The organism is Chloroflexota bacterium (assembly GCA_020161265.1).
Taxonomy (GTDB): Bacteria; Chloroflexota; Chloroflexia; order Chloroflexales; family Herpetosiphonaceae; genus Herpetosiphon.
In genome coordinates this window covers 115,343-173,013 of the sequence record JAIUOC010000004.1, presented here as the reverse complement: position 1 = coordinate 173,013, position 57,671 = coordinate 115,343, and the positions used below count along the sequence as shown (strand labels likewise).

Sequence of the window (57,671 nt, the reverse complement as noted above, 5' to 3'; positions counted from 1 at the left end):
AGGCTATTACGGCACATTGGCCTATCAGGCTGATCTCGCGGTGCGGAGTTTGCCACTCAATCCACGCTTGTATGGCGGTGGTTGGGCTGGGATTGGCGGAAGTTTTGCCGCGCTCCTGCTGCGTCCGTTATTGGTGGTTGTATCATTATTATTTAGCCGCCTTGACCTCCAATATAAATACACTGCCGCTGGCATGTGCAAAAATTATGCCCTAATCGCCCGTAAAATCCGCTAACTACCCACTAATCCTTTTGGGTTAATCAGGCGGTTTAAGCCTTGTTTAGAGGGGTTAATTCAGAATCAATCAGTAGGAGCAGTCGTATTTTGGGAATCAAAACATCACTCAAGAAATTTAAGTCAACGATCGTCAATCACTGGCAATTGAGTGCACTCAATCGGCTTCAGCCAAACTTGGTAACCGCGATTACCCATGTCCAGCAACAGCATTTAACCTATCTTGATCAACAAGCCTTGATCGATCTTGGGCTGGCAGTTACTCAACTTGAGCAGCAGGCAATCGCTGGCCAAATGCTTGAATTAGGCTGTGCGGCAGGTGGCTCGGCCATTGTGATTACCAGTGTTAAAGCAAAATCACGCCCTTTTGCCATTTACGATGTGTTTGGCATGATTCCACCACCGTCAGCACGTGATGGTCAGGATGTCCATCAACGCTACGAGGTGATTAGCACTGGAAAATCACCAGGCCTCGGTAATCGGCGCTATTATGGTTACGAAGAGGCACTTGATCAAAAGGTGATTGCGGCCTTTGCTGAAGCTGGCTACCCAATTGAGCAGCATCAGGTAAGCTTGGTTAAGGGCTTATACGAAGATAGCTTACAGATCGATCAGCCTGTAGCTTTGGCGCACATCGATTGTGATTGGTATGATTCGGTGATGGTTTGCCTTGAACGGATTGTGCCATACCTCGTCCAAGGTGGAATCTTGGTGATCGACGACTATGAAAGTTGGTCGGGCTGTCGCCAAGCTGTTGACGATTTCTTCCGTGAGCGCCAAGCTGAATTTCGCTTTGAGCATAAGAGTCGTTTGCACATTACCCGTCGCTAATTTAATTTTATATGAGGGAGCTTTTCGATGCGCAAAATAATTTTGGTCGGGCTACTGATCGGGGCGTTAGTTGGTTGTAGCGATACGAGTATTCCGCCTACCGTTAATAGTACATTGCCAACTGCGGTTGCTCCGCCAACCCCAACTCGTAGCGACTTCGGGCAAGATATTGATCTGACTCAAATTAAAGATCCTGAAAGTGGTCGAGCAACCGTTTTTGGCAATGTTAGTAATCCCACCAACGGCCAACCTTATAGTCAGGTTCAAGTGCAATTGGCCGAAGCCTACGATAATGAAGTAGGCGAAACCAATTTTGTGCTCAACACTGCTCAAAGCCCGATCACCTTCGCTGATGATCAGGGTGATTTTGTGTTTGAAAACATCCCACCACATCGCTATGTTGTGGTCGTTGGCGATGTTTATAGCAATTACAAAATTTTACTTGGCCCTGATCAAGTAACGCTCGTGATTGATGCGAAAGTTGATCAAAAACTTGATTTAGGCCCACTCAAGGTTGATATTTTTGCTCCGTAAGCAAACGCTCGTAAATTTCGCCATACTGGGCGGCAGTACGTTCCATGGTGAACTGCTGCCCCCATTCGTAGCCACGCTGAGCCATGAGCGCCGTTTCTGCTGGATGTTCAAGCATCCAAATCATGGCATCTGCTACGGCGCTTGGGTTATCAACCTCCACTAAAAGCCCAGTTTCGTGATCAACCACTTGTTCGTTATTACCGCCAATATCAGTGGCAATCACTGGAGTTCGGGCGGCCATTCCTTCTAAAATTACTGTCGCAAAGCCTTCCCAGCGCGAGGTTGAAACCAGCACATCAACCTGGCTCAGCACTTTGGGAATATCACCACGCGGCCCAAGGAATTTAATGGCATGCTCGATCGCTAAATTGGCTGTCAGTTGGCGAAAAGCTGCCTCTTGCGTGCCTTCGCCTGCCAACCAAAACTCGGCCTCAGGGTATTGTTGCAATACCAACGCTGCCGCCTGAATGAAAATATCTTGGGCTTTTTGAATTTCTAAGCGCCCAATCAATAAAAATCGTGGTGGGCTAAACGGCGTATGTTGTTTCGGGCGATCAAATTGTTGCAAGCGAGCTGAGGGCAAGCTATTTTGAATCACGGTCGCTGAACGCCCAAATAGCCGGGCAGCCTTGCGCTGATCCAGCATGGTTTTTGTGGCTTGGGAAATTGCGATTTCTTGGCTGAATAGTTGGGTATAGACAATATTCATCAAGCGCCGAACCATCGGACGGGTTACCCACATTGAATTAACATGCAACGTTCGAACAAGTTTAGGATAGTAGCTAGGGTGCAGTAATTTTTGCAAGCTGATGAAAAATTCTACCCGCTCAACGTGGGTATGAATAATATCAACCGTTTGTTCACGGATGAGATAATTTAGCAAGGTGCTGAATCGCACCATATCGTAGCGTAACTTGCTACGTTCATGCACCATAATCCGCGTTTCAATCCCTTCATCGGCTAAGGTTTTGAGCCAACGCTGCTCTGAAGGTGCATCAAAACGATGAATACCACACAAAATTGGCCGAAAACGACTTTTATCCAAAGCTCGGGCTACTTCGATGCCAAACAAGGCCGAGCCACCCGCGCCCTCAGCGCTGGCGAAACCAGTAATAATATGAGCGACAGTTATTTTACGCATACAGTTTGCTACTTTGCTCCTCGTAACCAATCGCCAACCGCCGCCCGAATTTGGCTGGGCAAGCGTTCAAGTTGGCTTTGCAGCGCCGGAATGCTGCTGTGCAAGCTAGTTTTAATCGGGCCACGTGCGGCCAAGGTTTGTTCAAAAGCACTAATGAGGTTAGCACTATCGATCGATTCGATCGGAATTTGATAATCGGCCAAGCCTAGCATCTGCATTACGCCTGCCGATTTGTGCAAATAGCCAATTACAAAGCTAGGAGTGGTTGTGCTCAGGGCGAAAATCGCCGAATGCAAACGGGTTGCAATTAGTAGATCAAGCTGGCTATACAGTTGCTTGAGCATCGCTGGTTGTAGGCGATCATCAATAAACGTGATTGGCGTATCAGCAGGTAATTGGGCGATTAAGCGTCGCGCTACCACCCGATCATCCTCAGCCTCGCTAGCCCCAACGCATTGGGCAAACAGCAAGATATGCACATCATCACGCTGGCCGATCTGTTGAATCAAATCGAGCAAGGCTTGCTCATAACGCTGGCCATGGCTAAACCCCGAACCTGGGTGCTGAATCCCAAAATCCATCGCAGTGATGCCAACAACCAAAGCTGGGCGTTTGGCTGGTTGCCACCAACGTGCCAAATAGCGCTCGGCTTGGGCTGGCTCGACGGTTGGGCAGTTGAAGGCGACATCAGGCATCACATGGACTGGTTGATTAACGCCAATGCTGTAGAGATAGTGTTGCGAACGTTCTTCGCGGGCGTAGGCTTGCACCGAGTGATTGACTAACCAAGCCAGCAGCATTTGGTTGATTTTGCCAGTGACTGGGCCAAACGATTGCGGCAACATCACCAGCGGCTTGCCCATGAGCACAGGCAAGGCCACTCCCAACCATACCCAAACGTAGTTCAGGTCGAAGGCTTTGGTTGCATACAAATAGCCGCCGCCAATCGCTGCCGTGACATCGGCCTCAAAATAGTGGTCGAGTAGTTCGCGCCAAGCACTATTTTGGGCTGGCTTGAGTTTGATCCGTGTCCAGCGATAGATTAAGCTGATACTGACCAACCAAATTGCCAGCCCCAGCATCAGCCATTTACGCCGTGGCTTGGGCGCATCTTTGATCAAATTGGTTTTATGTTCATGGATCGACCGAATATAGGCTACATCGGCGGGTAGCCATTCGGGCGGATCGGGCTGATTGATCACATAACTCAGATCGGCATGGGGAAACGCTGCCCGTAAATGGGCCAACGATTGCTCAAGCAAGGCCAAATCGCCTGCATTTTGCGGCGAATGCGCATTCAATAATAAAACCTTCATCGCATCACTTTCTTATAGGTCCGCCATGCACCATAGCCATATGAGATAAATAGGGCAATTTCAGTGATCATGTTGATAATGGCTACGCCGTGCAGACCATACAACGGAATAACCACAAAATTGCCGAGAATACTAATTGTGGCCCCGATCGTTTGCAACTTAACTCGCAGCGGCTGCTGATCGTTGGAAACCATAAAAGTCGCCCAACAGAAATTCAGGCTTTTGAGCAATGGAATGATCGCCATAATTTGCAACAACGGGATCGCAGCAGCATACTGTGGCCCATACATTAGGTTGATAATCCAATCGGAATACCATGTGAGCAGCGCCAACCATGCCAAGCCGTAGAGGATGCTCAAGCCAATTGCTAAGCTCATTACACGGCGATAGAGTGGCGAGCGCGGCGGATGCTTGACGATCATTGGTAGCAAGATTTGGGCGGTAATGCTGGGTACTAAAAAGGTATTGTTGATAATTGCCAGCGGCGGTGCGTAAATGCCTGAATTGATCGTTGGTAGCAGTAAGGCCACCAAAAAGAGATCAACACGCAAGGTCAAATAGGCCATCACCTCAGAGACAAAGTAGAAACGTGCCTCACCGATCGTTTTAATCCATTGGCGTGGCTGCCAAACCCAGCGCAAAATGCCATGCAAATAGTAGACGCTCAGGCCAAAACCCAAGGCCACTGCAATACAGCGATAGATCACCACCGTGGAAAATGGCAAGCTGGGGGTAAACCAAATTGGCACAAACAAACTAAATGCGACTAAAATTTGCAGACTTGAGGCTTTGAGCACCTGAATCGAGGCTCGCAAGGCGGTATCGGCAGTGCCAACCAATAAATCGCCAATAATTCCGGCACAAGCCAAGGCAATCAGATGCGGGGTAAATTCTGGGCTGCGCATGCTGACAAATGGTGCAGCGACCAATAACAAGCCTGCCAGCACAAATCCACGCAAGGCAAATACCCTGCTTACCGATTTATTGAGTTTCACCCGATCAGCGCTTTGGCGCAATAGCCAATTATCCAAGCCCAAGTTGGCCAGAATAATCAAGGGGTTGAGCAAGGCATACAGCGAGTTGAACAAGCCATATTGCTCAGCCCCCAAGCGCCGGGCCAAAATAATTTGGGTAAAAATTCCCAACACCCGCGCCAACATCACTCCGCCAACCCCAAACGTGATTTGGAAAAGCCGAGCGCGTGGCAATTTGGCTGGGGCAGGGGCTTCGGCCACACTGGCTTGAGTTGGCGTAGATTCCTTAATCATTGCCAAACTCGCTATTTGGTTGAGGTCGGGTTAAGTGAATGGTTCGCATAAGATTCCTCGTAGCCTGCTCGCCAACGGAGCGCCAACGCCGACCATGCATAGTCAGCCGCTCGTTCAAAGCAGGCTTGGCGATCAGTTGTGCTCCAGGTTGCGAGCACGGCTTGCAGGGTTTGAGCCAAAGCTAGCGCATCGCCAGCCGGAGCGATCAACCGATCAGCAGCAAAATTTAAGACAAGCCGCCGATCGCCAACGTCGCCAGTAACTGGGGGAATTCCCAAGGCCAAGCTTTCAAATAGCTTCAAGGGCGAACGGGCTTGTGCCACCATATCATCATACACTGGATCAACCGTCACATTGGCAAGCGCCATCCACATCGGAATGCTGCGCCGATCTTGATGGCCAAGACAGAAGATTCGATCGTGGTAGCCATGGTCGCGAATCCAAGTTTGCACATAACCCAGATCTTCGCCGCCACCAACGAGCACCAGCCGAATCAGCGGATCATGCTTTAATTGCTGATCAAAGGCATCGAGCAAGAGGTTGATTGGGTGATTGTGTAGGGCAATTGTGCCAACATAAGCGATCACCTGCATGCCATCCAAGCCTAAACTTGTACGCAAGCCTGCCAAAACTGCTGGCTCTGGCGCTTGGAAGAGGCTGAGATCAACGCCGTTGGGCACATAGACAATTTTGGGAACCCGTGCTGTGAGCATTCGCGCCGCCAAGGCTTGGGTATTGACGGTTACGCCTTTGGCCAAACGCGGCAAGAGCCATTGCCAAAAGCTAAAAACCATGCGCTGCGCTTGGTTGGTCAAGCGATTACTGCCAACTTCATCATCATCGCAATCGACCCAAAAGCGCTGACCGCGCCCCAACAATACCCCCAAGAGTGCCGCCAGTCCATTGACGGGCTGTGGTTTGCCAAGGTGGTAAATCTCAGCGGGCGAGCAGAGAATGGCCCAAAGCATGCCCAAGGTCGCAGTGATCAAAACCCATAGCAATTGCAGGGGCGAAAATGGCAATACCTCGCCATGGCGTTTGCGCGAGTGCATTTGGCCAACATACCAAATTTCCACTCCATCCTGCACAAAGCGGCGTTGCTGACATTGCTCCAAATCGGGGTGCAAGGCCAAGATACGTACCTGATCGCCTTGGTGCACCAATTCCTTGGCTAGATTAAAGTAACGCTGACCCGAAGGTCGTTCAATACCCATCGTGATCAGAAAAACAACCCGCCGCATTATTTGGCCCCAATTCGTTCAAGGCAATTGATCAGATTTTCCCAGCCATGCAGTTGCTGGCCGCGTTCGGCTTGCACAGCGGCAGTCATCGGGGCTTTTAATTCAGCCTGAAAATAGCGTAAAATCGCCTTGGCTAGGGCAACTTCATCCTGTGGCGGCACGACTAAGCCATTTACGCCATCGCGGACAACTTCGTGCAAACCGCCAACCCGCGTGGTGATGACTGGCTTGCCAAGCCCAAAGGCCAATTGCACAACCGCGCTTTGAGTGGCGGAAATATAGGGCAATACCACTACATCAGCTAAATCGAAATAGGGGCCAAGCTCTTCGTTGGGCACATAGCGATTGACAAAAGTGACATTTGCTTCAACCCCATATTCACGGGTATAGCGCTGATAAAACTCTGGCGAAGCCCAAAACTCACCAACCACCAGCAAATGCACAGGCCGCTCTTGTACTACCAATGGCAAGGCTTGGATCAAATATTCTAGGCCTTTGTAAGGCCGTACAAAGCCAAAAAACAGCAAAATATCATGATCGCTGGAGATGCCAAGTTGGCCACGCAAGCGCTCAATTGCCGCCGAATCGGTGTGCTTGGCAACTTCTTCAAAGGTTGGCAGTTGCGATTTAAGCACAGCAGCTTGCGGCAACAATGCTTGAGCACGATGCAAATCTTGGTCGCTATGCACAATCAAGGCATCACCCTGTTTGAGCACGGTCGAAGCCATGCGCCGATCCAGAAAGCCGCCGCCATCGTGGGGCATCACATTATGGCAAATATAGACAATTTTGGCTTTGGTGTGTTTTTTCAGCCAGCGCGAAATATAGCTGAGCGAAGGTGTCCAGTAGGGAACCCACCATTGCAACACCACCAAATCGGGCTGATCGGCGCGAATTTTGCGGCACAACCGCCACCAAGTAATTGGGTTGGTTGGATCAAGCACATATTCACATTCGACCCGCAACGGCGTAGCACTAGGGTCTTTATCGGTTTTACCAGGGAAAAGCCAGCGCGGATATTGGCGGGTATACGAATAAAATCGCACATGATGGCCAACTTCGCGCAAATGTTTGACCAACAGCGTGGTGTAATGAGCAATCCCCCCACGGTAGGGATAGGTTGGTCCAACCACACATAGTTTCATTGTTGCGCCTTTACTGCAAAAATCACCACTCCATCGCGCTCGTAAACAATGGGAAATTGCTCTGGCAGATAACGGAGTGCTTGAATATCTTGTTGAAATTTGGGATTATTTTGGCTCAATCGCACACCACTATAAATATAATCGATCCCTTGAGCTTGCAATAATTGGCGGCCTTCGGCACTCGCTAAGGGTGTTGTGCGCAGCGCTTCATACAATAAATACACATTGTAATCAAACTTGGGATCGCTAGCTTTCTCCGAGCCATAGGTGAGCGGGGGAATTGTGGTTTGACGTTTGGTCAGCAGCGGAATCCAAACTCCACCATCCTCACCAACTACCAGGGCATCGCCATAACTCATAATGCCGTTAATCAAAAATTTAGCATCAGCGGCAGTCGCTTGCTCAATCCAATTCAAGGCTTGTTGATCGCCAGCGAAAAACATACGATATTGGTCGGTGGCTAAAGTACTTTGCCATGGCGTAGACCATGCAATCGTTAATAATAGCAAAACCATGCTCACGCCACGCAGCCAGGGCCAATGTTGCCAGCGTTGGTAGAGCCAGCCGAGGGGATAGGCAGCCAATGGAATCAGTGGCAGATAGAGCATAATTGCTACGGCAAAGCCCGTGATAATGCCACTCAAGGGCAGATTCAGCACATAGGGCACGGCAATTAATTCCAGCCCAAGGCTCCAGATGGCCAGCCAAAGCATGCGCCAATTGCGCTGAGCACAAGCCAGCCACAAGCCCAGCCCAATTAAAATCATCAAGGGAGCTTTGATATAAAATGGAACGATTGCCACCAAGGTTGCGACACTGCTGGCATAACCTTGACTATAGCCAGTGACATAGTTGCGGGCAATTGCCGTGAGTTTGCTTTGCACAATGGTGTAGAGCCATGGCGCGGCCAGCACGGCGCTGATCAGCCCAACCGCGCCGCCGCGCCAAAGCAGCTGTTTGGCATAATCGAAGCGTGGATGTTGGGCCAGTAAAGCCAGCACCACCAGCATCAAAATAATCACGGCGAAGATTGTGACCAAATAATGGGTTAGCACTAAACCTGTAGTCAAAATAACCGCTAAACTCACTAAGCGCCAATTAAAGGCTTTGTAATCGAGTAAAGCCAACCATGCCACGATGACCCCAACCAGAATAACTTGGCCAGTTAGTTGGGTAAAGCGCCCCCAATTGACATAAAAACTAGGCATGGTGTTGTAGAAGCAGGTGAATACGAGGGCGATGATGCCCGCCGCTTTGTTGCCACTCAAACGGCGAGTTAAAAGATAGGCCAATGGGCCAACCGCAATATTGATCATTTGGCCGGTGTAAAGCACGGCACTGGTGGCCGATAATTGACCCCACCATGCCAAAAAAGCACTATTGGCGTGAAACCCATAATGATAGCTAAAGGTGATTAAATCGGCATAGGGATGCCATGTATCAAATAAACCACCATGGTCAAGCAATAGCTGGGTAATCATCGAGTGATGATACGAATCGCCCCATTGCGCCACCGCCAAATCGCGCACGACCAACAAGCGTTGCAGCACAATCACGCCGGTTAAGCCAACCAGTAACCAAGCATGGCTCGATGGCCGAATCTGTTTTAGCTCGTTGAGGCGATTAGGCCAAGTGCTGTGGTTTTTTGGCCAGACTGCTGCCAGCAAAGCCAAGCCACCATAACCAACTACCAGCCAACGATTGATTGCTAAGCCGACCAAATCGGCGAGTTGCAGCAAGATTGGTGGCAGGGCAATTCCAATACTCCAACTTAATGCCCAGCGTTCAAGCTGATCAAAGAGGCCACTTGGGCTACACCAGCGGATTACCGCCCAACCAGGCAGCAACCATACTCCAAGCATAAAACTAAGGCTGGCAGCAATTTCAAGCGTATGGGTTGTCAGCCAAACCAAGCTCTGGCCCAAACCAAAACTTGCCAAGGCAACCAGCATGAAAAAATTAATTCCAAGCAAATTAAGCCAAGGTTGGAAGCGCTGCCAGCCTGAGGTTGGTGGTTGATTTGCCGCAAGGGAATCGATCTGCATGAATTGTGGCCTTTAATTCATGTGACAGGTGTCACAACGTGGCGAGTATAACAATAGCCTAAAACGCTGTCAAACCTTGGGGCTTGAGCAACGCTAGGCTATTGAAGATGCTACCAAATTATGCTTGTGTGACTGGGCGAACTTTAACATCGCCAGCGTAAACCGTATGCAGTTGACCGTCGCTGCTGCGCACTTGTAAGCCACCATGCTGATCGACCGATTCGGCCACGCCAGTGAAATTGTGGCTGCTCAACTCAACTTCGACAGTTTGTCCGAGCGTGGTTAAACGGCTGAGCCAAGTTTGACGTAAGGCTTCGCGACGGCCACTGCGCAAACTCAGATACTGGCGATCGTAGCTTTGCAAAATTGCCCTCAGCAAGGCCGCCCGATCAACATCCTTGCCGCATTCCACTGCCAACGAGGTAGCCGCTTGGTTGATGCTTAGATCTTCGGTTGGCCGCCAATTGACGTTGATACCGCTCCCAATCACGGCCCAGCGCAGCCGTTCGGGGCCAGCCGTCTCTAGCTCAACTAAAATGCCCGCCAACTTCCGCCCATTAATTAATAGATCGTTGGGCCATTTTAGCTCGACCTTGCAATTAGTTTCGCGTTCAATTGCTTCGCTAATCGCCACCGCCGCCAGCATGGTCAATAAAAAGCTTTCGCTTGGCAAGAGCCACGTTGGCCGTAACAGCAGCGAAAGCAACAAACTACTGCCAGCCGGAGCGCTCCAGCTACGTCCGCGTCGCCCACGGCCAGCGGTTTGTTCGTTGGCAACAATCACCAAGCCTTCGGAGACCCCAGCAAAAGCGCGTTCACGAATCAGGCTGTTGGTCGAGGCAGTTTGTTCGAGGCCAAGCAATTCTTGGCCAATAATCAAAGTTTCTAGCTGATAACGGGCTGGTTCGATAATTGTTTGTTCAAATGATGTCAGCATAGGCGCGTTAACCGTCCCTGTTGTAAATGCCAAATCTCGCCAGCAAATTGCTGGATAAAGCGCCGATCATGCGAAACCGCAATGATTGGCCCAGCAAACTGATTGAGCGCAGCCTCGAATTGCTCTAGAACATCAAAACTTAGGTGGTTGGTTGGTTCATCGAGCAATAACAAATTGGCCCGTGCGGCAATCAGTCGGGCTAATTGTAACTTATGCAACTGACCTGTGCTAATGCTGCCAACCGCCCGATTGACCTCAGCATAACGGAATAAGCCCGACCAAACCAGCTCGTTGATCAGATCTTTATTAAAACCCAGCAAACCTTCGCGATAGGCTTCAAAGAGGCTTTGTTCGGGCTTGGGTCGCTGATATTCTTGGCGTAAATAGCCAATTTGCAGGTTCGGGCCATAGCGAATTTGGCCTGTGCTCGGTGCTAAATCACCTGCAATCAGGTCAAGCAGGGTGGTTTTGCCGCTGCCATTGGCTCCTGTGATCAGAATCCGTTGGCGTGGTCGTAGTTCTAAATCGATCTGTTCGAGGATTGGCTGTTGCTCACGCTGATAGCTCACGCCTTCGATCGACAGCATTTGTTGGCTACCATCGGGGCTGGGATTAAAGGTTGGGTTGATCGCCAGTGGTTTGGGTGGCTCAGGAATTGGATCGGCCAAAATGCGCTCAAGCGCTTGTTGAGCTGAACGAACGTTACGCGAAACCGCCGCGGCCACATTTTCGCCTTTGGAATGATAAATAAAACCATCGTTATCGCGCGGTGCTCGATTATGAGCAACTTGTTGATTTTGGGCTTTGGCTCGCATTTGTAATTGGCGAATTTCGACCTGTTGGCGTTGATAATCAGCTTCCCAGCGTTCGCGTTCAGCTTGCTTGGCGGCAAAATAAGCGCTGTAGTTGCCAGGGTAGGTTTTGAGTTGATGGGTATGTTCATCAAGCTCAATAATTGTGGTTGCCACTTGATCAAGAAATGCCCGATCGTGCGAAACCACCAAGATTGCCCCGCTATGGGCTTGGAGCCAGGTTTCAAGCCATGCACTAGCTTGGTGATCAAGGTGATTGGTTGGTTCATCGAGCAATAACACATCGGGGTTGCTAATCAGCAGCGCGGCTAAACCAAGTCGGGTTTTCTCGCCGCCCGATAGCGCCTGGACTGAGCGTTCTCGTGGCAAATGGCTTAATCCCAAGCCCGCAAGCACTTGATCAATGCGATAATCCAGTTCGTAGCCGCCACGTAACTCAAAGCGCTCAGCCACATCGCCATAACGTTCTAAAAGATCGGCAAGTTGATCGGGGTTGGCATTGGTCATTTGGCTGCTTAATTGCTCAAGCTGTTGGCCGAGTTGGCTAAGCTGTTGTTGGCTGGCTGCCAGCAATTGCTCAACATTTAGATCTGTAGGGGTGATTAATTGCTGAGTTAAATAGCCGTATTCACAGCCCTCGCCCCAGCGAATTGTGCCAGTATCGGCTTGCTCTTGGCCAATAATTAAGCGTAGTAAGGTTGATTTACCAACGCCATTTGGGCCGACGAGGCCAATTCGTTCGCCACGATTGATAATTAACGCGATATCACTGAGGATTTGATCTGGGCCATAGGCTTTGTTGAGGTTGTTGATCTGCAATAACATGTGTTCGATGATCTCCTAGCTTGATTCATAGTGCCTAAACGTTGGGTTTTGATCATCAAACAGTTGATTTTCATTGGTATAACTCCCTAAAACAATCAATAGCTCAAGCTTAGCATGAGTGGCAACGACCCAACATCCGACAAAAGAAGGATGAACGAGGTTAAGGATGAAGGATGAATTATGAGGGATGAAGGATCGGGGGCGGGCGATGGGATTGGGAAAGAGAAGCATCTTTCGTGGAATTCGTGGCTAAAATAACCTTCGTGCTCTTCGTGTCCTTCGTGGATCAATTTTTAACCCAGCGGCGCAGAGCATGCGAGGGGTCAGGATTCAGAATGGGTTGCAGAAATGTAGTAATCACATTGGATACAGCTGCATAATCATCAACATCTGTGCGAATCTGTGGCTAAAATAATAATTATTCGGGTAATTCGTGGCTAAAATAACTTTCGTATTCTTCGTGTCCTTCGCGGTTTCATCCCTCATCCTTCATCCCTTAAAAACGCTTCCCTGCCCTCGACTACCGAGAACAGGGAAACATAACAGGTAATGAACTTTTTAGAGGCTCTTGTTGAGGGTCAGCAAGAATTCGTCGTTGGTACGGGTTTTGGACATCCGCGTCAGCACCAATTCAGTGCCTTCGTTTTCGCCCAACATACTGACCATACGGCGCAACGTCCAAACTTGGCGCAATTGCTCAGGCAAGAGCAACAACTCATCGCGACGAGTTGAAGAGCGGGCAATATCGACTGCTGGATAGGTGCGGCGTTCAGCCAAGCGCCGATCCAAGTGCAATTCCATGTTGCCAGTACCCTTGAATTCTTCGTAAATCACGTCGTCCATGCGGCTGCCAGTATCGACCAGACAGGTAGCGATGATTGTCAACGAGCCGCCGCCTTCGATATTACGGGCAGCACCAAAGAAGCGCTTTGGTGGATACAAGGCCACTGGGTCGATCCCGCCAGTCAAGGTGCGGCCTGATGGTGGCATATCCAAGTTGTAAGCCCGCGCCAAACGGGTGATTGAGTCCATCAAGATCACCACATCTTGACCGCCTTCGACCAAGCGTTTGGCTCGTTCGAGGGTCATTTCGGAAACTTTGGTATGATCTTCAACTGGCTCATCGAAGGTCGAGGCAATCACTTCGCCACGGACTGAGCGACGCATATCGGTGACTTCTTCAGGGCGCTCGCCAATCAACAAGACCATCAAATGGGCATCTTGATAATTGGTGGTGATGCCATTGGCAATCGCCTTCATCAGCATCGTCTTACCAGCTTTGGGTGGCGAAACCAGCAGCCCACGCTGACCGCGACCGATTGGCGCAATCAAATCAACCAAACGAGTTGAAAGAATTTGCGGCTCAGTCTCCAAAATAAAGCGTTCATTGGGAAAAATCGGGGTCAATTTTTCAAAATGGGGGCGCTTACGAGCTTGCTCAGGGTCCATACCATTCACTAATTCAACCCGCAGCAAACTATAATAGCGTTCACTTTCTTTGGGAGGACGAATCTGGCCGGAGATGCGGTCGCCAGTACGGAGGCCAAAGCGGCGAATTTGGGTTTGCGAGACATACACATCATCGGGGCCAGGCAACATACGGTCGCTGCGCAGAAACCCGAAACCGTCAGAAACGATATCGAGAATCCCCGTGTTGAAAATATTGCCTGCTTGTTCAGTTTGAGCCTGAATTAATTTGTAAATGAGGTCTTGTTTCTTGAGGCGACTATAGCCAGAGATATCGAGTTCCCGAGCCATTTCTTGGAGGTCGCTCAACGTTTTGTTTTCTAAATCAGCAAGGTTGACCACCGTGCTATCCTCCTACGATGAATTCTTACAGCGGGCGTGCATCATCCGACCTCTTCAAAAAATCAATGGCGTTGCGTGGCGAACTAATAGCATAGTTCAGCCAATATGCCGCACAACCATGCGTTCACGGACGTGCCCACAATGGGAAGCGATCTTGTGAGGGGATGTAACTAATCAGTTGCGTTTTAAAAAGTTGGCTGCTGTTTGGAGATGTGTGAATGTGACGCTGGAAGGGGATTCCCAAATGCGTCGCACGCAGTATACCACGACTGACAAAAGCAAGCAACGCCATTTTTAATCATGACGTTGCTCGATTTTAAGCAATTTCTAACGCAAACAGTGACGGTATATTTAGTGCTCGGCAAACGGCAAATCTGAAATCCGCATCAATTTATCCCAACGGTGACGAGACTCGATGTAGCGTACTGTGCCAGAGGCCGAACGCATCACTAACGAGTGAGTGGTAGCACCCCACCCAAAAAATTGTACGCCCTTGAGAAAATCTCCGGTCGTAATTCCCGTCGCCGCCCAAAAAATATTGTCTCCTTGTACCAAATCGTTGGTCGTGTACACTTTGTCGAGATTCAAGCCGTTCTGACGGGCTAGGTCACGCTCACGGTCATTACGCGGCCAGAGCTTACACTGAATCTCGCCACCAGTACACTTCATGGCGCAGGCCGAAATCACCGACTCGGGTGCTCCGCCAATGCCCATGAGAATATCTGCGGGAGCCTCAAGCATGCTCGGCATGAGGCTGGCTGCAACGTCACCATGCAAAATCAGTTTAATCCGCGCTCCCATTTCACGAATCCGCGCAATAACATCGTGATGGCGAGGCCGATCAAGCACAATGACCGTTACATCTTCGACCCGTTTTTTAAGTGCTTTGGCAACGCTGCGGATGTTGTCTTCAACCGAAGCGTTGATATCGATACTGCCCTTGGCCGATTCGCCAACGGCAATTTTATCCATGTAGACGATCCCAGGTGGGTTGAATAGACTGCCACGTTCGGCTGCTGCGACGACCGCAATTGCCCCCGGCATCCCTTGGGCTAGCAAGGTCGTGCCTTCAACTGGATCAACCGCAATATCAACCCGTGGTTCGCTGCCGTTGCCGATCTGCTCGCCAATGTAGAGCATGGGTGCTTCGTCTTTTTCGCCTTCGCCGATAACCACAATTCCATCCATATCGGTGGCATTGAGGGCAAACCGCATCGCATCGACCGCCGCACCATCAGCTTCGTTCTTATCGCCCCGACCCATCCAGCGGGCTGAACGTAACGCAGCCGCTTCGGTTGCCCGTTGGAGATCAAACCCCAAATTACGCTCCAGCTTCATGCCAACCTCCTTGTTGTGCAATATCATCGCTTGCGAGCTTTACGAGTATTCTAAAAATGCGATTGTACCATATTTCGCAAAGTCGGCAGCAAATGATGATTGCTAACCAGCACAGTCAAATTTCTAGGATGTTGAATTAAGCGTGTGAGCCTTTGGTTCGCCTAACTGCGGCTGATGATACCATAGTTTTTCACCAGAACGTAGTAGGTTCTTAGTCCTAGTGCCAATCAGCATGCGTGGGAATTATTTGGGGGCAAAGCGGCCAACCACGGGCAACCAGCGCGTGGCTCGTACATAGATATGGCTGAGTGCGCCGTTGCCACGCCAGCGTACCATCGCATGGGCCAAGCCAACCCAAATCAGCAAGATCAAGCCAGCCACAAACCAGCCCAGCCATGAGCCAACTAAATAGCCAATCAGCACCGCCAACGACAATAAAATCAGCATAATCAAAAATTCGCTGGGATCGTCGGCTTTGTAGCTGCGCGGGCGTTGGGGTTCTTCGGGCTTGGCAGCAGGCTTGCTCGGCTGAACTGGATGTTGTTTAACCTTGGTTGGCAAGGCTTCGCTTTCAATCGCAGTGCTATAACCAGCAGCCGAACTGCCAGCATAGGCAGCTTGTTGCTTCTCACGAAACAGCTGTTGCCAATCAAATTGGGTGGTGGCTTGCGAATGTGCCCAAAGTTCTAAAGCTAATTTGATCGCTGCTGGGTAGCCACCTGCCAATTTAATCACTTGGCTGATCGTGGTGGGATCTGGATTCAAGTTGGCATTTTGGGTCAGGGTCGTGATCAAACTACGGATTTCGCGTTCAGGCATGGGCGCTAGGCTAATTTGGCTGAGCGTGCTTTGCAAATCAGCGGCAATCCGATCAAGTGGTTGGCTGCTAGCAGCGACAATTTGCAAAAAGCCCTCGTTAACCCAACCGCGTAAAGCACTGCGAACTACCCCAATCCAGCCCATGCCCGCCGATTCTAAATCATCGAGTAGCAGCAACATCGGTGGTGTTGTAGCTTCGTGAAAAGCTTGAGTTAGACTTAGTTCATCGTCGCCATTGGCTCGCAATGCCCGCAACATTGGCGAATACAAATCACGCGCTTCGTTAACTCGCGCTAGGCTCAGGAAAACCACTTGGGGCGGCTCGTCGAGCACCATGGCCACAGCTTGACCAATATGATGCAGCAACGATGTTTTACCGCTACCTGGTGGGCCGATCACTGCACACGAGCGACCAGCCGCCAGCGCTTCGTTAATTTGAACAATCTCACGTTCACGCCCAACAAAGTCGCGCGGATCGTGGATGGGTGTGGTTGAAAAATAGGCTTGTGTCATATATTTAGAACATAGAGCAAAGAACATAGAACATAGTAATCGATACGTATCACTATAAGGCTATCATACTCGAAGTTGGCAAGTTTACATGAATCCATGAAGAGCGGTTTTTGTCACGAATTGCCCGAATTACCCGAAGCGAGGCTCTAGGCTATGGGCTAGCGGAGCTTGAGTTGAAATACAAACAATTGTTCCAATAGCCGAGAGCCTTCAGCCTGTAGCCATGTATCCTTTGCGCCACTGGGTTAAACAATAAGGATCGAGCTAGTACAGCCCGACCCTTATGTTCTATGTTCTATGCTCTTTAATTGGTAACCGTTGGCACAGGGCCACTTGGTGGGCCAAGCACACTTGAGGCTACCCAACCGCGGCCAGTGCCATCGGGCAACTGAATTTCATACCAATCGCCAGATTGACCAAGCACTTGCACGCTATCGCCAGCTTTCAACTGGGCGATTGGGTCGTTGTTGGTATTTGGGGCTGGCCGAACATTGGCAGTTGGGGCGACCACAGTAGCAGTTGCCGGAGCCAAGGTTGGGGTCGCCGCCGGATCAACCGTGGGCGTTTCCTCAACCAAATCCTCTTCAGGATCTTCTTCGCTGCTGAGATCTTCGCTGACTGGGGTTGCGGTTGGCAAAATTGGCGTAACGGCAGTGCCCCAAACTGCATGATTCGACTCGTTAATTGCGCCGCGCACGGTGGTAATCCGATCATTAGCCCAAAACAAGGCAAAGAAGGCTACCGCAACCAACAAGGCAATCCGAATGGGATCGGAAAGTCGCAGGATTGTGCTGGTGCGTTGCATTTCGCGTAACGTTGCAGCAGCACTAGCAGCTACAGGCTCGCCCCAACTGGTGCGGCTACGATCATCGCGGGCAGTGCGGCGTAAGGCCAACAAGGCTCGACCATCACCAACCTTGCCCAACGCTCGCACAGCGGCCCAGCGCACATTGCTGTTGGGGTGATTTAAGGCTTGGCTCAAGGGACGGCTGGCACGGCCATCACCAATTTGGCCGAGAGCTTCGGCAGCGCGATAAGCCCGTAACCATGGGTAACGTGGATCAAGCGCATCGATCAGCAATGGCACAGCCTGCGCACCCAAACGAATCAGATCATCCTCGGCCCGTTCATGATTGGGATCGTTGACGTTATCTAAAGCTACGACCAACTGACGTAATTGGGCATCGGCAACTTGTGGTGGGGCTGCTTCGGGCCGCGCCTGCGATGGTTGGGGTTGGCGTGGCTGGGTTGGTGGTAATTGATCAGTCATATTATCTAATCTCGAATAACCATATTAATAAGGATGTGATTGCAATCGCTCAAGGCACTCGCAACCTTGGCATTGTACCAGAGAAAGCAACAACAAATATCTACAGCAGGTTCGTGACCAGCAAATCTCGGCTGATCAGCCACGTTTGGCGATTGAATCAAATGGGCTATCTAAAGCGAATATGGTACAATTGGTCTACATGCAGCTCGTTGTGGTGTTCGCAAACGGCTGTTTTTTTTAGGGCAAACACGAGAGTCTATGCTGCTAGAATTATTTATTGCCGATTTCGCAATTATTGACCAAGTACGCCTGCACTTTACCCCGGCCTTTAATGTGCTGACGGGTGAAACCGGAGCCGGTAAGTCAATTATGATTGATGCACTCGGCATGTTACGCGGCGAACGGAGCGATCCAAGCTTTGTGCGAGCTGGAAGCAATCAAGCCCGGGTTGAAGGCATCTTCACGCTGGCTGATCGCCCTGATATTCTGCCTATTTTAGCCGAATATGGCCTTGATGGCGCTGATGATGATCAGATTATTCTGACCCGTGAAATTCATGGAGCCAGCGGGCGGAGCGTTGCCCGAATTAATGGTCGCGCCGTGAGTAGTGCCGTGTTGCGTGATATTGGCGGGCGCTTGGTTGATATTCACGGCCAAAACGATAGCCAAACCTTGTTCAATGTGCGCACCCACGCCGAAATGCTCGATCGCTATGCTGGAGTTGTCGCCGATCGCGAACAACTGAGCCAGCAAGTGATCGCGATTGAAGCTGTGCGCAGCCAAATTAGCACCTTGCGCAATGCCGAAGCACGTCGCCTCGAACGCATCGAAGAATTGACCTTTTTGGTTGAGGAATTGACCAACGCCAAGTTGATCGCTGGCGAAGAGGCTACGTTAACCAACGAACGCGGTTTATTGCAAAATAGTGCTAAAATCACGGGTACGGTTGATACGATGTATCGTTTGTTGCGAACTGGTACGCCAGCCAGCGAACGGCGTTCAGCCACTCGTTCAATTGTCGATAGCCTTGATGATGTGGCGAATCTGTTGAGCGAATTGCTGCGGTTAGACCCAAGTTTGGCTGGATTGAACGAGCAAACCCTTGAAGTGCGCTATCGGCTTGACGATGTGATCGAGGGCGTGCGGGTTTATCGTGATCGGCTAGAGTTTGAGCCAGGCCGCCTCGAAGTGATCGAAGATCGCTTAGCTGAGTTGCGCGATTTAGCCAAAAAATATCGCGCTGCCGATGCTGCTGAATTGCTCGAACGCTTGACTAGCGCCAGCGACGAACTCGAAACCTTGCACTATAGCGCTGAGCATATTGCCGAATTGGTGCAACAAGAACAGCAATTGCTGGCGAATATTGGCATTGCTGCGGCTGAACTGAGCCGCCGTCGTCGCCAAGCAGGCGATGAATTGGCTGGGCGGATTGCCGCTGCCATGAGCGATTTAGCCATGCCGCATGTTAAATTTCATGTGCAATTATCGCAGCGCAGCGACCCACAAGGCGTATTAATCGATGATCAGTATCTAGCATTTGATCGCACGGGGGTTGATCAGATTGAGTTTTTACTCAGCCCCAACCCTGGCGAGCCGCTCAAACCATTGGCCAAAATTGCCTCTGGTGGTGAATCGGCACGCTTGCTCTTGGCGATGAAATCAATTCTTTCAGCAGTTGATAGTGTGCCAACCCTGGTTTTTGATGAAGTTGATGTGGGAGTTGGGGGACGGGCTGGCCATGTGGTCGGTGAAAAATTATGGGGCATTAGCGATGCCCATCAAGTGTTGTGTATTACCCACTTGCCTCAAGTTGCCGCTTTTGGTGATTGCCATTTTGCGATTGCCAAGCAAGTTATCAACCAACGCACCCAAACCTTTGTGCAACCACTCAGCGAACAAGAACGCATCGAAGAACTAGCGGCGATGCTTGATGGAACACCAGTGAGCGAAGCTAGCCGTCGCTCGGCCAGCGCCATGCTCGAACGGGCTGCCAACTACAAACTGGCAACCAGCAACCCATAACTTGAAATTCAGATACCCATGCCTTTGAAGGAGTGTGCCTTGGATTCACGCGAGACAACGATCAGCCTATGGTCGCGGCGGGTGATGGAAGCCTGCTGGCTATTGGCTTTAGCAATGATCCCGGTCTATTTTAGTTTGCTCAGTGACCGCCACTTTGAGCCAGATAAAGCGGTGGCCTTGCGCTCAATCGTGATGATCCTTGGCGGTGCGTGGATTATCAATTGGCTTGAACGCGGCCAAGTTTTTCGTTCGTGGCCGCGTTGGCGTGATTGGTGGCGCTCGCCATTGGTTGCTCCGGCTATCGTTTATGTTGGGGTCTTTTTCTTTACCACGCTCACTTCAGTGTTGGTGTTTACCAGCTTTTTTGGCGGCTATAATCGGCTTCAAGGCTTTTACACCAATTTCTCGTATGTCGTGGTGTTTGGGGCAATGCTGGCCCATGTGCGCCGCCGCGAGCAACTTGAGCGGATTATTACGGTGATTATTGCCACGACCTTGCCAACCTTGGGCTATGGTTGGGTGCAGTATCAGCGCAGCGACCCCTTGCCATGGGCTGGCGATACTGCGGCGCGGGTTGCCTCAAGCATGGGCAACTCGATTTTTGTGGCAGCCTATTTGATTTTAACCCTGCCCTTTATGTTGTATCGCTTGATTACCAGCGTGATGGCGACCAAACGTGCTGAAAGTGAAGCTACAAACTCGGTTGGTTTAGATGCAGCGTGGTTTGTCACCTTGGGCTTGATTCCGCTTGGCCAATTAAGCCTCTTATATGCCACCCTCAAGTTGGGAGCATTACTGCAAGCACCCTTGCTGGGCATCGGCCATTGGTGGATCTTCCCAATGTCGGTGATTGTGGCTGGCAGTACCTTGCCCTTAATTTCGTGGGTAACCAGTACCCGCAGCCGTACTGATTGGCGCTTATATCTGCCTGGCGGCTTGATTTTGCTGTATATGCTGAGTTTGGTGTTGGGTGGTTATTTAACTGCCGACCAATGCCAAGGCACAATTAGCGAAACCTGCTACAACCTTGATATGGCAACCGCTAAGCGGGCTAGCGATTTTCGTACCTGGTTTTTGTTGGCGATGGCGGCCTATTTTGGTTTTTATGGCTTAGTGCTAGCCTTGCCACGCCGTAGCGAAGCAGCAGCCCATGCAATTGTGCAATGGCTCAGTGCGGCAATCTATGCGGGGTTAAGCCTGTTCACGATTGTCATTATCTTCTTCACCCAAAGCCGTGGCCCACAAATCGGCATGTTCGTAAGCATTTTCGTCTTCTTCACCCTCTTTTTATTGCAAGGCCTACGCAGCACCAGTTTCAAACGCGTTTTTGGCGCGGCGCTGAGTGCATGGGTTGTGCTGGCCCTCGCCGGATCAGCCTTCTTAGTTGTGCTCAATACTGATCCAAGCAGTTTTAGTGGGCTACGCCAAAGCAACCGCTATATCAGCCGTTTGGGCAACTTGCTTGAAACTGATGGCGGCACTGGTTTGGTGCGGGTTTTGATTTGGCGTGGCGATGAGCATACCCAAGGCGCAGTTGGTTTGGCCTTGAGCAATCCGTTGCGCACGGCAATTGGTTGGGGGCCGGAATCGATGTTTGTGGCCTACAACCCATTTTATCCGCCCCGTTTGGCCAATTATGAATCGCGCGGGGCTTCGCCCGACCGTTCGCACCAAGCCTTGTTGGACGAATTGGTCACTAAAGGTGCGATTGGCTTGTTTAGCCATTTATTCTTATTTGGCTCATTCTTAATTATTATGCTGCGGCTGCTGCGGATTCCACGGCTGATCAATTTGGGGCTAACCACGCTCTTTATGCTGGGAATTGGCATCTTTTTTGCAGTGTTTTTGAAGAGCCTCGCACTTGGTTTGATTGCTGGTAGTGTGGGCTTGTTGGTGGTTGGGCTCGCCACATGGTTGGGCTATGCCAAGCCGCTTGAAGCATCGCTGAGCTTTACGTGGCAATTGTTGATTATCACTGTGCTTTCGGCGGTTGCCGCCAATTTTGTCGAAAACCTATTTGGGATTCCAATTGTTTCGTCGTTGCTCTATACCTGGGTGATTATGGCGGTTGGCATACTTGCTGGGGCACACGCTGGAGCCTATCAACTTGGCACAAAGCCAGCGGTTGTGGCAGCACCAGTCGTTGAAGAAGCCGCCGAATCGACCCCGGCCAAAGCTGGCACCAAACGCCAAGCCGCCCAAAATGCTCGCCGTAACCCCGCTGGCCGTGGTCGTACCAGCAGCGGCGTAACTGGCGCGGCTCCTGCACGAATTTTGTATGCAGTCGTTGTGCCGATTGTGCTGCTGTTGGTCTGGTTCCTCAACCTCGATAATATTTTTGCTGATATGCGCTATTTGCAGGGCAAACAATTTATCGACCAGGGCCAAGGCCTCGACCAGCATCTTTTGGGCTTTGCTGCGATTCAGGATGCTGTCGAACATGCACCTAATGAAGATTTATATTTCTTGATGTACGGGCGAGCCTTGATGACCTTGGCCACCGATTTGAGCATTGAGCAAAACAAGTTGGTCAGCGAAAATCAAAATGCGGCGATTGCCCAAGTGCTGAATAGTCGCCCATTGCCCGATGCTGAACTTGCCGATTTGCCCGACGCTGAATATAGCGTGGCTGGTTTGCAAACGGTTGCCCGTGATTTCTTGACCAAGTTTGGGCCATTGCAAGTGCTCGATTATGCCCGCTTGGCGTTGGAAGAAGCCCAGCGGCTCAATCCCCAGAACAAGGATCATCCGGCTAACTTAGGCCGTTTGCATTCATCGTGGTTCCGTAACACCGAGCAAAGCGACCCTGAAGGCGCACGCGCTCACCTTGATGCCGCGATTGAGGCCTACAAACGAGCCCATACGGTCGCGCCTCAGGATGTTGAGTTGACTGGTCAATGGGCTATGTTGTATTTGTATCGCCAAGAATACGATACAGCGATTGCCGAATTGACCAAAGCGACCACACTAGATCCATTATGGTCGCTCAATTTTATTCGCTTGGGCGAGGCCTACCGCCGCAAGGGCGATTTGCCTAATGCAGCTTTAGCCTTTGCCAACGCCTTGGCGCTTGATCCACGGGCGCTGAGCAGCAGTGGCTTGGTTGACGTAGCAGAGTTGCCAGCCGAACGCACGGCCCGTGTCCAAGCAACCTTTGCCTCGATGCAAAGCGATCCAGCAGTGTTTGATAGCTTCTTGACGGGCTTCGAGCGAGCGATTGCCAGCAAGCCAGGCGATATGTCGTATCGTCAGATGTACACCCAAGTGTTGAGCGATAGCCAACGCTATGATGCAGGTTTGACCCAAGTCCAACTAGCTTTGGCCGAAATGGACAAAATGGGTGCAGCCGATCCAACATTCAACACAACCTATGCTGATACCCGAACGGCCTTTGAAAAGCTGGTTAGCTTTTTTCAAAGCCAACTCGGTCAAAGTAAACCATAATTGAGTGCCTCACTCCCTAGCCCCCTTTCCCGCCGCAGTGGGCGAGGGGGCTAAGGGCACTTAGGCCATGCTTAATTTTCATCAAGAGAATCCATATGAGTGTTTCGCTAGCCCAAATCTTTCTGATCTTTCTTTCGGCGCTTACCATGTCGATTGTCAGCACGCCCTTAGTTCGCCGCTTGGCGATCGCGGTTGGGATTATTGATCAACCAAATGCCCGCAAAGTGCATACCAACCCTGTGCCGTTGCTGGGTGGCTTGGCAATTTATGGCGGGGTCGTGGTAACGCTGCTGATTTGGGATGACCAATTTATTCTGCGTGAATTGGCGGCGATTTTGGGCGGCGCGACGATTGTGGTTGTCTGTGGCATGCTCGATGATAAATGGGGCTTATCGGCCTCATTGAAGTTGCTGGGCCAAATTATCGCCTGTTTTGTGCTGATTTACGCTGGCATTCAGGTGCAATTATTTGCCTCGCCATGGCTCAACGCCCTGATCACAATTGCTTGGGTCGCGGGTATCTCAAATGCGATAAATTTCTTGGATAACATGGATGGCTTGTCGGCTGGCTTGACTGCGGTTGCTTCGGCGTTCTTCTTGCAACTCGCCGTTTTGAATGGCCAGTTTTTGGTCGCAGCTCTATCGGCGGCAACCATGGGCGCGTGTATCGGCTTTTTACGCCATAACTTTGTGCCAACCAAAATCTTTATGGGCGATACGGGCAGCCTGTTTTTGGGCTTTATTTTGGCGGTGCTCGGCATCAAACTGCGCTTTCCGAGCAACAGCATCATCGTCACGTGGATGATTCCGATTGTGGTGCTGGGCGTGCCAATTTTCGATACCTCAATGGTGATTGTTGCTCGTTTGCGACGGCGGGTCAATCCCTTCAATACTCCAGGCAAAGACCACATTTCACATCGCTTTGTAGCGCTGGGTTCGTCGCGGCGCGAAGCTGTGTTGATTTGCTATATGCTGGGCGTTGGCTGTGGCATTACCGCGACCATGTTGAGCAAAGCCGATGTGCAAGAAGCCTATGCCTTGGCGGCGTTGTTGATTGGGATTGCAGCAGTTGGAATTTGGCTGTTTGAACGCTATGCGCGGTATAACCCGCCGAAGTGAACTCGCACAACAAAGCCCATGGTTTCTGCTCCCGCAGCGGTAACCATGGGCTTTTTAAATTAAGCAGCGACCTTATGCGATTCCCAAGGCAACTCAAGAGCTAAACGGGGGGCGGTGATTGAAGCAGGCTTGAGCAACAGCTTAGGACCATAAGCCATCCAAACACTTTCATCTGCGACGCAGCGATACGAGCCATCATCAACAAGTTCCAATCGAGCACCGCAATCGGGGCAGCGGCGTTCTTCGAGCGAACGATTTTCCATGACGGGCCTCCTTGTGTGGGTGGTGTGTCCGGAAGTGGCGGAATTAAAAAATCCCACCCCCGGTTAGAGGAGTAGGCGATCATTGCCCTGTCGTATGGCCACGCTGCCATGTGTTAAGCTGTAGTATACATGGTTTTGGCAAATTGACAATCGGGCTGTAGCCCTAGGTCTTAAGCTCTTCACAACTTTTTCATCAATCACTTTTATATTAAGGCCTCTGCAAGCAGATCTACCAATTTAGCTAGTTATTTGAGCCAAGGTTGGTAGGAATCAGTTATTTTTTGGAGGTCGATTGATGCGATTTTTGCTAGTTGTATTATTCGGATTCGGTTTATTGCTGCCTCAAGTTTCGCAAGCCCAATCCGAGCTACCTGCAAGCTATCCTCAGCATATGGCTGCGCTCGGCGATTCGATTACGCGTGCTGCTAATGCCGATATTCATAGTGATCATCCGGTGTATTCGTGGAGCACTGGCGGGCGAATTAATAGCCATGCTACCTTGTTGCGTCAGTTCAACCCCACCATGCCTGCTACGAATGCTGCGGTTTCAGGCACACGCATGCGCGATTTGCTCAGCCAAGTTGAAACACTTTCGCCAACCGTCGATTATGTGACGATTCTAATGGGCGGCAATGATCTATGTGGCCCAACCGAAGCGCAGATGACTCCAGTGCTCAATTATCGCTTGCAGTTTGCAGCTGGAATGGCGGCCTTGAGTGCCCGCTTGCCTGATGCGCGAATTTTTGTCGCCAGTAATCCAAATGTATTGGGTTTATGGGAAGCCTTGCATAACGATCCGAATGCCCAAACTGCTTGGGGTCGTGATGATCGTTGTGCTGTGATGCTGGCGAACCCAACCTCGATGGAGCCAGCAGATGTGGCGCGGCGGCAACGGGTGCAACAACGAGCGTTGGATTATAACCTTCAATTAGCCGAAATTTGCGCCCAATATATTCATTGTCGTTATGAAGGTGGCTTTTTGACCACAACTCCAGTTGAGCCAAGCAGTGCCTCAACCCTTGATTATTACCATCCCTCAGTGATTGGGCAAGAACGTTTATCGCTGCAAACCTTTCAATACACCTTCCATTTCACTGATACTGTTGCCCCAGTCACAACCCTGAGCAGCGTTATTAGCAACACGGGCTATCAAGTGACCCTGAGTGCTAGCGACAACGTTGGGGTGGCGGGCATCGAATATCGTTTAAATAATGGCAACTGGAAACGCTATACCAGCCCATTAACTGTTCCTTTTTCGGCACGCTTGGCCTATCGTGCGGTCGATATTAATGGTATGAACGAACCAACCCGCTTTATCCAACGCCAAACGGTATTCTTGCCCTCTATCCACAAAAACTAGCACATAGCCCTATATTCAACAGCGCTGCGATCGTCTGGTATTGTATGGGCTGATAGCAGCGCAATTGAATGTAGGAGCGCATTGAATGTATTGTTTACACTGTCGGCAACGTTTGGAACTCCGTTTTCGTGGTGGTCGCGAACGCTTGACCTGCCCTGAATGTGGTTGGGTGCATTTTACCAGTGCCCCAGCTGGCGTGGCCGCCGTCATTCAAAATGATTTTGGTGAGGTATTGTTAGTGCGGCGAGCTGGCTCGTTTCGCCTAGGTTTATGGTGTTTGCCCTGTGGCTACCTTGAGCACGATGAAGAAATGCGCCAAGGCTTAGCTCGCGAGGTGCTGGAAGAAACTGGCTTGCAAGCCGAGATTGGCGAAGTTATTGCTGTTCATTCCAATCTTGATCGCGAGCCGCCTTATCCATTGGGAGTTTGGCTGCGGGCAACGGTCAGTGGTGGCAATTTGCAAGCGGGCGGCGATGCTGATTTGGCTCAATTTTTCGCGCTCGATCAACTGCCACCACTGGCTTTCAACCATGATGCTTTAGTTTTAGCCCAACTTCAGCAGCCCGCCGATGCCAGTGTGGCCGCATTAACCCAAGAGATGCATAGTTTTGTGCGCTCCAAGGGTTGGTACGAGGCCAATTCAAAGCGTCCGCAAACTCCCCGCAACTTAGCGATTTCGCTGACGCTTGAAGCGGCTGAAGTGCTTGAGCACCTGCAATGGCGTGAGGAAATTGTCGATCAAGCTGAATGGCAGGGCGAGTTGGCCGATGTATTGCTCTATTTGGTGCAATTAGCTGATACTACCAATGTTAATTTGGTTGAAGCAGTGAGAGCCAAATTACGCAAAAATGCCAGTCGCGTGTGGGATCAGCCAGCTCAATAAGTGGCTAAAATGAGAGAATTAAAACTATTTAATGTCGTTGATTGACAGCTAGCCGCAATATCCGCTATAGTTAAACAGAACTTGTGTTCTATATCAAATGCGAGTTCTGGATGAAGGAGGTATTGCGAATGAGTCAACAACCTGATCAACAACAGCAGAATCGGCCATTGCGGCTGATGTTTATGCTAACAATGGTCATAATGTGTATCACTGTGACCGTTTTGGTCGTGCTTGGGCGCGATGTAGCCCAATTGGTTAGCGTTGTGGCAGCATTTGCCGCGCTGGGCGCATTGCTCTGGCCAAAACATTAACCAAGCCTTGCTGTGAGGGTTGCACCTTGCAGCAAGGCTTGTTGGCGCTAAATTGTACCAATAGTCCTCAATTTGCAATACCTTCAATTGGTTCGTGGTCGATTAATTCACCCTTGGCAGCTCCTAAGCGATTGCGTATACTCAGTCGTAGATTTCGCCAAAAGCAACTTGCCTCAAGAAAGGGTTTCCAAATGAAGCCACGATTTTTTGCATTTGGCAGCCAACAACTGCATAGCGATGCACTGAAGCATCATTCATTAACCCGCCGCATGATCTTTTGGATCGGCCTGTTTGTAGTTTGTTTGTTGCTGATACTGTATAGTTTTAGCCAACTCGATCATATTCCACTGAGCACGCTCACCCGTGATCCTGCCGATATTACGGGCATGCCGTTCTATTTTGGTATTCTTTCGACCTTGGGTGTAATGTTGTGGTCGGCAACAACCGGTGTTTGCGGGGTTGGCTGGTTGTTGCTTGAACCCAGCCATCAACAGCGACGCTTTTTAGGAGCATCAGCCCTCTTATCCTTGCTTTTGGCGCTTGACGATGCCATTTTGCTACACGAACGGGTTTTTCCGAAGCATCTGCATATTCCCGAAAATCTGGTGTTGGCGGGCTATTTAGGCTTGGGGATGGCCTATCTTTTTTATTTTTTGCCACGAATGTTAAGCACAGATTATGGATTGTTTATGCTGGCGGTTGGTTTTATGGCCTTATCGATGATTTTCGATGTCATTATGCCGTTTCATGAGCTAGCTACCTTTACCGAAGATAGCCTCAAATTTGTTGGAATCGTCTTTTGGCTCAGCTATTTTGGGCGAACTGTGCAAACTATTTTAGCCCAAGCCAAACTCCAACGTTTAGCTTAAATCACCCATTCTGCCCAAAGCGTCGTTATTAGTTATTAACGGCGCTTTTGGTTGCCTGCCAATTTTGCAAGGAACTGATTATAATAAGCTAGCATTCATTAAAACGACGCAGCGTGGTAGTTTGTTCGCAACGTCGTTGCCAGATGAGGATCAGCATGTCAAACGAAGCGCAACCTCAATCCCGCATTGTTGAAGGATTAACCGGGCGGTTACCATTTTTGATCGGTGGGTTAGTTGGTTTTTTTAGCTTGGTCGTATTGATGCGGATTCGATATAGCTTACATGCGAGTGCTCAGCAACTTGATTTTGAAGGGGTTCAGGCTTGGGTAATTATTGATGCAATTATTGTGCTGATTATCGCGCCAGTAAGCCATACGGTAAGCCATGTGCTAGGGCTGATGCTGCAAAAGCAACCATGGCAACTTCAGCGCCGTTTGATCTATCCGCGAGTACGGCCCAGCCAAGCGCTTCCTCGTCGCCAGGTTATTGGCTATTTATTAGCACCCTTAGCATTGAATGGCTTGTTATTGCTTGGGTTTCTAATCGAGCCGCTGTCGGCCTACCTAGCCTTGTGGGGTGCGGTCAACCTTGGGCTGACGACCAACGACCTTTGGAAAGTTTTGGGCGTTTGGCGCTTTCCTCAGTCAAGTTCTTTTCTCATTCATGGCGATTATCTTGAGCGAACGGAGGCGGGGCGTGGCTAAAATTTGGTTTGTTGCGCGGCGCGATCTGCTCTATCATCTGCGCAAAAAAGATTTTTATTGGTCAACCTTGGGCGTGCCCTTGCTGATTGGTGCGATTTATCTTTTTGCCCAAGTGTTTGGCGGCGATCCGTCGGGCCAAACCACTGCCAATCTGTTTATTCCAAGCACTACTCGCGATCATAGCATCGGTGTGGTTGACCAGGCAGCAGTGCTCAAACAGCATTTTGAGGTTATTTCGCCAACAACCGTGCTGCAATTTGATAATCAAACCGTCGCTGAGCAGGCTTTGCGCCAAGCAACGATTGAAACGTTGTTCATCATTCCTGCCGATTATCAGCAATCGGGGATTGTGACCCGCACCACTCGAACAGCTAGCATTTTCGATCAGGCTGATACGAATGCCTTGCGCACCTTGTTGGCGGTGAATCAGTTGCGCTCACCGCATATCGATTTTGTACCACTATTATTTGAACCAATTAGCCTGAGCAAAGCTGAGGCAATTGGCCAAAATGTACGAGTCGCTGGCAATTTGAGTCAAAATTTTGCCGGCTCAATGGTGCCAATTGGCTTTGCCATGGCAATCTATATCTCCATTTTTATGGGTGCAAGCTTGTTGATGCAGGGAATTTTAGAGGAGAAAGAAAATCGCACGCTCGAAGTATTGCTTACCTCGATCTCACCACGCCAATTGCTGACCGGCAAAATGCTTGGTTTAGGGATTGTGGCCTTTATTCAATTGGGCTTTTGGGCAATCCTCGCGCTTGGGGTTTTGCGCGGCCAAGCCATTCGCAATGCACTCAATCAAGTGCAAATTGAGCCAACGACATGGCTGCTTTTGGGAATCTTTTTTCTATTGGGCTACCTTTTTTATGCCAGCTTAACTGCGGGCATCGGAGCAATTAGTCCATCAATGCGCGAATTATCGCAATTAATTATTTTGGTGAGTGTGCCAGCAATGATTCCGTTGATGTTTATTACCTCGTTGCTGAGCAAACCCAATGGCGCTTTAGCCCTAACCCTGAGCGTGATTCCCTTTACCGCCCCATCAACGATGATGCTCCGTTCAGTGATGACGGTTGTCCCACCTTGGCAAATAGGATTAAGTATTGGTTTGCTAGCGTTAGCCGTCGTGGCAACCCTCAGTTTAACTGCCCGTTTATTTCGTGCCACCATTTTGTTACGCGGCAGTAAATTTTCGGTACGCGGGTTATGGCAGGCGTTGCGCTAGCCCACGGAGGCATTATGGAATCGATTGTACATATTGTTTTAGCGCTCCTGCGGCGTGAAAATCAGGTGTTATTGGTGCGCCAACAAGGCCAAAATGGTAGTTATTGGGGCATTCCTGGCGGCAAAGTTGAGGTTGGCGAACATTGGCTCGAAGCCTTTGCGCGTGAGGTGCGTGAGGAAACGGGCTTGGTTGCCGCTGCCAGCACCTTGGCCTATATGTCGCAAGTCTATTTGGTCGGCAAAGAGCAAACTGTGGTTTTTTGTGCCTTTGAAGGTACAACCGAAGGCGAAATCGCCATCAACGATCCTGATAATGAGATCGAAGAGTGTGCTTGGTTTGATCTGCACGATATTCCCAAGATGGTGCAATCGCTGCGCTGGCCTAGCACTCGCCTGCCATTGCTTGATTATTTAGCAGGCAATGTCGAAGCAGGGCGGGTTTGGGCGTTTCGCTCCAACGAGGATAATAGCGAACAATATCTGCTGCAAGCGATCTGATATCGGTAGCACGCTAGTATTTCTGCTAGCGTGCCCTTTTGACATTTAGCCGCGCAATAACGATTGGCCACCATCGATCCAAATTTCGGTGCCTGTGATATGGCTGGCTGCCTCGGAAGCCAAAAAACCAACCAACTGGGCGACTTGTTCGGCTGTGCCTGGTTGCCCGTGGGTTAATGGAATATCGCCCTCAGGAAATTCGGCGGGCACGGCCACCGTTTCAATTGCCCGTTTTTCGGTACTTTCTTCGATACTGGTTTCTATCGCCCCGGGGCAAATGACATTGACTCGAATGTTAAATTGGCCCAACTCCAAGGCCAGCATTTTGGCCATCGCTACTTGGCCCGCCTTGGTGGTTGAATAGGCGGTTGCGCCTACATTGCTAAAAGTACGAGTGCCATTGATCGACGAGGTAATGATAATCGCGCCACCCTGTTTTTTGAGGGCTGGTACAGTTTTTTGCAAGGTCAAAAACGTCCCAGTTAAATTGATGTTTAATGTATTTTGCCATTCTTTGAGCGTCAATTGCTCAATTGGTGCCCAAACCCCGTTGATGCCAGCATTGGCAAAGACACAAGTAAGCTTACCCCATGTCTTAAGTGTTTGATCGACTGCTTGTTGCATTTCGTCGGGCTGAGTAATATCGGCAATCAAGGCCAAAGCCTCGCCACCAGCTCGTTTAATTGTATCGACGGTTTGGCTAAGTTCATCCTCGGTGCGGCCAAGCGCAGCGACTTTTGCCCCACGCGCTGCCAAATGCAAGGCGGCGGCTTTACCAATCCCTGAGCCAGCGCCAGTGATTAACGCGACGGTATTGCTTAAATCCATGATCATGCTCCTTCCTTCAGTTCACAATCCTTGGATCTCGCCAATGCAAGTTGTGTGCACCCAATCAGGCTTTGGGCTGATAGCAACTCAGTCATGCGATGGGCTAGCTTTGGGGCCAAGCGACTTAAACTATGCCAATACTCACATCCATGCCAACGAGGAGACCACGGTGTCAGTTATTGATGTTCGTAATTTGGGCAAAACCTACCGCACAATTGAAAAAGAAGGCGGAGTCAAAGGGGCAATCAAGGCGCTCTTTCGGCCTCAATATCGCGAAAAAGTTGCAGTTCACGATTTAAATTTCCAGATCGATGCTGGCGAAATTGTCGGCTATATTGGAGTCAATGGCGCTGGTAAATCGACCACAATCAAAATGTTGACCGGAATTCTCTACCCTACGACTGGCGCTGTTACAGTGTTGGGTCACGATCCACAGCGTGAGCGGGTGGCCAATGCGCGCAATATTGGGGTTGTGTTTGGTCAGCGTAGCCAGTTATGGTGGGATTTAGCGCTGATCGAATCGCTCAATTTGGTCGCCAATATTTATGAAGTTGAGCCAAGCCGTTATAAGCAATTGCTCAGCCATTTCAGCGAAGTATTAGAGCTTGACGAAATTTTAAAAACGCCGATTCGCTCGATGTCGTTAGGCCAGAAAATGCGAGCCGAACTAGCAGCAGCCTTCATTCACGAACCCAAAATTGTGTATCTTGATGAGCCAACCATCGGGCTTGATGTCATGGTCAAACAACGGATTCGCGAATTTATTAAAGACTATAACCAAACCCATAATACGACGGTGATGCTTACCACCCACGATTTAGGTGATATCGAACAGCTTTGTTCACGGGTGATCATCATTGATGCTGGTAGCAAAGTCTACGATGGGCCGTTGCATGCGATCAAACAGCAATTTGGCAAATATCGCACAATTAAATTTGAGACCAATCAACCAATTAGCAATGTGCAATTGCCACCAGCCTGCGAGCAACTGAGTTTAAGCGAATATAGCCTTGAATTGAAGTTTGATCGAAGCCAATTAAGTGCCAGTCAAGTAGCCACCGCCTTGATGCAACAGATTGATGTGGCCGATTTTACCTTGAATGAGCCTGATCTTGAGAGCATCATCAAACATTTGTATCAAAACCCCACGGCCTATAACGAGGTAGCAGTTAATGAATAAACTTGCTTATCGTTTGCGTACCTATCGCAGTGTGGTTGGCATGAATATTAAAGAAATGCTCGCCTATAATTTATGGTTTTGGTCGCAACTTGGCGCACATCTCTTCCTCACAATTGTCTATGTTTCGTTTTGGAAAGCCCTGTATAGCGAACGTGAAACAATTGCAGGCTTAACCATGCAACAAACCTTGACCTATATCATCTTGGCTCGTATGGTTGCGCCATTGGTGCAATGGGGCTATACTCAAGAATTTGGCTATTGGATTCGCGAAGGTACTATTTCTAGCGAATTATTACGGCCTGTAGATTTTCAAGAGCGAATTTTTATTGGCCATCTAACAAGAACGTTTGTTGCCTTAGCACAACAACTTTTAGTCACCGGAAGCTTTGCAGTTTTAGTATTTGATATTCGCTTACCAACTGATCCATTAATTTGGCTAAGCTTTCTAATTTCATTATTACTTGGCTGTAGTATTTTATTCTGCTTCGATTGGATTTTTGGGTGCATCGCTTTTTATTCAACCGAAGTTTGGGGTTTACAAGTGGTTCGTGGCTCAATTCTAATGCTGTTTAGTGGCGTACTTCTGCCATTAACCATGCTGCCTTCAGCCTTACAAACCATTGCCCAATGGATGCCCTTTGCCCAAAGTGTTTCGATCCCGGTATCGTTATTGAGCGGAATCACGCCATTGGATCAGCTTGGAGCAATTTGGTTGCAACAATTGGCATGGTTAGCAGTGATGTTAATGCTTTCCCGCTTGATGTTTCAATTCAGTGTGCGCAAAATCACGGTACAAGGTGGCTAATAATGCTGCGTTATAGCAAACTCTATTGGTATTTCGTCGTTCAGCGTTTCAAAATTTTGATGGAATATCGGCTGAATTTTTTTATTGGTTCGATTTCAACCGTGTTATTTCAAGGTGCGAGCATTATTGCAATGTGGTCAGTTTTGCGCCAAGTTCCAAGTATCCAAGGCTGGACACTTGAGCAAATTCTATTAATTTATGGCTTATTGACCTTATCCAAAGGCATCAATCATCTCTTTGCCGATAATCTCTGGGTGATTGGGCGCGATTATATTCGACCTGGCCAATTTGATCGTTTTTTGGTGCGGCCAATTAATCCATTATTCCATTTATTAGCCGATCGGATTTGTCATGATGCGATTGGTGATTTTATTGTTGGCTTTGGCTTGGTTGGGTATGCAATGGTTAAACTACAATTACCAATTACCCTGGCAAGCATTGGGTTTATCATATTAATGGTCATCAGTGGTGGCATTATTTTTATTGCGCTGAATTTACTCACTGCGGCAACTGCTTTTTGGATTATGGATTCAATTCCGGTGACCAATTTAGTATTCAGCACCAATGAATTTGCTCAATACCCACTGACATTTTATCATCGCTCGGTCGGCATTTTGTTGACATGGTTGCTACCATATGGCTTTGCCTCGTATTATCCGGCTAGCTATTTGCTGGGTCACTCAGTTGGTTGGATGGCATGGCTGGCTCCGCTGATAGCGCTCGTGAGTATCACCATTGCCTATCGCTTTTGGGTATTTGGCCTCAAACACTATGGCAGTACTGGCTCGTGAAGGTTACGCCTAAAATAAATACCCCACCTTGGCAGATACCAAGGTAGGGCAAATAATCAAGTTGCTATTTAGTGATCATTGGCAGATAGATATTTGAGCCACGGCATTGGTTGTTTTCAGCCATGAAGCTGATGTCATCAATGCTAAAGCGTACAATGTTAGCGGTCGAATCGCTGACCGAATCAATCCGCAAGACATGTTCGCCTGCACTCAGATCAGTCAGTGGAATCGTAACTTTGGCATAGCCATTGTTATATTCGGTGTTGGCATCGCTAGCTCGGAAAATTTCCTCGCCATCAAGGCTAAATTTGACATAATCTTGAGTTCCGCGGCCGTTATGAGCATAAATCGAGAGGTAGAACTCAAGCGTCGCATCGCCAGCGGTTGTGGTGAGGGTTTGTTGGGCAAAGGCAGTTTCGGTTGTGCCAGCGCGTGCGCCAAAACGCAACCAACTTGTGCCAGTGCGTGGCGTACCAGCACAACTTGAGGTGTAGCACAATGGTGGTGAAACATCGCTAAATGAGTTTGAGAAGGCTTGCCAATTCAGGCCACGCTCAAAACCACCATCGACAATGCTTTGGCCCGCTGGCTCAACCTCGATATTAAATACTTGGCTGGCTGTCAGGTTGCCACTGTCGCGCACGGTTACGGTGATTGGGTAGGTGCCAACTGCGCTGCTACAAGCACAATTAACATTAGCCTTCAAGATCCCTGCTTGGTTGCTGATGCTAACGTTCATGCCTGCTGGTGCGCCAGCGGTGCTGACTGTCAACGCGCCCGCCAAATCTAGATCATCTGAGGCTGTGCCGATGGTCGCGCTGCTTTGTTTGCCTTGTTGCACCAATACGTCGCTAGTCAGGAACAAACTTGGCGCGGTTGGTGTGGCTGGGCCATTACAGCTGTAAATCGCAAAATCGTCGATTGACCAAGTGGCTGAGCGATTTGGCGTTGGGGTATCGCCAAGCGCCACCTTGAATCGGAAGCGGATCGATTGCCCAGCCAAACTGGCTAAGTTCAAGCGGCTGGCGTTATAGCCGTTGCTGTTGCCAACATAGGCTTGCTCACCGCCAAACGCGCCATCTTCAGCGATGTTGGTTGGGCCATTGAAACTGAACAAACCAGCGGCTGATTGCCAGCTGCTACCATTATTGGTGCTATATTCAACCACGCCCGCGTCGATTGGCGCATAGAAGTCATAGGCATGGCGGAAGTAGGCAAAGCCGTTGGTTGGCACGGTTACGCTAGCATTTTGGGTAAAGGCCGATTCTTCAATCGCTTGATTCCACCCATACACACCGTTATAGTTGGTTGCTGAGCCACCACCGCTCGTTGCATATGCCCCAACGAGTGGCGCTGGATTGGTAGTCCAAGTTTCGGTGCTACCACTCAAGGCACTTGCTGTCCAGTTGTTATTGGGCAAAGCCTCAAAATCGTCTTGGAAGGCATTAACTTGAGTTTGACCAGTGCTACAAGCTTTCATGTCAGGGGCTGGTGCGTTGGTTGGTTGAAGATCCATTTCGGTTGCCAAAATGGTTTTATTGACTTCAACACAATCAGCAGCGGTAATTCCATGATTGCCTGTCAGGCTAGTACAGGCTTGGCGTAAAGCCGAAGCAAGGTCAGCATAATCACTGCCCGAAGTCAACGAGCTAATTTGGGTTTCATAGAATAAATGGGCGGTTTTGGTGATGCCAATTGAAGCGATGGTTTGGCCGTTGAAGGTATCGCCATCGGTCAAAAGATAGGCGGCCTTATTGGCGACACCACTGTTGCTGTGCACCCCACCGCTATCAAGCAGATTAGGATCGAGCACATACAATTCGCTCAACATACGGTCAGGCTGATCGCCTTGGGTTGGGTCTTGCATATTGCGAATCCCACCCAAATCCTCACCCATAATCCAGCGTGTGGTTTCGTCATCATCGGCGCTACCGTTGGTTTGGTCCATAAATTCGCCGAAGATATCCGACATGGCTTCGTTGATTGCACCTGATTGGAAGTAGTAGAACAGGTTCGAGGTATATTCGGTTACCCCGTGCGACAATTCGTGAGCAACCACGTCGTCGGCAGCAGCAAACCCTTCACCATAGGTCATTTGGCGACCATTCCAGAAGGCGTTGCCATAAGGGCAGCCCGCGCCAGGTGGGCAGTGTTTGACCAGTGAGATCAAGTTCATGCCGTTGTTGTCGATGCTGTTACGGCCAAAGAACAAGTTGAAGAAATCGTAGGTATCGCCCGAATAATCGTAAGCGGCATCAATATCGGCATCGTTGCTAGCAGCTGAGCCTTCAATCCGCACATATTCGCTTGGTTGATCACAGTTGTTGTTGGGATTATCGTCGTTATCAACCACGTTGTTATCGTTACAAACGAAGCGGTTTTTGGCAAAGCCAATTTGATTGAAGCTTAAACTCACGTCGCCCGACTGCGCATTCACAAACACATATTCGCGAATCGGGTCGCTGCTGGTTGATTCAACCGTCACAAACCAAACCAGATTGCTCTTTTGCAGGCCTGTGCCGCCCAACAAAGCTGGGTTAAAAATCGCTAATTCGCTTTTGCTCACGTTTAACGCTGCCGCATTGACATCATATTTGGTGGCAACGAGGTTTTGGGCAGTGTTAATTGCGTTGGCTTGGCTAATTTTGGCATTGGTGCTGAGATTAAGATTTGGCAGCACTTCGCCGTTGATGCTCAGTAATTCGCCAGCCTGATTGACTTGAACTTGCAATTCGCCAGCAATGACGGGCACGCCTTGGTAGCGCTGTTGATAGCGTACAACCTGGCGACCATCTTGGGTGGTACTGGTTTTGGCAACTGTGGCATCGCTGGCTTGGGCTAAGCCAAACAAATTGCCATATTCAGCTAAATAAGCATTGGCAACGTTGAGCGTATCAGCGCGATTCAAGCCTACTGGCTGATCGAGAGTTGTGCCAGCGGCTGCGCCAATCCAGCGCACATAGCCAGTTTGGCTATGGCGAGCAACATTGGCTCCTTGGCTGAGCAAGCGATTGATGGGCGAATTGGTGGTGGGTGTTTGGGCATTGCTCCGGCTTAACGGAAGCATGCTCACAACAATTAATGCTGCCAGCAAACGCAGCATTCGCATTGAACGCATAAATCTTTCCTTACACACTAAAACGAATAACGCTCAGCATCACGCTATGGGGATGAGTTGCCAGACCCCTCCCGATGCTGCCTACTCCTCGCTCACCAGAGTTTCTCTCCGACCCACATTCAAAGCCTCCCAATAGCGCTAGATGATCATATCAGCAATAGCGTTTGGCGATTATAGCGCATTCTGGCAAAAATGTGCATAGATCTTAAGATCGAGTTATCGCCAAAATTGGCCCAATTTTTGAGATTTGGTCGCAATTAGTTGTTGATTTGGCTAAATGTTAGAGCGATGTAAGAGCTAGCGCTGCCCCGTTGCTAGCTCTATCGCGGCGTGTTACAATATTCAGCGGCGTGCGGCGAGCACGCCAATCTTATAACTTACCGAGTTAGCACTCCTCGGCCAAGAGTGCTAAAGCGAGGTGAGCGATGCATCTTGAACTCAATGAGCGGCGACGACGGGTTCTTAAGGCGGTTATTCAACAATACATTGATACGGCAACGCCAGTAGCCTCGCAAGACCTTGCTAGGAGTTTGGGGGTTAGCTCGGCGACTGTCCGTAACGAAATGGCGGCGTTAGAAGACGCTGGCCTGTTGACGCATTTGCATACCTCGGCTGGGCGTTTGCCAACTGATGCTGGCTATCGCTTTTTTGTCGAAAATTTGATGGATCGGGCGGCGCTTTCGACCCAAGAACAGCGCATGATCCAACATCAGTTTTATCAAATCCGCTCGGAATTGAACCAATGGATTCATTTGGCAGCAGCGGTTTTGGCTCGCACTGCCCAAACGGCGGCGGTGGTTACGCCCCCGCGAGCCTACGAGAGCCGCTTCAAACATATCGAGTTAATTTCAATCAACGATGCCTTGGTCTTGTTGGTGTTGGTGTTGCATGAAGGTTCGGTCAAGCAGCAAACGCTCCCCGCCGACCCCAATACGACCCAAGAGCAACTAAGCCGCATCGCCGGACGAATTAATGAGCTATGTCATGAAGCTTCAGCCAAGGCGATTGCCAACATCGCTCACAATCAGCCAACCAACCAGCCGCCACTCAGCAGTTTTGAAGTGCTGGTGATCGAGAGCGTGGCGCGGGCAATGCAACAATTCGAGGAGCATGTCAACGAATTAATTCATCACGATGGCTTGCTAGAGATGTTGCATCAACCAGAATTTGGCCAGGTGACGCGGGTACGCGAGGTGCTTTCGATTCTCGAAGGCGGCACCATGCTTGAGTCGTTGATTCCCCAAGCCTTGGCTTCGGATGGCGTGCAGGTGATCATTGGTGGCGAACATAGCCGCGATGAACTGCGCGACTATAGCGTGATTTTGTCGCGCTACGGGGTCAATGGCGATGTTGCCGGGGTGGTAGGGGTTTTAGGGCCGCGTCGGATGGCCTATCCACGTTCCATCTCCAGCGTGCGTTATATCGCTGGGGTGATGAGCGATTTGATGGGTGATTTATACGGCGAACGCAAAATAGAACCATCAGAATAGTGCTAGACGCTAGGCTGTGATCATATAAGTTTGATCTTTACGGAGGTACGGAGTTCTCATGACGGAAGAAGTGCAAGCACAATCAACTGACGATACCAATCCTCAAGGCGATGCCGAAAGCCTGAACGAACGGATCGCCACGCTCGAACGCGAAGTTGAAGAACACAAAACCAACTGGATGCGAGCGATTGCTGATTTCAAAAATTACAAACGCCGCACCGAAAGCGAACGCGAGGAGTTGATTCGCAATGCTAGCGCTGGTTTGATGTTGAAATTGCTTCCAGTGCTCGATGACCTGCTCTTGGCGATGGGTCAAATTCCCGCTGAAATTGAAAACAATCAGTGGATTGGCGGCGTTAAACAAGTACAACGTAAATTTGAAACGGTGCTTGAAGGCGCTGGCCTGCAACCAATTCCTGCCGTTGATGAAGAATTTGATCCGAATATTCACGAAGCAATTATGTTTGAAGAAGGCGACGAAGCGCAATCAAACAAAGTTGTGGCCGAATTACGCCGTGGCTATAAGCTTGGCGAACGGGTCTTGCGTCCAACGGTCGTCAAAGTCGGCAAGTAGGAGCAACTAGATCAAAGCATCGTTTTAAGTGGCATTGCTGCCGTGATTGGCCGTCGCTTAGCGATGCTTTGTCGCTGTCTGTGGAGCACGAGCTATATGGGTAAAGTGATCGGTATTGACCTTGGAACAACCAATTCAGTGGTTGCGGTCATGGAAGGTGGCGAGGCGGTGGTGATTCCCAACGCCGAAGGCGCTCGCACCACTCCTTCAATTGTTGCCTTGAGCAAAAACGGTGAACGCACGGTTGGCTTGGTTGCCAAGCGCCAATCGGTCACCAATCCCGAAAATACAATTTATTCGGTCAAGCGCTTTATTGGTCGTAAATTGGATCATCCCAGCGTCCAACGCGATAAAGATTTGATTCCCTACCGCATGACCAGCGCTCCCAATGGCGATGCGCGGGTCTTGATGGGCGGTCGCGATTATTCGCCGCAAGAAGTTTCGGCCATGATTTTGCAAAAACTCAAAGCCGATGCCGAAGCCTATTTGGGCGAGCCTGTCAGTCAAGCGGTGATTACGGTTCCGGCCTATTTTGATGATTCGCAGCGCCAAGCGACCAAAGATGCTGGCAAAATTGCTGGCCTCGAAGTATTGCGAATTATCAACGAGCCAACCGCCAGCGCCTTGGCGTATGGCTTGGAGCGCAACAGTAACGAATTAATCGTCGTCTATGACCTTGGTGGTGGCACGTTCGACGTTTCAATTTTGGAGCTTGGCGAGGGCGTGTTTGAGGTTCGGGCTACCAACGGTGATACCCACCTCGGCGGCGATGATTTTGATCAAAAGATTATCGATTGGCTGGCCAGCGAGTTTCAACGCGAAAATAATATCGATTTGCGCAGCGACCGCATGGCCTTGCAACGTTTGAAAGAAGCTTCGGAAAAAGCCAAGCAAGAACTTTCGAGCGTGCTGCAAACCGATATTTCGCTGCCGTTTATTAGTGCTGATGCCAGCGGCCCCAAACACTTGAATACCACCTTGACCCGTGCCAAACTTGAGCAATTGACCGCCGATTTGGTCGAACGCACGCTCAAGCCGATCAAACTAGCTTTGCAAGATGCTGGTTTGAAACCAGGCGAAGTTGATGAAGTGATTTTGGTTGGTGGCCAAACCCGTATGCCCGCAGTGCAGGCCGCCGTTAAAAAATTCTTTGGCAAAGAGCCACACAAGGGCGTAAACCCCGATGAAGTGGTGGCGATTGGGGCAGCGATTCAGGCTGGCGTGCTGGCTGGTGATGTGACCGATGTGTTGTTGCTTGACGTAACACCGTTGACCTTGGGGATCGAAACCTATGGTGGCGTGATGACACCGTTAATTGATCGCAACACCACGATTCCAACCAAGCGCTCACAAATTTTCTCAACTGCCAGCGATAACCAAAATAGTGTTGAAATTCATGTGTTGCAAGGCGAACGGGCTGAAGCTCGACATAACAAATCCTTGGCACGTTTTACCCTCGATGGCATTCCAGCCGCGCCGCGTGGTGTGCCGCAAATTGAAGTTATTTTTGATATTGATGCCAACGGGATTGTTAATGTCAGCGCAACCGATAAAGCCACTAACAAAGAGCAAAAAATCACGATCACGCCTTCATCGGGCTTGAATGATGATGAAATTTCAGCCATGATTCGCGATGCCGAAGATCATGCTGATAGCGATGCTCGCCGCCGTGATCAAATTGCCACGCGCAACAAAGCCGATGGCGTGATCTATGCTGCCGATCGGATGTTGCGCGAAGCTGATGATAACGTTGATTACACTGCTCGCAACACGGTCGAGGATCGGATTTCAGCGCTACGGGCGGTGCTCGATGGCGATGATATGGAAACGATCAACAATCGTACCGCTGAATTGAGCGTGGCAATGCAACGGCTCAAGCCAGCGCCCGATTTTGGCATCGAGCCAGAAACACCAAGCCAAGACCACGGCTCCGCCGACGAGGTGGAACTGTAATCTAAGGATGAGGGATGAAGGATGAAGGATGAAACGCACGAATTATTAATTAGCAAGGTAGTTTGATTCTTCATCATTGAATATATGTTTTAGACAGCAATAGCAGAACTTACATTACAAACCTAAGGTATGCAGCGTTGAGGGATGTTCATAATTCATCCCTCATCCTTCATCCTTCTACATAAGGGATATGTATGGCAACCGAGGCAAAGCGCGATTACTACGAGGTTTTGGGTGTGGGCAAAAGTGCCTCGCCTGACGAGATCAAGAAGGCCTACCGCAAGTTGGCCATGCAATATCACCCCGACCGCAACCCAGGCAACGTCGAGGCTGAAAATAAATTCAAAGAAGCGACCGAAGCCTACGAAGTGCTTTCCAACGACCAAAAACGCCGAATGTATGATCAATTTGGTCATGCTGGCAGTAGTGGTCAAGGCTTTGATCCATTTGCCGGCTTTGGTGGTGCTGGCGGCGATCCATTCAGCACGATTTTCGATGCCTTTTTTGGCCAAGGTGCACGCGGTGGTAGCCGTGGTGGCACCCGCCAAGGAGCCGATTTACGTGCCGACCTCGTAATTAGCTTTGAAGAAGCAATTTTTGGCACCGAAAAAGAGCTTGATTACCGTCGGCTTGAATCGTGTGGGCCTTGTGGTGGCAATGGTGCAGAGCCTGGCACCGAACCGACCCGCTGCCCCAAATGCCAAGGTTCGGGCGAAATGCGTGTCCGCACCTTCCTCAACATGGTCACGGTAACCACTTGTGACCAATGTAATGGTCGCGGCGTGATTATTCCCATCCCGTGCAAAACCTGCCGAGGTGAAGGCCGCGTTCGTGAGACCGTCAAGCGCAAACTGACCGTACCAGCGGGCGTTGACGATGGCATGCGGATTCGGATTGGTGGTGCTGGCGATAGTGGGCCAAGTGGTGGCTCGGCTGGCGATTTGTATGTCAACTTGCGAGTGCAACCACACGATTTCTTTGTACGTGAAGATAACAATATTCTGCTGCAACTGCCAATTAATCTGGTGCAAGCTGCTTTGGGAGCACAACTCAATGTGCCAACTGTTGACGGCGACGAGCCGTTGAATGTGCCAGCAGGCACGCAGGATGGTACAGTCTTTACCTTGCGTGGCAAAGGCGTGCCCTATATTGATTCATCGGGGCGAAATTTGGGCCGCCGTGGTGATCAGATGGTTGTGGTCAAAGTGCGTGTGCCAACCAAGCTCAACGACGAGCAACGCGAACTTTTCCAAAAACTTGGCGAAACCATGGGTATGGACCATTTCGAGCAAAAAGAGCGCGGCTTCTGGAGCAAAATCTTCGGGAGTTAAGCTATTTTGGTTAAGGGGTAGAGTCGGCTAACTAGCTACCTACCCTTTGCACCTTTGGTTTAACCACTTTTTCACCCATTGTTACTACTTGCGATTAAATTCATAGGCAAAAAGTCGATTTTGCCTCTTGTAACTCGTGAGTACTTTTGGTACAATGGTTGCGTTGACATGGTTTGGTTCCTCACATTACCTCGGACTGAGTGGATATGCAATCTCTTCCCTGAGCTTCGTGACTCCAACCTGAAACAATTGGATACATTACCATAGTTGGAGAAACAAGCGAATGAGCTTCACCGACAAGACGTTGAACTGCCGCGATTGTGGCAACGAGTTCGTATTTACTGCTGGCGAACAAGAATTTTACTCACAAAAAGGCTTTGACAACGAGCCAACTCGCTGTTCAAACTGCCGCCAAGCCCGCAAACAAAATCGCGGTGGCGGTGGCTACGAAAGCTCAAGCCGTGGCGGTGGCGGTGGTGGTTATAGCCGCAACAGCTATGGCTCAGATCGTGGCGGTTACAGTTCAGATCGTGGCGGTTACAGTTCAGATCGTGGTCAACGCGAAATGCACACCACCACTTGTTCATCATGTGGCGGCCCTGCACAAGTGCCATTCGTACCACGTGGCGACAAACCAGTCTACTGCCGTGACTGTTTCCAAAGCCAACAATCATCATCACGCTCGAACCGCTGGTAAGATTCTTGGGGAATCAATCCTCATTCTTATAAGCAAAACCGCTGCTCTTACCAAAGAGCGGCGGTTTTTTTATACTCCTCACAACTTTGGGATAGTCCTTTAGTACGGATCACGGCGTAGTACTAGTGCTATCCTCGATTAGCTGCGTTATACTATAGCCCATATTATTTAACACTTTTTAGCCTGATTCTTAGAACAATAAAGCCGCTTGGCTAGCTTTGTACAACCTCTTCCAACGGAGGTACTGGCATGCGTCGTGTTTGGTGGGGTGTGGCTGGTTTAGCCCTCATCGGAATGCTCACAGTTTTGATTTGGTGGCTAGCAAAACCGCTTGAAACAACCTTAGAACGTGCCCAACGCACTGGTATGATCCGAATTGGCTATGCCCCCGAAGCGCCCTTCTCGTATCGAGATGCTACTGGCACTGTCGTTGGCGAAGAGGCAGTGGTGATTGCTTGGGTGATGCAGCGCCTAGGAGTTTCTCAGCTTGAATGGGTGCAAACCGAATGGGCCGATTTAATTCCTGGCTTACAGGCTGGGCGTTTTGATCTGATCGCCAGCGGGATGTTTATTACCTGTGAGCGAGCTGAACTCCTTGCGTTTAGCCAACCAACCTTTGCCCTCAGCCCAGCTATGCTCGTCGCGAAAACCAATCCATTGGGCATTCAGAGTTTTGCCGATTTTCAGCGGCCTGATCGGCGTTTGGCGGTGATGCGTGGTGCGCGTGAGGCCGAAATCGCCCAAGCACTGGGGATTGCTTCAGAGCAATTATTATTTGTGCCCGATGTGCAAACTGGCTTGGCAGCCGTGCTGGCAGGCCGCGCCGATGCCTTAGCCTTGACCGATATCAGCATTGATTTGTTGGTATTACAAGCGCCAGATCAGGTTGAACGAGCCATGCCGTTTGTGCCACCAATTATTGATGGAAATTTAAGTATTGGCTATGGCGCTTTTGCGATGCGCCATGAGGATGCACATTTGCGCACAGCAATTGATCAACAGTTGATTGGATTTATTGGCAGTGACGAACATTATGGCTTAATTGCGCCCTTTGGTTTCTCGCGCGAGCAATTGCCCAATCGTTCGACCGCCAGTCTGCTCCAAGGTTGTGAGAATGGCTCATGAAGCGTTTTGCTTGGTTGCGGCGCAAAGAATTACGCCCATTAATCGCTTTATTGAGCGTGGCTTTAGTTTCGATTGCCCTGTTGCAATGGAATTATTACCAAATGCGCTCGATGATTCAATCGCAAATCACGGCGTTTAATGGGATGACTCAAGCCCGTTTGAATATGAAACGTGGCTATTTGATTGTCGAACAAGTCTTGAATGGTAACCAAACTCTCCTGCCCCAAGATGCAATTGCCTATCTTGATCGGGCAATTTTGGCGGTTGATGATTGGCAACAAGGTAAAAATCCCGTTGTAGTCTTTGATCAATTGTTGCCGCCAACTCCACCAACGCAGCAAGCGCTCACTGAATATCGCCAGCATTTGGTCAGCTTTCGAGCTTTGTTATTGCAACATCTCAATCGCCCGCAAGATCAAGCCCAAACCACGATTGATCGTCGAATCGCCTTCTCGGAGTTGGAATCTGAGGCTGAGCAGTTGGAAAATCGTTTGTACCTTGATTTGGAATTATCGATCAAACGACAGGCCGAGCGCTATTCGTTGATGTTAGTTGGTTGGCTGATTTTCTTGGTGATTATTGCTGGAGTTGTTTATCGTTTGTTGGGTTTGCAGCGCTTGGCGGTGGCTCAATTGGCCGCCAGCGAAAAACAATTTCGAGCGCAATATCATGGTATTCCGATTCCAACCTATACGTGGCGTTGCGTTGACGACGATTTTATTCTCGAAGGTTTTAATGATGCAGCGATGATTATTACCCAAGGAGCAATTACCAAATTCGTTAATCAATCAGCTAGAATTGTTTATCGCAGCGAGCCAGAGATTTTACGCCATTTTGAGCGTTGTCAACGCGAGAAAACGACAATTCATCAAGAAACTCGCTATGAATTTAAATTTGTCAATCAAGTTAAAGATTTATATGTAAGCTATGTGTTTATCGAGCCAGATTTGATTATGGTGCATACCGAAGATCGAACTGATCGCAATCAGTTGCAAATGCAATTAATTCGGGCGCAGAAAATGGAAAGTATCGGGCGTTTGGCTGGCGGCGTAGCTCACGATTTCAATAATTTGTTAACTGCAATTAGCGGATATACGACCTTGGCGATTGATAGTGCCCAGCAAGGCTTTTCGGTGGTCGAAGAATTAACTGAAATTCAACATGCCACTGATCGGGCAGCGATGCTCACCAGTCAATTATTAACTTTTGCACGTAAGCAGCAACTCCAACCAAAAATTGTCAATATCAATGATTTAATTATGTCGATGGAGAAATTGATTAAACGAGTTTTACCAGAATCAATTCAATGGCGAACTGTACTTAATACTGAAATTGATTTAATTTTGGTTGATATCGGCCAGATTGAGCAAGTATTATTGAATTTAGTGGTCAATGCGCGTGATGCTATGCCTCAGGGTGGGAATTTGCTGGTTGAAACAAACAATGTTGCAGTTGATGCTAATTATGCGCGAACCCATGTTGATGTGCCAATTGGCAATTATGTTTTATTTGCGGTGAGCGATACTGGCATCGGCATGACCCAAGAAGTCCAAAGTCGAGCGTTTGAGCCATTTTTTACTACCAAAAGCGATCACGAAGGCACTGGTTTGGGCTTAGCTACCTGTTATGGCATTATCAAGCAACATGGCGGCCATATTGGCTTGTATAGCGAAATTAATCATGGCACGACGATTAAAATTTATTTGCCACGTTCAGAGCAAGCTCAACTCGATGATACTCCAAGCCTCATCCAAAACTTACCTCGTGGCACGGAAACGATTTTGGTGAGCGAGGATGAGCCGCAGGTACGGGCAGTATTGGTGCGTATGCTCCAAGGCTTGGGCTATAGCGTGCTCGAAGCGCCGCATGGCTCCGAGGCCTTGGCCTTGCTACAAACTCAAGCGACTGGCACAATTCAGCTCTTAATTACTGATATGGTTATGCCGCAAATGGGTGGTTTTGAGCTGAGCCAACGGGTTGCTGAGCTTGATCCTCAGCTCAAAATTTTGTTTATTTCGGGCTACTCCGAGCATAGTTTGGCGCAACATCAGCAATTAGCCCAACAGCCTTTGTTGCTCAGCAAGCCGTTTTCATTGGCTACTTTGGCGCAAACAGTCCGCAAGGTGCTGGATGATTAGATCCATTTAAGTTGATAAGGCTTAGGGTTCAGTGGATTTTTTACGATAAATAAGATAAAACAAGCATAATGATAGTCTAATTGCTCTTTATAACCTTGAAGTTTTATTCGATCCCTAGCTATGGATTTTTGACTGGGGTTTTGTAATGCTTTAGCTTCAATTGCAAGTAAATTATTATCATTATTACCTCGACGATGAATAATAATATCTGGAAATACAGGCCTTCTTTTTCCTAAATAGTTGTTTAATCTTTTAGTATCTCCCATATTATTATTATATTCAACGTCAACATGCCAACTCCGAAACATAAATTGTAGATAACTAGCAAATTTATGCACGATTGTTCGTTCGTGCAGATTTTCATCAAGTAAATAACGATCGGTATCAATTAGATGTAATAATGCCGAATCAAGCCGATATTCTATAATGCGCTTAGATGGAATATACAGCATAAGCGAATACCTCTCCTAGAATTTGATAGTTGCAATTATACCAAATTTAATTCCAAAAATTGAAATTTAGGGGGTGCAGGGGGATGAAAACACCCTGCGTTTCCCGCCTTGAGGCGGGGCGGAGGGGTGGTGATCACGAATGAATATTAAAAACTACTACTGTAAGCTAGAACGGAAGGAGAGTGATCCTCAATCTACGCACAAAACCCATAAAGACTACAGGAAACAAAAGCAGAATTGGCAATTAACCCAGCCCACGGTATGCTTAGCTCGAAGCAATTTTAGAGGTAGCTGACCAATGAAAAAATACGAACTAGTATTGTTTGATTTTGATGGAACCTTGGCCGATTCAATTCCTTGGTTGGTCAAGGCGATCAATGGCGTGGCCGAGAAATATAAGTTTCGCCAACTCACGCCCAAGGAATTTACCGAGTTGCGCGGCCAAAACCCCCGCGAGGTGATGAAATATATGCAGGTGGCTTGGTGGAAAGTGCCATTAATTGCCCGCCATATGCGCCAACTGGCCGCCCAAAATATTCGTAATATTCAGCTTTTCGATGGCATGGAATTGATTTTAGCTCAGTTGGATGCTGCCGATGTGCGTTTGGGCGTGGTCAGTAGCAATAGCGAAGAGAATGTACGTCATGTGTTGGGCGATGCCTTGGCCAATGTGGTTGAGTTTTATGAATGTAGCGTGCCGATTTTGCGCAAACGTGCCCGCTTCGAGCGAATTGTGCGCAAAGCCAACCTCGAGCGCGAAAAAATTCTCTGTGTTGGCGATGAGATTCGCGATGCTGAGGCGGCCAAGCAAGCTCAATTGGCCTTTGGTGCGGTGGGCTGGGGCATGAGCCGCATTCAAGATTTTGCCCCCTATGCGCCGCGCGAAGTGTTTTTTCAGGTTTCCGATATTGCCACCCGCCTGATCGATTGAATTGCTGATCGAGCAACCAGATTTTTCGGTTTTTTGGGGGTACAATACATGTGGTTCAGTACTGAACGGTATTGATTGTGTGTTTTGGAGGAAGCTCAATGAGCCTCGGTTCTCTAACATTTCGGCTTGGTGGTGATCTCGAAATTCGGCGGTTGGGCTTTGGTGCGATGCGCATCACAGGCGATGGAATTTGGGGCGAGCCAAGCGATCGCGAACAATCTAAGGCGGTATTACGCCGCGCTGCCGAACTCGGCGTTAATTTTATTGATACTGCTGATTCATATGGCCCCGATGTCAGCGAATGTTTGATCGGCGAAGCCTTGCACCCCTATTCAGCTGATATGGTGATTGCAACCAAAGGTGGCTTGCTGCGCGGCGGTCCAAACATTTGGTATTCCAACGGGCGACCTGAGCATCTACGCATTTCGCTGGAAAAAAGCTTGCGCCAATTAAAACTCGAACGAATTGACCTTTATCAATTGCATCGCATTGATGCCCAAGTGCCTTTGGAAGAATCGTTGGGGACGCTGAGCGATTTACGCAACGAAGGCAAAATTCGCCATATTGGCCTGAGCGAAGTTAATAACGAACAATTGGCTCAAGCACAAAAAGTCGTGCCAATCGTTTCGGTGCAAAATCGCTATAGCATTGGCGACCACGAATGGGAAAGCATGGTCGATGCCTGCGAAGCCCAAAATATCGCTTTTATTCCGTGGTTCCCGTTGGCGGCTGGCCGATTAACTGCGCCTGGTGGCACGCTTGATCAAATTGCCAAAAAATACGAAGCTAGCGTTGGCCAAATTGCCTTGGCATGGTTGCTCAAACGCTCGCCAGTGATTTTGCCAATCCCTGGAACATCCAAAGTTAAGCATCTCGAAGAAAATATGGGTGCTGAAAAAATCGCCCTGAGCGACGAGGATTTCCAAACCCTGCGCGAGTTGCAAGCCTAAAGTAGCGATCAGGGGTCAGACTTCAGGGGTCAGGGACGTTATAGAACTAACAACATAGAGCATAGAGCAGAATAATCATGTCAATCTGTGGCTAAAAAATCGCCTTTGTGCTCTTTGTGGATCAAACCTAGACCCTGATAGCTGACCCCTGATCCCTCGTTAAAAACAAAAAGGGTAGCGAGGCTACCCCAATCAACCACCACATATCACTTCCACACACTAAAATTCACACGTCGCACCCCTCGCTGAGTATTGTAGCAACTTCCTACGCAACTGCCTAGCACCCAAGTGTAACAATCAGGTAACAATTGGCTGATAAACGCCTGATGTTGCTCTGAGACTTGTTTTTTTGGCTAAAATAGCGCTATGCAACAGTTTGGAGGTTTGGGCTATGAGTCGCATCCTGATTGTCGATGATGATCCAGCGATTTTGAGTGGGGTCAGCACCTTGTTGGAGCAAGCAGGCTATGAGATTGCTCAGGCGGCTAGTTTGGCTCAAGCTCGCTCGCATTTGCAGGCATTTAATCCCCCAAGCTTGGTGATTCTCGATTTGATGTTGCCTGATGGTGATGGCTTTGAGTTGTGTCGCCAAATTCGCCAAGGCGGCCAATATCTGCCAATTCTGATGCTTTCAGCCCGCGATGAATTACACGATCGGGTTGAAGGCTTGACGGTTGGCGCTGATGATTATCTGACCAAGCCGTTTGCACCTGCCGAATTAGTGGCTCGGGTGCGGGCGATTTTGCGCTTGGCTCAACATCAACGTGAGACGATTGGCTCATTCGAATGCGGCAAATTGCGCTTCGATTGCGAATTGCAACGCGCTTGGTGGGATGAGCAATTACTCGAATTAACCCCTAAAGAAAGCGGAGTTTTGTTACAGTTGATGCGTCAGCCCAGCCATGTTTGGGGGCGTTTGGCCTTGCTCCAAACCGTTTGGGGCACAAATTTCTTGGGCGATTCGCGGATTGTTGATGTGTGTGTGCAACGCTTACGTGCTAAAATCAACCAACTTGATGCGAATGCCGACCCGATTCAGACCGTGCGTGGTTTTGGCTATCGGTTAAAGTGTGAGCCATGATTGTTCTACCGCTCAAATCGTTGCTTTTTGGAAGCTTATTGCTGCTGTGGCTGGTTGCCAGCTTTGCTTGGTGGCTTGGTCAGCGTGGCAAACGCCCAATTATCCAACATAGCGCCGATCCATTATTACGCCAACAAATTGCACAGCATCGCGCCTTTATTGGCACACTTTCGCATGAATTGCGCACACCGTTAACTGCACTTTTAGCGCATACCGCAATTGTGCACAACCAACAAAGCGAGCCAGCCGTGCGCGAACATTCGTTGATCACCTTGGAGCGCGAAGCTCAACGCATGGCTCGTTTGGTGCGCGATTTGTTGGAATTGCACCGTTTGGAATTAAGCGATGAATTGCCCTTGGTTCCGGTGAATGTGGCGTTATTGGCCGAAGAAGCGATTGCCAGTGTGTGGGTGATGGCCGATGAAGCCCAAATTGAACTGCAATTCGAGGCTGACCCAACCCATCAGCGAGTTTTGGCGCATCCTGATCGTTTAAAACAAGTCTGGCTCAATCTGTTGATGAATTGTTTGCGCTATTGTCGTGCTGGCGATCTGGTGATTGTGCGAGTACTGGCGAGTGAGCAAGGTTTACGCTGTAGCATTGAAGATAGCGGGCCTGGGATTGCTGCCGCTGATTTGCCGCATGTGACCGAGCCGCTCTATCGCGGGGTCTTGGATAACGAAGGCAGCGGCTTGGGCTTGAGCCTAGTCAAACAGATTTTGGCGCGGCATCATAGTACCCTCCAGATTGAAAGCAGCACTAGCCCGCCAACTGGCACACATATATGGTGGATCTTGCCCTATGACTAAATTGCGTTGGCTTAGCCTGCTCGTTCTTGGTTCGATCATCTACTGGCTTTTGCCAATCGACGGCAATTTAGTACTTCAGACCAACCAACAAGCTGGTTGGCCCCAAATTTGGTTTGAACGCGATGCCCAAGATCAACAATGGATTTATGTGCGCGATAATCAGCCATGGGTTTATGTCGCTTTGACGCTTGATGGCACGAGCTTACAGCGTGATCAGCAATTTGCGGCTGGTAGTGAGCCATGGACATGGCGCTGGAGCAGCACCAGCGATACTTTAACCCAAGCCGATATTCGCTTTTATCACGATTGCGATCGGGGTTGCCAAGAACGTGGCAGTCTGATGATCGGTCAGCCTGAGCCAACCGCTACTCCGCGCCAAAGTAGCCTGCTTGGGGCAATGTTTGCCAACCCTGAGCGCGATTGGCATGGGCGGGCGGCGTGGTCGGTGGAGTTGGCGTATGCGCTGCGAGCCGATGAGAGCCAATGGAGTGTTGATGCTTTGGCTTCGCGGGTGGCGGCGGCGCATAAGGCTGGCTTGCGAGTGATTATCCGCGTTGCCTATGATCAAGGCCAAAGTTTGCCGCCAAATAATGATGAAACGGCCTTGGCGATCTTTTTACGGTTTTGCCAGCGCTTGGCCCACGATCAACGCTTGCAGGCAGTCTACGGCTATAGCATTGGTAATGGCTACAATAGCCTTAGTGAAAATAGCCTCAGCCAAGAACCGCTAACTCCTGCTTGGGTTGCCCGAATCTTAGTTGGGTATGGCGTTGCAATCGAACGCCACGATAATGTGATTGAGACCATGCGTGGCTTGAATCCTCAATTGCAGCTGTTGGTTGGGCCAGTGCGCCCTTGGAGCAACGAGGCTGATGGTGCTTGGGCCGATCCGCTGAATCAGCCATGGCTTAATTATTTTAATAGTTTGTTGGTCTTGCTTGATCAAACGATTCGGAGCAAGCATCAACAGCAAATTAATGTTGCCCCCGATGGCTTTGCATTGAGTACAGCTGGTTGGCCTGAGCGGAGCGCCGACCCAGCCAAAGAGCCATTGAATGATCTCTATTTGGCGCAATCGGGCAAGGCTCAACGTGGTTTTCGAGTCTATCGCGATTGGCTGACGATTATCAATCGCTACCCCAGCACCGCCAATCGTCCGGTTTATATCACCGCCACCAATACATTTCACCCAGAGCAAGCACGCACGCCGCTGGAAAATTACCCCAAAGGTTGGCTTAGCAATGCCTTGGCTGAAGTCAGCAGCAATCCACAGGTGCAAGCCTTATGTTGGTTTGTTGATCAGCCGTTTGGGCAACAATGGTATGAATGGAGCCTGAGCGAACCTCAGGGCAAGTTGCATGAAGCCGCTCAGGAGTTTGATCAACTGTTGCGCTAGGGTTGTGGCTCGATGCTGATCTGAGTTAGCACCGAGTTGGCGATAAAGCATTGCTCATGGGCTTGATGATGAAATTGCTCAATTTGTTCGTTGCTAGGAGCTGGCTCGAGCCAAGTGATGTTTGGGCGGAGCGTAACTTTGGTCATGGCAATTTTGCCAGTGCTATTTTTGCCCATTTTGCCGCTGGCTTGATCATGATAGTGCTCGACGACAAAGCCAGCCTCGGCCACAATTGATAAAAACCACAGCATATGACAGCTTGATAGCGCTGCTACGAAGGCTTCCTCAGGATCAACCGCGTGCTCGTCGGAGTAGGGCAATGGCACGACATGCGGCGACGACGAGCCTGGTACAATTTGGCCACCATCAAAAATCCAACGATGAGCGCGGCTATACTTGCCATCGCTAAATGATGCCGCCTGGCGCTCCCACTCAATTGTCACACTATAGCTAGCCATGCTCTACTCCTAGTTAAGGATGTAAGGATGAATTATGAGGGATGAAACCGCGAAGATCGCGAATGGGTGAGGGGTCAGGATTCAGGGATTAGGGGTCAGAGTTGAATTAGCTAGCCCAAGCATCAATCCTGACCTCTGATCGCTGACCCCTGAATCCTAAATATTCTCTGCTCCTCTGGGCTAAAGCTTAATCCTTACCCTTCACCCCTGATCCCTGATCCTTCATTCCGATCCCCAGCCCCCAACAACCGATCCCCAATGCCTACAATGTCTCAATCAAGCGTGCTAATAAGGCAGCCCGTGGGGCAAATTGGCTGATCGAGAGCCATTCATCGAAGCTATGCGAATCGCTGCCCCAGCCACCAAGCCCATCGAGGGTGGGCACGCCGATCGCCGAAGTAAAATTACCATCCGAGCCACCGCCAGTGCCACTAGCTTTAATCGGTAAATCCAATTGATTGGCAATTTGCTCGGCAGCAGCATATAATGCCATTGTGGCAGGCGTTTGTTCCATAGCTGGGCGATTCACGCCACCTTCTAAAGTTAATTTTGCCCCAGCCAAATGGGGCACTAATTGATGCAGCGCTTGATCAACGCGCTCAGCTTCGCCAACTTTTAATGCCCGCACGTCAATCGTGCAGTGTGCCTCGGCGGCTACAACATTGGTGGCAGTGCCACCATTAATTTTACCAATATTGATCGTTGTGCCAATTTCAGGCCGTGCCAAAGGCAAAATCTGGCCAATTTGGTAGCTTAATTCGTGAATCGCGCTAATGCCAAGTTCGGGGGCTACCCCCGCATGCGAGGGCTTACCAGTAATCGTTAAATCATACATGCTGACGCTTTTGCGCCAGGTTTTGAGCCAACCACCCTCTTCTGCTGATTCGATAATCAAGGCTGCGCGGCAACCGCGAGCCTGTTCTTCAATATAGCGCCGCGAGGTTGGGCTACCAATCTCTTCATCAGTGGTAATTAAAAATTTCAAGGGGCGGCTCGTCCAGCGGCCAAAGTGGCGTAAGGCTTGCAAGGCTGCGCACGTCAGCAAAATACAGCCCTTCATATCGCTGACTCCAGGCCCACGCACCACATCGCCATCGATGCGGAACGGAAATTGATCAAGCGTGCCTGGCGGATAGACGGTATCAACATGGCCCACAATGAGCAATGATTCGCCCTCGCCTGGCCAACTTGCCAATAAATGGTCTGCTTGGGGCTTGCCATTATATTTGCGGACACTTGCACCAAGCTTGCTCAAACGCTCGCCAACCACGTTGACCATCCAAGAAACCGCCGTAATATCGCGGGTAAACGATTCAATTTCGATCCATTGACGCATTTCATCCAGCAGATCTGGTAGGCAAGCATCAACATAGGTTAAAAGCTGACGAGGCATGGGCTTCCTCCATCACTAAGCAGTCGTAGCTGTATTGTACCGCAGCCAGCGCCTATACCAACTTAATCGTCGCAATTAGGCCTATCTTGCATCAGCGTAGCGAGCGTGCTATGCTGCATTTTGGTCGTTGCTAGGAGGTGGGTATGTCCCAAATGGAGTTCCTACGTCGAGTCCCACTATTTGCTGATCTTTCGCTTGAAGGCTTGCAAATGCTCGATAGTCAGGCCCGAATTCGTGCGTTGCCAGCCGATGCCTGGTTGTTTCACCAGCGTGATCGTGGCGATGCTTGTTATGTGGTGGTCAGTGGAACCTTGCGGCTGGTGCTTGAGCAAGGTAGTTCTGAGGAAACGACCCTTGGGTTATTGGGGGTTGGGGCATTTTTTGGCGAGCTAAGTTTATTAGAGCCTGATGGAACCCGCGCCGCTGGGGCAATTGCGGTGGTGCAAAGTGAGGTTTTAGAGATACCGATTGCCGCCTTTGAAACCTTATTACACACCTACCCCGCTATTGCTTACAATATGTTGCGGCGGGTAGCAGCCCATGTCCGGCGTTCTGATGAACGGCGCTTGGAAGATTTACGCCATAAAAATCGGCTGCTGACTGATGCCTACACCGCGTTGGAGCAAGCTCAAGCCGAAGCCCTGCGCCGTGCTCGCGCTGCCCGTGAATTGGAGTTAGGCCGCGAATTACAGCGCCGACTTGTGCCAACCATCTTTCCTAATCTGCATGGCGTGGTGATCGCTGCTGCTACGTTTCCCGCCTATGAGATGAGCGGCGATTTCTACGAGGTGCGCCAACTGAGCGAGCATATGCTCTCGATTGTGATGGCTGATGTTTGCGATAAAGGTGCTGGAGCTGCTTTGGTTATGGCGATGGCCAAAGGTTTATTGCTGGGGATGGATCAGCGCCATCCGTTGGCCTTGGTCGAACGTTTCAACCAGCTGATTCGGGCAACGAACCTTGATGCTGCGGTAATCACCATGGTCTATTCGCATTTGGATATTGCACGACGGCGCTTTACCTATGTACGGGCTGGCCACGATTGGCCATTGCATTATCGCTCCAAACAAGGCCGCGTGACCATGCTTGAGGGCGGCGGCATGCCAGTTGGCATCACTGAAGAAGCCTTTTTCGAGGAGATGCACACCGATTTGGAGCCAGGTGATGCCTTGGTGTTCTATACTGATGGTTTGTGCGATGCCCGCAACTTTGCTGGCGATACCTATGGCCGTGAACGTTTGATTTCAGCGGTGCAAGCCTATGGCCGTTTGCCTGCCCATGGGTTGGCCGATGCCATCCTTGGTGATGTTCGCGCCTTTCAAAGTGGCACGCCACCAATCGACGATTTAACCTTGCTGGTCGTTAAGTTCAATCCTGAACCGTAGCATCACCAGAAACGAATATCGTTATAATGCAACTATAGTTTTTTTGCCAAGCGATAATGTGAAAACGTTATCATGGCGATGTTGCGGAGATACCATGCGATTTGTAACCCTTAAAACTGCGGTTGGGCCACGTCCAGGCATTGTGCTTGGTGATCGGGTGATGTTGCTCGATGGCTATCAATCGCTCCAAGCCTTAATCGAAGCAGGCGATGCTGGCTTGGACACAATCAAGGCGGCCTTGCCCGACTATCAAAGCCGCGCAGGCATCCAATTAAATATGGATCAACTGTTGGCTCCCTTGCCCCGCCCATTGAAAAATGTGTTTTGTGTGGGCCTCAATTATGCAGCCCATGCCCGTGAATCGTTGCAAGCCAAAGGGCTAGAAGTCAAAATGCCCGAGCATCCGGTATTTTTCACCAAACCACCAACCGCCATCAACAGCCCAACTGGTGAAATAGTGATTGATCCAGCAGTTTCCGAACGGATCGATTGGGAAGTTGAATTGGGCGTGGTGATCGGCAAAGCAGGCAAAAACATCAGCCCGGAACAAGCCATGGAGCATGTTTGGGGTTATACCGTGATTAATGATGTTTCGGCGCGTGATTTACAAATGCGCCACCAGCAATTTTTCAAAGGCAAAGCGCTCGATGGCTCGTGCCCAATGGGGCCGTGGATCATCACCAGCGATGAGTTGACCGACCCGCATAATTTGGTGGTTCGGTTGCGCGTCAACGGCGAGATCAAACAAGAATCCAATACCAACGATCTTATTTTTAATATTCCTACATTAATTCATGTGCTTTCACAGGGCATGACCCTTGAGCCAGGCGATATTATTGCGACTGGCACACCGGCTGGCGTGGGTTTTGCTCGTACTCCTCAAGAATTTTTGCGCCCAGGCGATTTGCTCGAAACCGAAGTTGAGGGCATTGGTATTCTTCGTAACCCTGTCGTAGCAGGCTAATGTTTGTAAAAACAGCATTCTGACAAAACTACATTATTTCCAGAATGCTGTTTTTTATCGCCTAAATCAGATAGTTAATCATTCTATCGCCATAATAAATCCCCATCTAGCTAGCTAATATCAGACATTGCGCCTACTTCATGCCATGCGAAAATATATCGGCTTATCGCGATAAGACAATAGTTAATAAATTTGACAAATCACCTAATTATTTTTATAGTAGACTCATTCACAAAATCCTCTCCAATTCCCCTCAATGTTGTGTGGAACACGCCTCAGGAGGTTACGGCATGGTTCGATCCCGTTGGGTATTTGCCTTACTTGCGATTACCGTTTTATTATCGGTCATTGGGGCTAAGGTGCCGTTCACCGCTGCGCAAAATCAAGCCAGCACATCCGACCGTCCGTTAGCATTGGCGCAAGGCTTGAAGGATTTGAACACAGTAGCCCAGATTGCTGTGCCAGAGCTTGACCTTGCCAAAGAACGCGCTGATGCCGCCAAGCGCCCCAGCGATTCGCCAATGCGTTTTGCCAAAGATTACCAAACCACGCTTGACATCAAGCAAGTGGCTTCAATCGAAATTGTTGGCAATCGTACCGTCGCTCGCTTACGCATCGATGCACCTAAGGCCTTGTCGATCAACTTAGGCTTTACCAGCTACAATTTGCCCAAGAGTGGTCAATTGTTTATCTACAGCCCTGATTATCGCTCAATTCTTGGGCCATACAGCGCTGCTGATAACGAAGATCACGGCCAATTGTGGACACCAATCGTCGCTGGCGATCAAATTATTATCGAATACAGCGCTGATAGTGGCGAGTTTGGCTTAGCCGATCTGACTTTGAGCGCAATCAACCGTGGCTTCAGTGGCTTCGGGGTTCCCCGCGATCTGTTGGTCGATAAATCTGGCTCGTGTAATGTGGACGTGATTTGTCCTGAGGGCGATGACTGGCGCTCAGAAATCAATTCGGTTGCCGCCTATACGCTCGAAGGGATTGATACTTGTACTGGTTCGTTGGTCAACAACACTGCCCAAGATCAAAA

At 49.7% G+C, this 57,671-nt stretch carries 49 protein-coding genes (2 of these 49 running past the window's edge); 31 read left to right on the top strand and 18 right to left on the bottom strand.

What is annotated here, in order from left to right; translation table 11 throughout:
• From LCH85_10620 to LCH85_10610, 3 genes are all read left to right on the top strand, one after another.
• Positions 1 to 235 carry the 3' end of a class I SAM-dependent methyltransferase gene (locus LCH85_10620; GenBank protein MCA0352439.1) on the top strand. Its footprint begins 485 nt before the window's first position, so only the last 235 of its 720 coding nucleotides appear in the window; its start codon lies beyond the left edge, outside the window; it ends in the stop codon at positions 233 to 235.
• 89 nt (positions 236 to 324) lie between these two features.
• The gene (locus LCH85_10615; GenBank protein ID MCA0352438.1) at positions 325 to 1,065 is read left to right on the top strand and encodes a TylF/MycF family methyltransferase; all 741 of its coding nucleotides are present in this window, start codon (positions 325 to 327) and stop codon (positions 1,063 to 1,065) included.
• Between the two features lie 27 nt (positions 1,066 to 1,092).
• Positions 1,093 to 1,599 carry a hypothetical protein gene (locus LCH85_10610; protein MCA0352437.1) on the top strand — a complete coding sequence of 169 codons (507 nt, stop codon included), beginning with the start codon at positions 1,093 to 1,095 and terminating at the stop codon, positions 1,597 to 1,599.
• Here the strand turns inward: LCH85_10610 and LCH85_10605 are convergent.
• From LCH85_10605 to LCH85_10550, 12 genes are all read right to left on the bottom strand, one after another.
• Positions 1,574 to 2,740 carry a glycosyltransferase family 4 protein gene (locus tag LCH85_10605; GenBank protein MCA0352436.1) on the bottom strand — a complete coding sequence of 389 codons (1,167 nt, stop codon included), beginning with the start codon at positions 2,738 to 2,740 and terminating at the stop codon, positions 1,574 to 1,576. The genes LCH85_10610 and LCH85_10605 overlap by 26 nt on opposite strands.
• 8 nt (positions 2,741 to 2,748) lie before the next feature.
• Entirely contained in the window at positions 2,749 to 4,056 is a 1,308-nt protein-coding gene (locus LCH85_10600) for a polysaccharide pyruvyl transferase family protein (GenBank protein MCA0352435.1), read from the bottom strand.
• On the bottom strand, positions 4,053 to 5,324 hold the full coding sequence (locus LCH85_10595; protein ID MCA0352434.1) for an oligosaccharide flippase family protein: 1,272 nt from the start codon (positions 5,322 to 5,324) through the stop codon (positions 4,053 to 4,055). Before LCH85_10595 ends, LCH85_10600 begins: the two co-directional genes overlap by 4 nt.
• An 11-nt stretch (positions 5,325 to 5,335) precedes the next feature.
• Positions 5,336 to 6,565 (bottom strand): glycosyltransferase, encoded by a 1,230-nt coding sequence (locus LCH85_10590; protein MCA0352433.1) that lies wholly within the window; start codon positions 6,563 to 6,565, stop codon positions 5,336 to 5,338.
• Complete coding sequence (locus LCH85_10585) at positions 6,565 to 7,710, bottom strand: glycosyltransferase (GenBank protein ID MCA0352432.1); 1,146 nt, start codon at positions 7,708 to 7,710, stop codon at positions 6,565 to 6,567. The genes LCH85_10590 and LCH85_10585 overlap by 1 nt, the downstream gene beginning before the upstream one ends.
• Positions 7,707 to 9,755 (bottom strand): hypothetical protein, encoded by a 2,049-nt coding sequence (locus LCH85_10580; GenBank protein MCA0352431.1) that lies wholly within the window; start codon positions 9,753 to 9,755, stop codon positions 7,707 to 7,709. Before LCH85_10580 ends, LCH85_10585 begins: the two co-directional genes overlap by 4 nt.
• Before the next feature lie 118 nt (positions 9,756 to 9,873).
• On the bottom strand, positions 9,874 to 10,692 hold the full coding sequence (locus LCH85_10575; protein ID MCA0352430.1) for a biotin--[acetyl-CoA-carboxylase] ligase: 819 nt from the start codon (positions 10,690 to 10,692) through the stop codon (positions 9,874 to 9,876).
• A complete protein-coding gene (locus LCH85_10570; GenBank protein ID MCA0352429.1) occupies positions 10,686 to 12,329 on the bottom strand; it encodes an ATP-binding cassette domain-containing protein in 1,644 nt (547 codons plus the stop codon). The genes LCH85_10575 and LCH85_10570 overlap by 7 nt, the downstream gene beginning before the upstream one ends.
• A gap of 558 nt (positions 12,330 to 12,887) precedes the next feature.
• Positions 12,888 to 14,138: a transcription termination factor Rho gene (gene rho / locus LCH85_10565; GenBank protein ID MCA0352428.1), complete on the bottom strand. Its 1,251-nt coding sequence runs from the start codon at positions 14,136 to 14,138 to the stop codon at positions 12,888 to 12,890.
• Positions 14,139 to 14,489: 351 nt separating this feature from the next.
• A complete protein-coding gene (glpX, locus tag LCH85_10560; protein MCA0352427.1) occupies positions 14,490 to 15,476 on the bottom strand; it encodes a class II fructose-bisphosphatase in 987 nt (328 codons plus the stop codon).
• Between the two features lie 243 nt (positions 15,477 to 15,719).
• The gene (locus LCH85_10555) at positions 15,720 to 16,808 is read right to left on the bottom strand and encodes an AAA family ATPase (protein MCA0352426.1); all 1,089 of its coding nucleotides are present in this window, start codon (positions 16,806 to 16,808) and stop codon (positions 15,720 to 15,722) included.
• Between the two features lie 304 nt (positions 16,809 to 17,112).
• Entirely contained in the window at positions 17,113 to 18,078 is a 966-nt protein-coding gene (locus tag LCH85_10550; protein MCA0352425.1) for an SH3 domain-containing protein, read from the bottom strand.
• Positions 18,079 to 18,336: 258 nt separating this feature from the next.
• Here LCH85_10550 and recN point away from each other — a divergent pair, with 258 nt between their 5' ends.
• The 3 genes from recN (at position 18,337) to LCH85_10535 (ending at position 24,662) form a co-directional block, all read left to right on the top strand.
• Entirely contained in the window at positions 18,337 to 20,100 is a 1,764-nt protein-coding gene (recN, locus tag LCH85_10545) for a DNA repair protein RecN (GenBank protein ID MCA0352424.1), read from the top strand.
• A gap of 39 nt (positions 20,101 to 20,139) precedes the next feature.
• Positions 20,140 to 23,544, top strand: coding sequence for an O-antigen ligase family protein (locus tag LCH85_10540; GenBank protein MCA0352423.1), 3,405 nt, complete (start codon positions 20,140 to 20,142; stop codon positions 23,542 to 23,544).
• Positions 23,545 to 23,639: 95 nt separating this feature from the next.
• Positions 23,640 to 24,662: an undecaprenyl/decaprenyl-phosphate alpha-N-acetylglucosaminyl 1-phosphate transferase gene (locus LCH85_10535; protein MCA0352422.1), complete on the top strand. Its 1,023-nt coding sequence runs from the start codon at positions 23,640 to 23,642 to the stop codon at positions 24,660 to 24,662.
• 59 nt (positions 24,663 to 24,721) lie between these two features.
• Here the strand turns inward: LCH85_10535 and LCH85_10530 are convergent, their stop codons facing one another.
• Positions 24,722 to 24,925, bottom strand: a complete 204-nt coding sequence (locus LCH85_10530; protein MCA0352421.1) for a hypothetical protein — start codon at positions 24,923 to 24,925, stop codon at positions 24,722 to 24,724.
• Between the two features lie 295 nt (positions 24,926 to 25,220).
• Here LCH85_10530 and LCH85_10525 point away from each other — a divergent pair, with 295 nt between their 5' ends.
• The 7 genes from LCH85_10525 (at position 25,221) to LCH85_10495 (ending at position 30,777) form a co-directional block, all read left to right on the top strand.
• Positions 25,221 to 26,285, top strand: coding sequence for a GDSL-type esterase/lipase family protein (locus LCH85_10525; GenBank protein ID MCA0352420.1), 1,065 nt, complete (start codon positions 25,221 to 25,223; stop codon positions 26,283 to 26,285).
• An 85-nt stretch (positions 26,286 to 26,370) separates the two neighbouring features.
• Complete coding sequence (locus LCH85_10520; protein ID MCA0352419.1) at positions 26,371 to 27,168, top strand: NUDIX domain-containing protein; 798 nt, start codon at positions 26,371 to 26,373, stop codon at positions 27,166 to 27,168.
• A gap of 128 nt (positions 27,169 to 27,296) precedes the next feature.
• Positions 27,297 to 27,479, top strand: a complete 183-nt coding sequence (locus tag LCH85_10515) for a hypothetical protein (GenBank protein MCA0352418.1) — start codon at positions 27,297 to 27,299, stop codon at positions 27,477 to 27,479.
• 191 nt (positions 27,480 to 27,670) lie between these two features.
• Positions 27,671 to 28,348, top strand: coding sequence for a hypothetical protein (locus LCH85_10510; protein ID MCA0352417.1), 678 nt, complete (start codon positions 27,671 to 27,673; stop codon positions 28,346 to 28,348).
• Between the two features lie 155 nt (positions 28,349 to 28,503).
• Positions 28,504 to 29,052 (top strand): metalloprotease family protein, encoded by a 549-nt coding sequence (locus LCH85_10505; GenBank protein ID MCA0352416.1) that lies wholly within the window; start codon positions 28,504 to 28,506, stop codon positions 29,050 to 29,052.
• The gene (locus tag LCH85_10500; protein MCA0352415.1) at positions 29,045 to 30,280 is read left to right on the top strand and encodes an ABC transporter permease; all 1,236 of its coding nucleotides are present in this window, start codon (positions 29,045 to 29,047) and stop codon (positions 30,278 to 30,280) included. Before LCH85_10505 ends, LCH85_10500 begins: the two co-directional genes overlap by 8 nt.
• A gap of 14 nt (positions 30,281 to 30,294) precedes the next feature.
• The gene (locus tag LCH85_10495) at positions 30,295 to 30,777 is read left to right on the top strand and encodes an NUDIX hydrolase (protein ID MCA0352414.1); all 483 of its coding nucleotides are present in this window, start codon (positions 30,295 to 30,297) and stop codon (positions 30,775 to 30,777) included.
• 45 nt (positions 30,778 to 30,822) lie between these two features.
• On the opposite strand, the gene LCH85_10490 is transcribed toward LCH85_10495, so the two are convergent.
• Positions 30,823 to 31,605 (bottom strand): SDR family oxidoreductase, encoded by a 783-nt coding sequence (locus LCH85_10490; GenBank protein ID MCA0352413.1) that lies wholly within the window; start codon positions 31,603 to 31,605, stop codon positions 30,823 to 30,825.
• A gap of 169 nt (positions 31,606 to 31,774) precedes the next feature.
• Between LCH85_10490 and LCH85_10485 the strand changes: the two genes are divergently transcribed.
• The 3 genes from LCH85_10485 to LCH85_10475 are packed head-to-tail and all read left to right on the top strand — an operon-like array spanning position 31,775 to position 34,381.
• Positions 31,775 to 32,785 carry an ATP-binding cassette domain-containing protein gene (locus LCH85_10485; protein MCA0352412.1) on the top strand — a complete coding sequence of 337 codons (1,011 nt, stop codon included), beginning with the start codon at positions 31,775 to 31,777 and terminating at the stop codon, positions 32,783 to 32,785.
• The gene (locus LCH85_10480) at positions 32,778 to 33,590 is read left to right on the top strand and encodes an ABC-2 family transporter protein (protein MCA0352411.1); all 813 of its coding nucleotides are present in this window, start codon (positions 32,778 to 32,780) and stop codon (positions 33,588 to 33,590) included. The genes LCH85_10485 and LCH85_10480 overlap by 8 nt, the downstream gene beginning before the upstream one ends.
• 2 nt (positions 33,591 to 33,592) lie before the next feature.
• Positions 33,593 to 34,381: an ABC-2 family transporter protein gene (locus tag LCH85_10475; protein MCA0352410.1), complete on the top strand. Its 789-nt coding sequence runs from the start codon at positions 33,593 to 33,595 to the stop codon at positions 34,379 to 34,381.
• Between the two features lie 64 nt (positions 34,382 to 34,445).
• Here LCH85_10475 and LCH85_10470 read toward each other — a convergent pair whose 3' ends face one another.
• A complete protein-coding gene (locus tag LCH85_10470; protein MCA0352409.1) occupies positions 34,446 to 37,499 on the bottom strand; it encodes a M4 family metallopeptidase in 3,054 nt (1,017 codons plus the stop codon).
• Between the two features lie 425 nt (positions 37,500 to 37,924).
• Here LCH85_10470 and hrcA point away from each other — a divergent pair, with 425 nt between their 5' ends.
• The 7 genes from hrcA to LCH85_10435 all read left to right on the top strand — a co-directional run bounded on the left by hrcA (position 37,925) and on the right by LCH85_10435 (position 46,807).
• A complete protein-coding gene (hrcA, locus tag LCH85_10465; GenBank protein ID MCA0352408.1) occupies positions 37,925 to 38,989 on the top strand; it encodes a heat-inducible transcriptional repressor HrcA in 1,065 nt (354 codons plus the stop codon).
• Positions 38,990 to 39,047: 58 nt separating this feature from the next.
• Positions 39,048 to 39,563, top strand: a complete 516-nt coding sequence (locus tag LCH85_10460; protein MCA0352407.1) for a nucleotide exchange factor GrpE — start codon at positions 39,048 to 39,050, stop codon at positions 39,561 to 39,563.
• A gap of 96 nt (positions 39,564 to 39,659) precedes the next feature.
• Positions 39,660 to 41,516, top strand: coding sequence for a molecular chaperone DnaK (dnaK, locus tag LCH85_10455; GenBank protein ID MCA0352406.1), 1,857 nt, complete (start codon positions 39,660 to 39,662; stop codon positions 41,514 to 41,516).
• 194 nt (positions 41,517 to 41,710) lie between these two features.
• Complete coding sequence (gene dnaJ, locus LCH85_10450) at positions 41,711 to 42,847, top strand: molecular chaperone DnaJ (GenBank protein MCA0352405.1); 1,137 nt, start codon at positions 41,711 to 41,713, stop codon at positions 42,845 to 42,847.
• A 283-nt stretch (positions 42,848 to 43,130) separates the two neighbouring features.
• Positions 43,131 to 43,544, top strand: a complete 414-nt coding sequence (locus LCH85_10445; GenBank protein ID MCA0352404.1) for a zinc-ribbon domain containing protein — start codon at positions 43,131 to 43,133, stop codon at positions 43,542 to 43,544.
• 249 nt (positions 43,545 to 43,793) lie between these two features.
• On the top strand, positions 43,794 to 44,669 hold the full coding sequence (gene ehuB, locus LCH85_10440) for an ectoine/hydroxyectoine ABC transporter substrate-binding protein EhuB (protein MCA0352403.1): 876 nt from the start codon (positions 43,794 to 43,796) through the stop codon (positions 44,667 to 44,669).
• Positions 44,666 to 46,807 (top strand): response regulator, encoded by a 2,142-nt coding sequence (locus tag LCH85_10435; GenBank protein MCA0352402.1) that lies wholly within the window; start codon positions 44,666 to 44,668, stop codon positions 46,805 to 46,807. Before ehuB ends, LCH85_10435 begins: the two co-directional genes overlap by 4 nt.
• Here the strand turns inward: LCH85_10435 and LCH85_10430 are convergent.
• Entirely contained in the window at positions 46,804 to 47,259 is a 456-nt protein-coding gene (locus LCH85_10430) for a hypothetical protein (protein MCA0352401.1), read from the bottom strand. The two genes, LCH85_10435 and LCH85_10430, sit on opposite strands and share 4 nt — an antisense overlap.
• A gap of 298 nt (positions 47,260 to 47,557) precedes the next feature.
• On the opposite strand from LCH85_10430, the gene LCH85_10425 reads away from it, so the two are divergent.
• The 5 genes from LCH85_10425 (at position 47,558) to LCH85_10405 (ending at position 52,426) form a co-directional block, all read left to right on the top strand.
• Complete coding sequence (locus LCH85_10425; GenBank protein ID MCA0352400.1) at positions 47,558 to 48,190, top strand: HAD-IA family hydrolase; 633 nt, start codon at positions 47,558 to 47,560, stop codon at positions 48,188 to 48,190.
• A gap of 98 nt (positions 48,191 to 48,288) precedes the next feature.
• Positions 48,289 to 49,140: an aldo/keto reductase gene (locus LCH85_10420; protein ID MCA0352399.1), complete on the top strand. Its 852-nt coding sequence runs from the start codon at positions 48,289 to 48,291 to the stop codon at positions 49,138 to 49,140.
• A gap of 391 nt (positions 49,141 to 49,531) precedes the next feature.
• Positions 49,532 to 50,221: a response regulator transcription factor gene (locus tag LCH85_10415; protein ID MCA0352398.1), complete on the top strand. Its 690-nt coding sequence runs from the start codon at positions 49,532 to 49,534 to the stop codon at positions 50,219 to 50,221.
• Positions 50,218 to 51,030 (top strand): HAMP domain-containing histidine kinase, encoded by an 813-nt coding sequence (locus LCH85_10410; GenBank protein ID MCA0352397.1) that lies wholly within the window; start codon positions 50,218 to 50,220, stop codon positions 51,028 to 51,030. Before LCH85_10415 ends, LCH85_10410 begins: the two co-directional genes overlap by 4 nt.
• The gene (locus LCH85_10405; GenBank protein MCA0352396.1) at positions 51,023 to 52,426 is read left to right on the top strand and encodes a hypothetical protein; all 1,404 of its coding nucleotides are present in this window, start codon (positions 51,023 to 51,025) and stop codon (positions 52,424 to 52,426) included. Before LCH85_10410 ends, LCH85_10405 begins: the two co-directional genes overlap by 8 nt.
• Here the strand turns inward: LCH85_10405 and LCH85_10400 are convergent.
• Together LCH85_10400 and LCH85_10395 are read right to left on the bottom strand one after the other, a co-directional pair.
• Positions 52,423 to 52,884, bottom strand: coding sequence for an OsmC family protein (locus tag LCH85_10400; protein MCA0352395.1), 462 nt, complete (start codon positions 52,882 to 52,884; stop codon positions 52,423 to 52,425). The two genes, LCH85_10405 and LCH85_10400, sit on opposite strands and share 4 nt — an antisense overlap.
• Positions 52,885 to 53,146: 262 nt before the next feature.
• Positions 53,147 to 54,277 carry a M20 family metallopeptidase gene (locus LCH85_10395; GenBank protein MCA0352394.1) on the bottom strand — a complete coding sequence of 377 codons (1,131 nt, stop codon included), beginning with the start codon at positions 54,275 to 54,277 and terminating at the stop codon, positions 53,147 to 53,149.
• 143 nt (positions 54,278 to 54,420) lie between these two features.
• Between LCH85_10395 and LCH85_10390 the strand changes: the two genes are divergently transcribed.
• The 3 genes from LCH85_10390 to LCH85_10380 form a co-directional block, all read left to right on the top strand.
• Positions 54,421 to 55,662 carry a SpoIIE family protein phosphatase gene (locus LCH85_10390; GenBank protein MCA0352393.1) on the top strand — a complete coding sequence of 414 codons (1,242 nt, stop codon included), beginning with the start codon at positions 54,421 to 54,423 and terminating at the stop codon, positions 55,660 to 55,662.
• 94 nt (positions 55,663 to 55,756) lie between these two features.
• Positions 55,757 to 56,626 (top strand): fumarylacetoacetate hydrolase family protein, encoded by an 870-nt coding sequence (locus LCH85_10385; GenBank protein ID MCA0352392.1) that lies wholly within the window; start codon positions 55,757 to 55,759, stop codon positions 56,624 to 56,626.
• A 290-nt stretch (positions 56,627 to 56,916) separates the two neighbouring features.
• Positions 56,917 to 57,671: the start of a choice-of-anchor J domain-containing protein gene (locus LCH85_10380; GenBank protein MCA0352391.1), read on the top strand. Its footprint extends 1,852 nt past the window's final position; 755 of the gene's 2,607 nt are visible here — the first part of the coding sequence; its start codon is at positions 56,917 to 56,919; the stop codon falls past the right edge of the window.

Bases quoted from the DNA above. Each gene is read 5' to 3' on its own strand.
- LCH85_10535 (MCA0352422.1), top strand. From the start codon at position 23,640: ATGAGTGTTTCGCTAGCCCAAATCTTTCTGATCTTTCTTTCGGCGCTT.
- dnaK (MCA0352406.1), top strand. From the start codon at position 39,660: ATGGGTAAAGTGATCGGTATTGACCTTGGAACAACCAATTCAGTGGTT.
- LCH85_10570 (MCA0352429.1), bottom strand. From the start codon at position 12,329: ATGTTATTGCAGATCAACAACCTCAACAAAGCCTATGGCCCAGATCAA.
- LCH85_10575 (MCA0352430.1), bottom strand. From the start codon at position 10,692: ATGCTGACATCATTTGAACAAACAATTATCGAACCAGCCCGTTATCAG.
- LCH85_10580 (MCA0352431.1), bottom strand. From the start codon at position 9,755: ATGCAGATCGATTCCCTTGCGGCAAATCAACCACCAACCTCAGGCTGG.
- LCH85_10460 (MCA0352407.1), top strand. From the start codon at position 39,048: ATGACGGAAGAAGTGCAAGCACAATCAACTGACGATACCAATCCTCAA.
- LCH85_10495 (MCA0352414.1), top strand. From the start codon at position 30,295: ATGGAATCGATTGTACATATTGTTTTAGCGCTCCTGCGGCGTGAAAAT.
- LCH85_10435 (MCA0352402.1), top strand. From the start codon at position 44,666: ATGAAGCGTTTTGCTTGGTTGCGGCGCAAAGAATTACGCCCATTAATC.
- LCH85_10475 (MCA0352410.1), top strand. From the start codon at position 33,593: ATGCTGCGTTATAGCAAACTCTATTGGTATTTCGTCGTTCAGCGTTTC.
- LCH85_10510 (MCA0352417.1), top strand. From the start codon at position 27,671: ATGAAGCCACGATTTTTTGCATTTGGCAGCCAACAACTGCATAGCGAT.
- ehuB (MCA0352403.1), top strand. From the start codon at position 43,794: ATGCGTCGTGTTTGGTGGGGTGTGGCTGGTTTAGCCCTCATCGGAATG.
- LCH85_10410 (MCA0352397.1), top strand. From the start codon at position 50,218: ATGATTGTTCTACCGCTCAAATCGTTGCTTTTTGGAAGCTTATTGCTG.
- LCH85_10585 (MCA0352432.1), bottom strand. From the start codon at position 7,710: ATGAAACTATGTGTGGTTGGACCAACCTATCCCTACCGTGGGGGGATT.
- LCH85_10470 (MCA0352409.1), bottom strand. From the start codon at position 37,499: ATGCGTTCAATGCGAATGCTGCGTTTGCTGGCAGCATTAATTGTTGTG.
- LCH85_10515 (MCA0352418.1), top strand. From the start codon at position 27,297: ATGAGTCAACAACCTGATCAACAACAGCAGAATCGGCCATTGCGGCTG.
- LCH85_10425 (MCA0352400.1), top strand. From the start codon at position 47,558: ATGAAAAAATACGAACTAGTATTGTTTGATTTTGATGGAACCTTGGCC.
- LCH85_10590 (MCA0352433.1), bottom strand. From the start codon at position 6,565: ATGCGGCGGGTTGTTTTTCTGATCACGATGGGTATTGAACGACCTTCG.
- recN (MCA0352424.1), top strand. From the start codon at position 18,337: ATGCTGCTAGAATTATTTATTGCCGATTTCGCAATTATTGACCAAGTA.
- glpX (MCA0352427.1), bottom strand. From the start codon at position 15,476: ATGAAGCTGGAGCGTAATTTGGGGTTTGATCTCCAACGGGCAACCGAA.
- LCH85_10595 (MCA0352434.1), bottom strand. From the start codon at position 5,324: ATGATTAAGGAATCTACGCCAACTCAAGCCAGTGTGGCCGAAGCCCCT.
- LCH85_10415 (MCA0352398.1), top strand. From the start codon at position 49,532: ATGAGTCGCATCCTGATTGTCGATGATGATCCAGCGATTTTGAGTGGG.
- LCH85_10390 (MCA0352393.1), top strand. From the start codon at position 54,421: ATGTCCCAAATGGAGTTCCTACGTCGAGTCCCACTATTTGCTGATCTT.
- LCH85_10430 (MCA0352401.1), bottom strand. From the start codon at position 47,259: ATGCTGTATATTCCATCTAAGCGCATTATAGAATATCGGCTTGATTCG.
- dnaJ (MCA0352405.1), top strand. From the start codon at position 41,711: ATGGCAACCGAGGCAAAGCGCGATTACTACGAGGTTTTGGGTGTGGGC.
- LCH85_10610 (MCA0352437.1), top strand. From the start codon at position 1,093: ATGCGCAAAATAATTTTGGTCGGGCTACTGATCGGGGCGTTAGTTGGT.
- hrcA (MCA0352408.1), top strand. From the start codon at position 37,925: ATGCATCTTGAACTCAATGAGCGGCGACGACGGGTTCTTAAGGCGGTT.
- LCH85_10505 (MCA0352416.1), top strand. From the start codon at position 28,504: ATGTCAAACGAAGCGCAACCTCAATCCCGCATTGTTGAAGGATTAACC.
- LCH85_10600 (MCA0352435.1), bottom strand. From the start codon at position 4,056: ATGAAGGTTTTATTATTGAATGCGCATTCGCCGCAAAATGCAGGCGAT.
- LCH85_10605 (MCA0352436.1), bottom strand. From the start codon at position 2,740: ATGCGTAAAATAACTGTCGCTCATATTATTACTGGTTTCGCCAGCGCT.
- LCH85_10420 (MCA0352399.1), top strand. From the start codon at position 48,289: ATGAGCCTCGGTTCTCTAACATTTCGGCTTGGTGGTGATCTCGAAATT.
- LCH85_10555 (MCA0352426.1), bottom strand. From the start codon at position 16,808: ATGACACAAGCCTATTTTTCAACCACACCCATCCACGATCCGCGCGAC.
- LCH85_10490 (MCA0352413.1), bottom strand. From the start codon at position 31,605: ATGGATTTAAGCAATACCGTCGCGTTAATCACTGGCGCTGGCTCAGGG.
- LCH85_10550 (MCA0352425.1), bottom strand. From the start codon at position 18,078: ATGACTGATCAATTACCACCAACCCAGCCACGCCAACCCCAACCATCG.
- LCH85_10530 (MCA0352421.1), bottom strand. From the start codon at position 24,925: ATGGAAAATCGTTCGCTCGAAGAACGCCGCTGCCCCGATTGCGGTGCT.
- LCH85_10400 (MCA0352395.1), bottom strand. From the start codon at position 52,884: ATGGCTAGCTATAGTGTGACAATTGAGTGGGAGCGCCAGGCGGCATCA.
- LCH85_10385 (MCA0352392.1), top strand. From the start codon at position 55,757: ATGCGATTTGTAACCCTTAAAACTGCGGTTGGGCCACGTCCAGGCATT.
- LCH85_10395 (MCA0352394.1), bottom strand. From the start codon at position 54,277: ATGCCTCGTCAGCTTTTAACCTATGTTGATGCTTGCCTACCAGATCTG.
- LCH85_10525 (MCA0352420.1), top strand. From the start codon at position 25,221: ATGCGATTTTTGCTAGTTGTATTATTCGGATTCGGTTTATTGCTGCCT.
- LCH85_10480 (MCA0352411.1), top strand. From the start codon at position 32,778: ATGAATAAACTTGCTTATCGTTTGCGTACCTATCGCAGTGTGGTTGGC.
- LCH85_10445 (MCA0352404.1), top strand. From the start codon at position 43,131: ATGAGCTTCACCGACAAGACGTTGAACTGCCGCGATTGTGGCAACGAG.
- LCH85_10405 (MCA0352396.1), top strand. From the start codon at position 51,023: ATGACTAAATTGCGTTGGCTTAGCCTGCTCGTTCTTGGTTCGATCATC.
- LCH85_10520 (MCA0352419.1), top strand. From the start codon at position 26,371: ATGTATTGTTTACACTGTCGGCAACGTTTGGAACTCCGTTTTCGTGGT.